The following is a 57,671-nucleotide window of genomic DNA, read 5'->3' on the forward strand; positions in this document are numbered from 1 at the left end:
GGCACGGTGACAGCGCCGGCAAGATGAAGCACTACCGGCGGCCCGCCCTGTCCGTGGATCATCTGACGCCGGAGCAGCAGCTCACCGTGCTGACCGATGAGACGCGACACCTGGCGGATGACGCGCTGAAGGATCCGAACGCCGTCACCACGGGCAAGGAGCCGCCTGTCCCGGACGGGCAGCACAAACTCGCATCCGGTTGTGCGGGCAGCCTGCTGAAGGACAACATCATCACCAGCCACACGAGCACCACCAAGTTCGGTGGGCAGAAGATGCCCAAGACCCACAAGGTGCTCCAGTCGATCCTCGACAAGATCAAGGCCGACGCCGACGCGGGCGTCGGGAAGATGGGGCGCGGCCACGGTAAGTGCTCGGAAATAGCCCTCATCAACGACCGGCTGTCGATATTGGACCCCACGGGGAAGAAGATCACGACTGTCGAGGAGCTCAAGGAGGCCATGGAGGGCTCGGTCGTCTACACCGAAACCATTGGGGACCAGTTCAACCCGCACACCGGTGTGACGGAGCCGCACGGTTCCTACTTCCCGCCGTGCGAGACCTGTAGGCTCGTCCTTCCGCAACTCGGCATCCACCCCCACTCGTAGGCGTTAGATATCCAAGGAGATTTTCCATGACCTTGAATTCCCATACGCCTGAGATCGAGCGGTGGCTGACGGAGAACGGTTGGTTCGCGGGCCGCGACATCGGTGGGCGCACGGACGAGCTCATCGCCCTGCGTGTGCGACAGGCAGCTGAGCAGGGGCATGACCTTGCCCCGGTGGAAGCTGCCGCCCGCATCATCCGGTCCTATGGGGAACTCGAATTCCCCTACCCGGACTCGTCCCCTCCGATGATTCTCCAGATGTATCCCACGGTCACCTTCCAAGGAGATGCCGCTCAGTTCGCCGAGCTGGCCGAGAATATCGGTCGGCCGGTGTTCCCGGTCGCTTACGAGACCTATGAGCGCGGCATCTGGCTGGTGGACGACTCGGGTCGTTTCTTCTATCTGCACCACACCGGGAATTACTTCCTGGGGAACAACGAATACGAAGCGTTCCAGCGGGCGCGACGCGGCAATCTCGAGGACGCCGAGGACTACTATGTCTAACTCTTACCCGGCAGTTGCCTCGTCTCTGCTCATCCAGAACACGATCGTCAGCCAGACCAGCCTCTTCGGCGAAGGCACGCCCCGGCTGCACCCCACGGTTCAGGCGTTCTTCGACGCGCTTCCGGATGACCTGCGGGAGCCCTTCCTCGGCACGTGTGCCGAGTCGGCCCTGATCTCGGACCAGTTCTGGGGTCTGGACGACCGGCGCACCGACGGACAGGTCACCGGCCTGGCCGAGGCCCGCCCGTACTTCGAGGGTTCGGTCATGCTCTCCCGGAAGATCCGTCCTCACAACCACCCGGAGCACGGGCAGCCCACCCTGCCGTGCCGCTCCTGTACGGCGCTGCTGGATGCCCTCGGCGTCCGGGTCCACCAGCCTTCCTAGTGACCCGCATACGCACCCTCCTCGGTACGGATTTCGACGGGCGGCCCGTCGAGGGCTTCGACGACGTGATCGACGAGGCCTTCGACGACCCCCGCCACAGAGAGCGCGTCCCCGGCCTCGTCGCGCTGATGGACGACCCGGCCGCGCCCGAGATCGAGCGGTTCCTGGCCTGCCTGGCGCTGACGACGTGGGCAGAGCCGGCCGGTTACGAGGCCGTGATCCGTGCCGCGGCCGATCCCGGGGCTACGCCCTGGTACGACTTCTCGATCGACCGGAAGTTCTCGGTGGACAGCACGTTCGCGCAGCTGGCGGACGCGGTGGCCGACAGCCGTCACCTGACCGAGGACAAGGGCAGCGAGGCGTTGCGACAGGAAACCTGTCGCGCGCTCGTGCGGCTCGCCGACAGCCAGTACTTCGAGGACAAGCTGGGCGAGCTGTTCGACAGCGCCACCCTCCAGATGCTGCTGGGTGACATCAAGGATGTCGTCGGCCGGAGCGTACGGTTCCTGGCGGCCGGGGAGAAGCGCCGCTTCGATCTGGTCACTCAGCTGGTCGACCTGGCGAGCGGGGTGTCCGCCGTCGACGGCCCCTTGGGTGTGGAGCTGGCGATGAGCGTGCTCGCCGCCGATTCCTTCCCTCGCGCGCTCGTCCACGCCGTCCCCATCGTCCATCGCGCCCAGGGGCCGGAGGCCCGGCGGTTCGGGGAGTTTCTGCTGAGGGTCGGCGACGAGGACGTGGGACGCCAGGTCCGTGAGGCGCTGGGCGGGTCGCGCGCGATATCCGCGTAATGTCCGGTGCTGCTTTGCGTTTTCTCGGAAGAAGTTGATAGGCATGGCGGCTGGTGCGTGTCATGGCCGCACCACTTGAGAGTGCAGTGAACGATTCGGGGGATTTCGTGGCGACTCCGCCGCAGCAACAGCCTTTTCCGGCGCAACAGCCCGGCTGGGGACAGCAGCCCGCTCAGCCGCAGCCCGGCTGGGGTCAGCCCGGCTTTCAGCCGCAGCAGCCGCAGCAGGCGCAGCAGGGATTCCAGGGGCACCCGGCCCAGGCCTACTGCCGGCTCTGCGGTGGTTTCCCCGCCGCCGATGTGACCGTCCGCGGGCATCAGGGCATTTTGATCATGATGCGGTTCCTGAGCCTGAACGGCCCGTTCTGCCGCAATTGCGGCACGGCCGTACTGCGCGAGATGACCGGGAAAACGCTGCTCCAGGGATGGTGGAGTCCGCTCTCGCTGGTCATCATCACCCCGTTCACTCTCCTTTGGAACGTATTCGTCAGGGCCAAGCTGAACAAACTCGAGCCCCCGGTCCCCGGTCAGCCCGGCCCTCAGCTGGATCCCGGCCTGCCGCTGCGCAAGCGGCCCGTCATCTGGGGGCTGCTCTTCCCGGTGCTCTGGCTGCTGTTCATGGCCTTTCAGATCGCCCGGGGCTCGTAGTAGACCCGAGGGCACAGCGGATCGCAGGGCGCGGCAGAGCGGGGAATGATGGCGAAGGATTACGACAGTCAACTGCTGGAGTCGGTGTCGGTACGACGCCGGCGTATGCGTGATGCCCTGCTCTTCGGCGCTCAGCGGGCCCGCCGGACGGCAGACGAGAAGCTGGGCAAGGTATTCGCCGGGATCGCCGTAGCGGCGGTGCTGTGCGCGGGGTGCGTCGGGTGGTCGTTCATCCAGCACACCCTGGCCAAGCAGAAAGAACAGCAGAAACAGCAGGAGCAGCGGTACGCGCCGCAGGTGACTCCGTCTCCGGCGTTGTCGCCCACGCCCTCCGACCTCAACTCCAACCCCGACTCCGACTCGCCGCCTTCCCCTTCGCATACGAAGTCGGCGAAAACCCCGAAAGGAACGCACAAAGTGACGGAGTCGGCCCAGTGATAGGTTCTGCCGCGTGGTGAATACGGGGGCGAAACAGCGTACGGAATTGAGCAGGGTCACCCTGGTCGGTGACCGTCGGCGGGTGGATCTGGTGCTCCCCGCGGACGAGCCCATCGGGCGGCTGCTGCCCGACGTTCTGCGACTGCTGGGCGACACGGTCGGTGAGCGTCCGGCCGCCCGGCATCTGATCACTGCTGAAGGAACGGTTCTGCCGCAGGACGGCACCCTCGCCGACGCCGGTGTTCCCGACGGTGCGCAACTGCGGCTGGTGCGCGTCCACGACGCGCCTTCCGCGCCCGTCGTGCACGACGTCACCGACGAGCTCGCCGAGAACCTGGACGTACGCGCCTGGCGCTGGCGTCCCGAGGCGCGGCGGTGGACCGCGAGCCTGGCGACGATCGCCCTGGCCGTGACCGCCGGTGTGCTCGCCCGTGCCAGCCTCGGACCGGCCTCCGTGGCCGGCGGCCTCGCCGTGGCCGCCGCGCTCGTCGCGGCCCTCGGCGCCGTCGCTTCCCGGATCGGCGCCCGAGGCGCCCGAGGCGTCCGGGACACCCGGGATGCCCAGGGCGCTCACAGCTCCGGTGACGACGCCGGCCGCGGTCTCGGCACGACGCTCATGCTGACCGGCGGCGCCCTCGCCACGCTCGCCGCGTGGACCGCCGCCGACGCCCACTCCTGGTCCGGCCCCGCCCGGCTCGCCGCCGTGGCCGCCGCGCTCGCGGCGACGTTCGCGCTGCTCGGCCTGTGCTCCCGCCTCGGCAGGGGCGGTCTGATCGGCGCCGGTGCCGTCGTCGTCACCGCCGGTGTGTGGGAGGCCGTCGCGGCCGCCCAGCACGACCCGGCGCGCCTGGGCGCCGTCATGGCAGTCGTCTCCGTCGTCGCCCTCGGCCTGCTGCCCCGGCTCGCGCTGATGGCCGCCGGTCTCACCGGGCTCGACGACCGCCGCTCCGGCGGCGCCTCCGTCAGCCGGCACGAGGTCGAGACGGCCCTCGCGGCGACCCACCGGGGACTGGTCCTGGCCACGGTCACCGTCGCCGCCTCCGCCGCGGCCGGCGGTCTGCTGGCCGTCACCGCGCCCTCGTGGTGGACGGTCCTGCTCGCCTCCGTGCTGATGGTCGTGCTGCTCTCCCGCTCGCGCGCCTTCCCCCTCGTCGCCGAGGTCGTCGCGCTGCTGACCGCCGCCCTCGTCCTGCTGGTCCGGCTCGTGACGCTGTGGATCGACCGCGTGCCCGGCACCCCCTACGGCCCGCTGGCGGCCCTGTGCGTGGTGGCCGTCGTGCCGCTCGCCGTCCTGGCGGTCCGGCTGCCGGAGCACGTCGGCGTGCGGCTGCGCCGCGCCGTGGACCTCGTGGAGGCCGTCGGCGTCATCGCGTTGTTCCCGCTCGCGGTCGGGGTGTTCGGCGTGTACGCGCGCCTGCTCCACCAGTTCTGACCCACCAGTTCTGAGTTCCAGGAGAGAGGTTCCGGAGAGAGGCATGTCCCAGGACGACTGGCAGGGCGACGTCCTGCGCAACCTGCGGAACCTGACGAACGAGCTGAACGAGCTCGCCGACGGGCCGCGGGCGACGGCGGACGGCCCGGCGGCTGAGCCGGCGGACGCACCCGCCGACGCGCCCGTGGAGGACGCCCGCCCCGGAGCCGCCGCGGCCCCGCTCAGGGAGCTCGCGGAGCCCGCCGCGCCCCGCCCCCTGCCCACACCCATCACCATGGAGATCCCGCTCCCCGAGGAACTGGTCAAGGGCAAGCCGCTGAGCGGCGACTCCGCCGCCAAGCGGACCTCGCGGTCGCTGCGGCGCCTGGTGGGCTCCTCGGCCACCCGCGAGGTGGAGGAGGCGACCCGCGTCGCCCAGGCGCTCCAGCAGCCGCTGACCACGGGCCGGCAGATCGTCGTCACCAGCATCCGCGGCGGCGCGGGCAAGACCACCGTCGCCGCCCTGCTCGGCCGCACCTACGCGCACTACCGCCAGGACCCCGTCCTGATGCTGGAGGCCGACTCCGCGCTGGGCACGCTCCCGGCCCGGCTGGGGGTCACCAAGGTGCGCTGGACGACCAGCGACCTCGCCCAGATCATCGACCCCTCGATGCAGCTCACCGACGTCGTCGGCTATCTCGTCCAGCTCCCCGACCGAGGCTGGCTGCTGCCCGGCAGCCAGGGCCGCGTCGGCAGCCGGCTGGAACTGCCGGACTACCGCACGGTGATGGTCGCACTGCGCCGCTACTTCGGCATCACCGTCGTCGACTGCGACACCCTGCCGAGCGAACTGTCGCGCACCGCTCTGTCGGCCGCCCAGGCACGCGTGCTGGTCACCCCCGCCACCGTGGAGGGCGTCACCAGCACCCGCGCGGTGCTGGACTGGATGGCGTCGCTGGGGCGGCCGAGGATGCTGACGGGAACCGTCGTGGTCGTCGCCGCGTCGTCCCCCCACATGACGCTCGACGTGACCGCGGCGAGCGAGCACCTCCAGCTCGACGGCGTGAAAGTCCTGATGCTCCCCTACGACCGGCACCTCGCCGCCGGCGGCCCGATCCGCACCGATCTGCTCGGCCAGGTCACCCGCGAGGCCGTCACCGAGCTCGCCGCCGACGTCCTCACCCGAGCCATGAGCCGACGAGCCTCCCGATGAGCCAGCGAACCCCCCGTTGAGCCGGCGTACCTCACGATGAGCAGGCGAACCTCCCGATGACCACGCGAATAGTCCACCGCCCCGCCCGCACCACCCGGCCACTGCCGACGCCGGAGGAACGCACCATCGAGCCGCCGCCCAATCTGCCCGAGGGCAAGACCGGCGGCGCCCTCCACACCCTCATGCCCATCGCGGGCGTGATGAGCTCCGTCATCATGATGACGGTCGTGCGCAACAGCCAGTTCGCCGGACTCGGGGCGATCGTGCTGGTCGTCACCGTGATCGGCTCGGTGGGCATGCTGCTGTCGCAGCGCGGCAAGGCCCAGCGCACCCGCCGCCAGCAGCGCGAGCGCTACCTCGAATACCTGGAGGAGCTCCGCGAGGAGCTGGGCGCCGAGGAGCGCGAGCGCCGCGAGACCGCCCGCGTCCTGGACCCGCCGCCCGAGGCGCTCTACGACATCGTGCGCGACCCGGCCCGGCTGTGGGAGCGCCGCCGCCTCGACAGCGACTTCCTCAAGGTGCGCGTGGGCACCGGACGGATGCCCGTACGGCCCCTGAAGGTCGGGCAGCAGGGCGGCAGCGTCCTCACCCCACCGGACCGCTTTATGCTCAACGAGGCGGGGGCGCTGAAGAACCGCTTCTCCACGGCGGCCGACCTGCCCCTGACCGTCCCCCTCGACCGCCTCGGCGACATCAGCGTCGTCGGCGACCGCGAGGGCGTCCTGCGCGTCGTCCGTGCCCTGCTCACCCAGGCCGCCGTCACCCACGCTCCCGACGACGTCGCCTTCGCGCTCGCCTGCCCCGGCGACCGGATGGCCGACTGGGGCTGGTTCAAGTGGCTGCCCCACTCCCTCGACACCGAGGAGCACGACGGGCCCGTCGCCGCCCGCCGCATTGCCCCCGGACTCGGGCAGCTCGCCCGGCTGATGGGCGCCGACCTGCGCGCCCGCGCCTCCTACGCCGCCGAGGTGCGGCGCGGACTGTCCGGCCGGGACGCCCTGGAGATGGCGTCCCGCCTCCTCGTCGTCAGCGACGAGTACGGCGAGGACGCCCGCGAACTGCCGCGCCCCGACGACGCCGTCCCCCTGCGGGACATGGGCGTCACCGTGCTCCACCTGGTCGCCGAGCGCGTCCAGGAGCCCGGCCAGGTGTCCCTGCGCATCACCGTCGACGGCGACCGGGTCCACATCGAGGACCTGCGCCCCGCCGAACCGGTCGTCTCCGAGGGCACCGCCGACCAGGCGACCGCCGCCGGAGTGGAGGGCGTCGCCCGGCTGCTCGCCCCCCTGCGGCTGTCCGCCGAATCCCTCGTCGACGCGCCCCTGTCCGGCCCCGTCGACTTCGGCGAGCTGCTCGGCATCGACGACCCGGCCGCTCTGGACGTCAGGTCCCTGTGGCGGCCGCGCGGCGAACGCGCCTTCCTGCGCGTGCCCATCGGCGTCAGCGACTCCCGCGAGCCCGTCCTGCTCGACCTCAAGGAGTCCTCCGAGCTCGGCATGGGCCCGCACGGCCTGTGCGTCGGCGCCACCGGCTCCGGCAAGAGCGAACTCCTGCGCACCCTCGTCCTCGCGCTGGTGGCCGGCCACCCGCCGGAGGACCTCGCCATGGTCCTCGTCGACTACAAGGGCGGCGCCACCTTCGCGCCGTTCGCGGACCTGCCGCACGTCGCCGGCGTCATCACCAACCTGGAGAACCAGGCCGGTCTCGTCGAGCGCGTCCACTCCTCCCTCGCCGGCGAGGTCCAGCGCCGCCAGCAGGTCCTCAAGGACGCGGGCAACATCGCCGACATCGGCCACTACGCCGCCCTGCGCGAGACCCGCCCCGACCTCGACCCGCTGCCGCACCTGTTCGTCGTCATCGACGAGTTCGGCGAACTCCTCACGGCCAAACCCGACTTCATCGACCTGTTCCTGTCCATCGGCCGCATCGGCCGCTCCATCGGCGTGCACCTGCTGCTCTCCAGCCAGCGCATCGAGGGCGGCAAGCTCAAGGGCCTGGACACCTACCTCTCCTACCGGCTCGGCCTGCGCACCTTCTCCGCCGACGAGTCCCGCACCGTCCTCGACACCACCGACGCCTTCCACCTGCCGCCCATCCCCGGCTTCGGCTATCTGAAGGTCGACACCAGCGCCTACGAGCGGTTCAAGGCCAGCTTCGTCTCCGGCCCCTATCGCGGCCCCGTGACGCGCGCCACCGAGGACGACGGCCCCGCCGTCTTCCCCTACCCGGACTTCAACACCCTCGGCGAGCCCGAGGACGCCCCGGGCGGCGGCGAACAGCCCGCCATGCGCCACCGCAACCCCGGCCCCACCACCATGTCCGTCGTCGTCGACCAGCTCCGCGACGCCGCGACCCCCACCCGCGCCATCTGGCTGCCGCCGCTGCCCCGGGCGATCGCCCTGGACACCTCGGCCGGCCCCCTCCAGGCCGGCGCGCGCGGCATGCAACTGGCCGTACGACCCGGCCCGCTGCGCGTCCCGCTCGGTCTCCTCGACGACCCCGCCAAGCAGTGGCAGGGCCAGTGGATCCTCGACCTCACCGTCGCCGGCGGCCACGCCGCCGTCATCGGCGGCCCCCAGTCCGGCAAGACGACCCTGCTGCGCACCCTCGCCCTGTCCCTGGCGATGACCCACACCCCGCGCGAGGTCGGTGTCTACGGGCTCGACCTGGTCGGCGGCGGCCTCGCCGCGCTCTCCGGGCTGCCCCACGTCGGCGGCATCGCCGGCCGCGCCGACCGCGAGCGCGTCAGCCGTACGGTCGAAGAGGTGCGCGGCATGCTCGCCGCCCGCGAGGAAGTCTTCCGCGAGCACGGCATCGACTCCGTCGAGCGGCTGCGCGAACTGCGCGCCGAGGGCCGGCTGCCCGAGCTGTCCTCCACCGAGATCGTGCTCCTCGTCGACGGGTTCGGCGCCCTGCGCGACGACTTCGAGGAGATCGAGGACGCCGTCACCGACCTCCTCAAGCGCGGCGGCGGCTACGGCATCCACATCGTCGCCGGCATGATGCGCTGGAACGACGTCCGCATCGCCACCCAGTCGATGTTCGGCACCCGCGTCGAGCTCCGCCTGAACGACCCCGGCGACTCCAGCATCGACCGCAAGCTCGCGGAGACCCTGGGCCCGGACGAGAAGGGCCGGGTCCTGACCGACGGCAAGCTCTTCGCCCAGACGGCGCTGCCCCGCATCGACTCCCTCGCGAGCACCTCCGAGCTGGGCCCGGCCGTCGAACAGGCCACCATGGTCATCCGCTCGTCCTGGTCGGGCGACGTCGCCCAGCGGGTGCGCGTCCTGCCCGCCCGCATCCCCGCGGCCTCCCTGCCGTCCGTCACCGCCGAGCCCAACCGGGTGCCCATCGCCCTCGACCAGACGGCGCTCGCGCCCGTCCTGCTCGACCTGTTCACCCGCGACCAGCACCTGATGATCCTCGGCGACAGCGAGTGCGGGAAGACCAACATGCTGCGCCTGGTCGCCCAGGGGCTCATGGAGCGCTACTCCGACGAGGAGATCGTCTTCGCGGTCTTCGACCCCCGCCGGGGCCTGCGCAAGCTGATCCCCGAGGAGTACCGCGGCGGCTACGCCCACAACTCCAGACTCTGCGGCGCCCTGGCCACCGGCATCGCCACCGAGCTGGAGAAGCGGATGCCCGACGACCTCGCCGCCCAGGACGCCATGGCGTCCGGCACCTGGTACTCGGGACCGCGCATCGTCATCCTCATCGACGACTACGACATCCTCACCACCGCCGGCCAGCAACCGCTCGCCCCCTTCCTGCCGTTCATCCCCTCCGCCCAGGACATCGGCCTCCACTTCGTCGTCACCCGCCGGGTGGCGGGCGCCTCGCGGGCGCTCTACGAGCCGTTCCTGATGACCCTGCGCGAGAGCGGCACCACGGCCGTCGTCATGACCGGCGACCGGCAGGAGGGCCAGCTCTTCCCCGGCGTCTACGCCGGGACGCAGCCGCCCGGCCGCGGCACGCTCGTCCGCCGCGGCGAGGCGACGCGGCTGATCCAGACGGCGCTGGCGGCGGAGGACGCCGAACCCACCGGCAGCACAGTCACCACGGGAGACACGGGGAACACCGCATGACCAAGGACGTGATCGCGCTCACCGAGCGCATGCCCGACGCGCCGAGCATCCTGGCGGGCCTCCTCGCCGGCGGCCCCGACCTGCGGGTCGAGACCACCGGCGAGGGCGCCGTGATCCAGCTGTGCGACGCCGAGGGACGGCCACTGGTCTCGATCGAGGCGCCCCTGATGCTCCAGGTGCCCGGGGAGGCCGACCGGCTGCTGGGCCCCGGCACCGCGCCCTCGGGCGACGGCCCCGCCTGGTGGATCGAGGCCCGGGCCACCACGGGCCTCCCCGGGGCAGAGCGGCTCGCGGGCGCCTTCGCGGCCCGCCTGACCATGCTGCTGGGCGGCCGCGTCTGGCCGCCGGACGCCCCCGGCACCACCGGGGCCGCCCGCCCCGTCGACGTCTCGGGCATCACGGCCGTACCCGTGCCCGCCGCCGCGCAGCCGGCCGTCGACATGCTCACCGACCAGGCCGCGATCGTCCTCCAGGACCGGCCCGTCGTCCCCATGACGAGCTGGCTCTCCGAGGTGCTCCGGGCCACCGTGGAGAGCGACCGGGCCCTTCAGATCGTGACCCCGCCGCACTGCCGCCTCTCCCTCGCCACCCGGACGCTGCTCCAGTCCACCCCCTCGCGCTGGGTGGTCCAGGACGAGCGGTGCGGCTACTACGACGGCCTGACCGGCGCCGTGCTGCGCTGGCAGGACGGCGCCTTCGTACCGGACCGGGGCGAGGACGGCGAGACCCCGGTGGCGGACGCCTTCACGGAGACCGCGCGCACCGCCCGCACCGAGGAGCGCCAGCTCGTCGTCTCCTTCCGCACCGAGCACCGGCCCGAGGCGGACCTCGTCCTCGGCGGCGCCCTGGAGGCCGCCTGGCAGGCGCTGACCGGCGCCCCGCCGGCCGGCTGGGGCACGGCGGAACCCGCCGGCCTCACCTGGTCGCGCCGGCAGCTGACCGACCTGGCCTACCGGCGGGCCCCCGAGCCCACCTGGACGATGGCCGTCGGCACCCCCGACCGCCCGGCGGTCGCCACGCTGCGCGTGGAGCGCACCCCGGACGGCGTGGAGGAGGACATCACCCTCACCCTCGGCTACGGCCCCGGGGAGAAACCGCCGCTGGACGCGCTCCCCGCGCTGGCCGGCGAGCTGGTGACCCGGTACGGGCTGAAGACCATGGTGTGCCAGCTGCGCGAGGCGCGCCGGGACCTGACCGCCCCGCCCCGCTTCGAGCGGCTCCCGGTGCCGTACGCGTTCGTCCTGGGCGCGGAGGGCGTACGGGAGGCGGGCCGTGACCGCGCGGGCCGTCCGCCGCTGCCGGAGGCCCCGGTGCGGCTGGGGCCCGACGCCCGTCCGGGCTTCTTCTACGCGCTGGGGGACGGCGAGTCGGACGAGGGCTGGGCGGCGCTGGAGACGCTCATCCGGCATCTGAGGTCGGCGGAGGGCTGAGGAGGAGGGCTGAGGAGGAGGACTGAGAACGGGTGTTTGAGGGCCTCGGGGCCGTCGCGCTGTCCGGCGTTGATCCGACTAATGGGCCGAATGAATGGTTCCGGTTTTGCGCCGCCCCCGAGAACCCCTGGTAATACCCCGATGAATCGTCACGGCATCGCAACCGGAGGCGAGTTGGTGGCACGATGGTCGAGTGGGGGGTGTGCGGGACGGCATTGGCTCCCGGGCCCGGCGAGGTGCTTCCGACCGAAGGTGTGATCAGTTGTGGCCATTTCACTGTCCGTGGTGCTGCTTTTGGCGATCATCCTGGTGGTGATGATCCGCAGCAAGAACATCAAGGCGGGGCCGGCGATCGTGGCGATCCTCTTCGGCTTCTTTCTCGCCTCCACGGGCATGGCGCCTTCGATCAACCGCTTCCTTCAATCGCTCGCCCAGACCATAAACGGCATCAAGTTCTGAGCTCGGGCGAAACAAAAACGCCTCCGGCGGGGCCGGAGGCGTCATGTGGAGCGGGCGACGGGAATCGAACCCGCGTAGCCAGTTTGGAAGACTGGGGCTCTACCATTGAGCTACGCCCGCGTGCGCCGTACGCACCCTGATGGCGGTGCGGCACGGTGTGCATCGTAGCGGGTCGGGGCGGTCCACCGCACGCCACCCCCGGATGCGCCCCTCACGCGCCCCCTCGTGCACCCCCGTCCCCCTCCTGTCCTGCGGGAAAGCGGCGGCCGGCACCCCTGCGGGCATGTACCCTACGTGTCGCACCGACGGGGTGTGGCGCAGCTTGGTAGCGCGTCCGCTTTGGGAGCGGAAGGTCGTCGGTTCGAATCCGGCCACCCCGACCAGCAAGATCACATTGTGGGGCCCCTCGTGCGTGCGGTTACTATGCAAGCTGCGCGTCTGTGTGTCTCTGAACCGGGCGCGGTCCGCTGATCGGCAACATCGCCGATCGGCAGAATCCCAGAAGTCAGCCCCAAGGAGACCGAACCGTGAAGAGCGCCGTGGAGACCCTGAACCCGACTCGGGTTCGGCTCACTGTCGAGGTGCCCTTCGAGGAGCTCAAGGCCAGCCTCGACGCGGCGTACAAGAAGATCAACCAGCAGGTCACGGTGAAGGGCTTCCGTCAGGGCAAGATCCCGGCCCGTGTCATCGACCAGCGCTTCGGCCGTGGCGCCGTGCTGGAGGAGGCCGTCAACGACGCGCTGCCGAAGTTCTACACGGAGGCCGTCAACGAGGCCGAGCTGAACCCGCTGGGTCAGCCCGAGGTCGACATCAAGGAGCTGAAGGACGGCGAGCTGCTCTCCTTCACCGCCGAGGTCGACATCCGCCCCGCGCTGGAGATCCCGGACTACTCCGGTATCGAGGTCACCGTCGACGCCGTCGAGGTCACCGACGAGGACGTCGAGAAGTCCGTCGAGCAGCTGCGTGAGCGCTTCGCCACCACCTCCCCGGTCGAGCGCGCCGCCGCCGAGGGCGACATCGTCACCGTCGACCTGGAGGCCAAGGTCGACGGCGAGGTGCTGGAGGACGGCGTCGCGTCCGACGTCGACTACACCATCGGCTCCGGCCAGCTCCTCGAGGGCATCGACGACGCCGTGACGGGCCTGGAGGCCGGTGGCTCCGCCACCTTCACCTCCGAGCTCAAGGGCGGCTCCGCCGAGGGCAAGGAGGCCGAGATCTCGGTCACCGTCAAGGCCGTCAAGGCCCGTGAACTGCCCGAGCTGGACGACGAGTTCGCCCAGATGGCGAGCGAGTTCGACACCCTGGACGAGCTCAAGGCCGACAGCGTCAAGCGCCTCGAGCGCATGAAGAAGTTCGACCAGGCCACCCAGGCCCAGGAGAAGGTCCTTGAGGAGCTGCTGAAGCTCGTCGAGGTCCCGATGCCCGAGAAGCTGCTCGCGGACGAGGTCAACACCCGCAAGCACAACCTCGAGCACCACCAGCTCGGCCAGATCGGCATGAACCTCGAGAAGTACCTCGAGATGCAGGGCAAGACGGTCGAGGAGTTCGAGGCCGAGCTCAAGGAGCAGTCCGAGAAGGGCATCAAGACCCAGTTCGTGCTCGACGAGATCGTCAACAAGGAGAAGGTCTCCGTCGGTCAGGACGAGCTCACCGAGCACCTGATGCGCCGCGCCCAGTCCTCCGGCATGGCCCCCGACCAGTTCGCGCAGGCCGTCGTCGAGCAGGGCCAGGTCCCGATGCTCGTCGGTGAGGTCGCCCGCGGCAAGGCCCTCGCGACGGTCGTCGAGGCCGCCACGGTCAAGGACTCCAACGGCGAGGTCGTGAACCTCGAGGACGAGGACGAGATCGAGGCCGCCACCGAGACGGTCGAGGCCGCCGAGGGCACCGAGGCCTGAGCCTCGCCCCTTCCCGGCCGGGTTTCCCGGCCTTCCCCCTGACGGACCCGTACGGCCCCCGTACGGAGTCCATGGGGGAGCTCGCAGGAGCGCTTGACGACGGGCCCGGACGCGCCGGTCCCCGCCATTCGGCGGGGCCGCGCGACCGGGCCCGTCGCGCACCCCCGGGCAGCCTTTCCGCGGCTTGTGCGCGGCCTGTGCGCGCGGGGGGAACCTGCGCTCAGAGCGAACAGTTCCTGATGCGGGATGGCGCCTGCCGACCAGCGCGTTAGGGTCCGTAGATACGAGGGCAGGGGAGACATGGCAGCGCGCCGGCGCGTACCGGCCACGCCACCCCGGTCCCCAGAGAAGACGCGGAGACGGCCCGTTGCCGTCAGAGACGAGCAGGTGGATACGTGACGAATCTGATGCCTTCCGCCGCCGGTGAGATCGCCATCGGTGGTGGCCTCGGCGACCAGGTCTACAACCGGCTGCTCGGGGAGCGGATCATCTTCCTCGGCCAGCAGGTCGACGACGACATCGCCAACAAGATCACCGCGCAGATGCTCCTCCTGGCCGCTGACCCGTCCAAGGACATCTACCTCTACATCAACAGCCCCGGTGGCTCGGTGACGGCGGGCATGGCGGTCTACGACACCATGCAGTACATCCCGAACGACGTGGTCACCATCGGCATGGGCCTCGCGGCCTCCATGGGCCAGTTCCTGCTGACCGGCGGCACCCCGGGCAAGCGCTTCGCGCTGCCCAACACCGACATCCTCATGCACCAGGGCTCCGCGGGCCTCGGCGGCACCGCCTCGGACATCAAGATCCAGGCCGAGCAGCTGCTGCGCACCAAGAAGCGCATGGCCGAGATCACCGCCGCGCACACCGGTCAGACGGTCGAGGCGATCATCCGTGACGGCGACCGCGACCGCTGGTTCACGGCGGACGAGGCCAAGGAGTACGGGATCATCGACGAGATCATCACGCACGCCTCCGGCGTTCCGGGCGGCGGCGGCACCGGGGCCTGACCGCCCCGGCAGGACCGTCCGCCAGCCGTAACCCCACAGACCGCCATCAGGAGTGACACTCGCATGAACATCTCGTCCGCCAGCGGCCTCTACACCGGCCCCCAGGCCGAGGCCCGTTACGTCGTTCCGCGCTTCGTCGAGCGCACCTCGCAGGGCGTGCGCGAGTACGACCCGTACGCGAAGCTCTTCGAGGAGCGCGTGATCTTCCTCGGCGTCCAGATCGACGACGCCTCGGCCAACGACGTCATGGCGCAGCTGCTGTGCCTGGAGTCGATGGACCCGGACCGCGACATCTCGATCTACATCAACAGCCCGGGTGGCTCGTTCACGGCCCTCACGGCCATCTACGACACGATGCAGTTCGTGAAGCCGGACATCCAGACGGTCTGCATGGGCCAGGCCGCGTCCGCCGCCGCGATCCTCCTCGCCGCCGGTACCCCCGGCAAGCGCATGGCGCTTCCCAACGCCCGCGTGCTGATCCACCAGCCGTCCAGCCAGACGGGCCGCGAGCAGCTCTCCGACCTGGAGATCGCCGCGAAGGAGATCATGCGCATGCGCACCCAGCTGGAGGAGATGCTGGCCAAGCACTCCACCCAGCCCATCGAGAAGATCCGCGACGACATCGAGCGCGACAAGATCCTCACCGCTGAGGACGCGCTCGCGTACGGTCTGATCGACCAGATCGTCTCGACGCGCAAGTCGTCCGTGACCGTCTGACCGCATCACTAGGTCCGACCGGTCCCAGCCACCACCGCGCCGCCGACGACGGGCGCTCCCTTGGCCGAGTAGGGCCAAGGGGGGCCCGCGCGGGGGGCCCGGCAAGGTACCGTCGATAGGCAAGCACTCGGGTTCGCAGAGCAAGGCGGATCCCAGGCGAAGGGGAAGCACCTCGTGGCACGCATCGGTGACGGCGGCGATCTGCTCAAGTGCTCGTTCTGCGGGAAGAGCCAGAAGCAGGTGAAGAAGCTCATCGCGGGTCCTGGTGTGTACATCTGCGACGAGTGCATCGACCTCTGCAACGAGATCATCGAGGAAGAGCTCGCGGAGACCAGCGAGGTGCGCTGGGAGGAGCTTCCCAAGCCCCGTGAGATCTACGAGTTCCTCGAGGGCTATGTCGTCGGCCAGGAGGCCGCCAAGAAGGCCCTCTCCGTCGCCGTCTACAACCACTACAAGCGAGTGCAGGCCGGCGAGAACGGCGGGCACAGCCGCGACGACGGCATCGAACTGGCCAAGTCCAACATCCTGCTGCTCGGCCCGACCGGCTCCGGCAAGACGTTGCTCGCCCAGACCCTGGCCCGCATGCTCAACGTCCCCTTCGCCATCGCCGACGCCACGGCCCTGACGGAGGCCGGCTATGTCGGCGAGGACGTCGAGAACATCCTGCTGAAGCTGATCCAGGCCGCCGACTACGACGTCAAGAAGGCCGAGACCGGCATCATCTACATCGACGAGATCGACAAGGTCGCCCGGAAGAGCGAAAATCCGTCGATCACACGAGATGTGTCGGGCGAGGGCGTCCAGCAGGCGCTGCTGAAGATCCTTGAGGGCACGACCGCCTCGGTCCCGCCCCAGGGCGGCCGCAAGCACCCGCACCAGGAATTCATCCAGATCGACACGACGAACGTCCTGTTCATCGTGGGCGGCGCCTTCTCCGGCCTGGAGAAGATCATCGAATCCCGCGCGGGCGCGAAGGGCATCGGCTTCGGCGCCACGATCCGCTCCAAGCGCGAGATCGAGGCCAGTGACCAGTTCCAGGAGGTCATGCCCGAGGACCTGGTGAAGTTCGGGATGATCCCGGAGTTCATCGGCCGTCTCCCGGTCATCACGTCCGTCCACAACCTCGACCGCGAGGCCCTCCTCAAGATCCTCGTCGAGCCGCGCAACGCCCTGGTGAAGCAGTACCAGCGCCTCTTCGAACTCGACGGCGTCGAGCTCGACTTCGACCGCCCGGCCCTGGAGGCCATCGCGGACCAGGCCATCCTCCGAGGCACGGGCGCGCGCGGTCTGCGCGCCATCATGGAGGAGGTCCTGATGTCGGTGATGTACGAGGTCCCGTCGCGCAAGGACGTCGCCCGGGTCGTCATCACGGCGGACGTCGTCCAGTCGAATGTGAACCCGACGCTGGTGCCGCGCACGCGCGGCAACGAGCCGGGGGAGCGGCACGAGAAGAGCGCGTAGGTTCTTTACGTACTTACGCATTGAGGGGGCGCCCGGCCGGCCGGCGGGGCGCCCCCTCGGGCGTGTGCGGCTGGGTCAGGCCGCGTGCGCAGTGAAGGTGACGGAGGACGTGTCTCCGTCCAGAGCGATGTTCAGCGATGCGTCCAATGCCTTCGCGAGCCGTGCGAGCAGCGGGAGCGTCGGGACGGTTCCGCCGAGTTCGAGCTTGGACACCTGAGGCTGTGTCATGTTCGCCCGCCTGGCGAGTTCGGCCTGGGAGATGCCCAGTTCGGTACGACGGTCGTAGACGGCCTGGCCGAGGTCGAAGGCCATGCGGATCTCGGTACGCGCGGACTCGGCCTCCGGCGATTCGGTGAACCCCTGGGCGATCTTCCGCTCGCGAGCGAGCTTCCAGCGCGCGTGGTCCATCAGATGTCTCCCTTCATGACGTCGCGGCTGAACTCCTCGTGGGCCGCTTCGTGTTCGGCCTGGAGGTAGTCGCGGACCAGGCCATCCTCCGAGGCGTGGGCGCGCGGTCTGCGCGCCATCATGGAGGAGGTCCTGATGTCGGTGATGTACGAGGTCCCGTCACGCAAGGACGTCGCACGCGTGGCAACGAGCCGGGGAGCGGCACGAGAAGGACGCGTAGGCTCTTTGTACGCGGAGGGGGCGCCCGGCCGGTCGGCTGGGCGCCCCCTCCGGCGTTCCTCGTGAGGCCTCAGCCTCCGTGGACGAAGATTTCCTCGGCGGTGGGGACGGTGACCGCCGCCTCCAGCCAATACCCCAAGGTGTCCATGTAGGCGCAGGTCATGATGCGCTCACGAACCGCGGGTGACACGGGAATGCCCCGGCTCTCCAGAACACGCAACACCGACAGCGCGCTTTGCTCCAGCCGCCCCTTTGCTTCACCCTCCTGCCACGTCTGCTCGATGAGGGTGCCACGGCCGGGGAAGTAGGTACGCGGCATGAGGTTCCTCCAGATGTCTCGCGCCGGGGAGTTCCCCAGGCCGATTTCCAGCAGTTCCGAGTAGTAGGCGACGGACTCCGGGTCGGCCGTGTTCAGAGCACGGGCCAGTGCCTCCAGTATGGCCGGAGCTTCTTGGCCGCGCCCATGAGTCATGGCGGAGAAAGTCGCCGGCGCCAGATGTCGGGAGGCACGGGCCGGATCAGTGATCACAGGAACGTTCCCGGGCCCGAGGACCAGGGGGTGTACGGACAGGGCGGTCCACCCCTCGGGCCCCAGGCGGAAGGGCCCGGCAGCCCAGTCGGCGGTCGCTTTGTCCTGGCAGACCACAAGAAGCAGCGCCGGACACCCGTACTTCGCCTTCAGATACGACAGGTAGTAGGCCCAGCTCACTGTCTTGTCCGGGTCGCGGCGTCCTTGTGCCTCGATGGCGAGGACGAAGCCACCGTTGTCGTCCGGTGAGACGATGCGCAGCACGCTGTCCACGCGCCGCTCCAGCGGCCGGATCTCCGTGACGTCCGCCGTGAGCACCTCGACGGACGACTTTGCCGGCAACGGCACGCCCAGGATCCGGAACACGGGGTCGAGCAGCTCAGGACGGTCCTGGAATATCCGGTGCGCTGCCTCGTGGTGTGAAGTGACTATGGCCCGACGGTAGGAGCGGGAACGTCTGTGCTTTCGACTATTGGCGCACGATCACTCGTTCGGGCGGTCTTATGTGGTGATTTCCGCTGGGACAACGCGACGGCCGCCGCGCTGCCGGGTGGGCATGCGCGGCGGCCGTCGGGTGAGTGGGCCTGCTGGAGGGTTACTTCTCCTTGCGGACCTGGTTGCGGATCTTGACGGTCGCGTCGGAGAGTTCCTGCGCGGACATGACCTTGCCGGTGGCCGCGTTGGCAGCGCCGCCGTACGGGCTGTTGCTCTTCGAGACCTGGTTCTGGACGATGCCCACGGCGCTTTTGTCACCCCAGACGCAGGCGGAGGCCTCGGACTCGGATGAGAAGTTCCCGTAGGAGCTGGTGGTCTTCTGCATCCGGCACTTGAGCACCGCACCGTCGAAGCCGCTCGGCGAGAAGTCCGTCCAGGGCATGGTCGTCTCGATCTTGGCTCCGACCTTCGACGCGAGCTGGGACTGCTGTTCGTCCGACTGGGCGATCAGTGCTTCAACGGTCTTCTTGGGATCGGCGATCGTGCCGTAGGTGCCGCCGACCGACAGAGTCTGCTTCTCCGGGTTGATGTACGACTTGCTCACCGCCGTGCCGTTCTCGATGCCCGCGGCTTTGGTCTTCTCGTTGTCGGCGAGGCTCTTCGGCTGGTTCTGCTGCGCGCCCGCCGGCAGCGGTGCCTCGACGAACTTCCCGTCCAGCAGCGACACCGGCAGCTCCATCGTGTACGGCTTCACGTCGCCGTCACCATTGCCGCCGCCGTTCATGAGGAGCACGCCGCCCACGATCGCGCCCACCACGACCAGCACGCCCACCGTGATGCCGATCGCCTTGCCCGCGCCGCCGCCGCTCGGCTGGGCCGGGGGCGGGTAGCCGCCCGGCATGCCCGGCTGCTGGCCCCAGCCCTGGGGCTGGGGGGCCGGGGGCTGGCCCCAGCCCTGCGGCTGGGGCGGGGCACCGTAGGGCGTGCCCGGCGGCGGGGGCGGGGGCGGCGGGGCGCCGTAGGGGGCGGGGGGCTGCTGGGGGTAGCCGTAGCCGGGCTGGCCGGGTGCGCCGCCCTGGCCGTACGGGTTGGGCGGCGGCTGCTGGCCGTACGGGCCCGGCTGGGGGTAGCTCATCGTTTCCTCTTCGACGCAGGTCTCTCACGCGGTCGCGACAGTCCTGCGCCATCTTTCCCGATGGCTTATTCCGGCTTTACCTCGGGCCCGCAACGGTTTCGGAACAACTCCCCTGTGTGCTACCGGGACTACTGGGAGAGGAGTGCGCGCGTGTCCCTGCGCACCTTTGACGTCAGCTCCGCCGCGTCCTCCAGCGGGACCTTCGTGCCCGCCAGCACCGCCGCCGTGTCCAGGCTGAACACCGCCTCCGTCGTGCTGTGGTCGGCCCATACGCACATCTGCATCGTGATCGGCTTGCCGCCCGGGGCGGTGGTGCCCACCAGGTGGGTGTGCTGGCACTTCATCACCGCGCCGTCGTCCAGCCCGGAGGGGGAGACGCGCTGGGCGGTGCCCTCGAGCTCCATGCGGCCCTCGCCGTCGCCGTCGTCCTTCTTGAGCGCGGCGCCCAGCGACGCGAACATGCCGTCCACGACGCGCTCCGGGCTCTTGACGCGGCCCCAGGCGCCGGTGAAGCGGATCTTCTTCTGCGTCGGCCCCGGGCTTCCCGTCTCGTACGCGCCCGAGATGGTCTCCGGGTCGGTGACGCCCATGTGGCGGAGGTCGGCCTTCTCGTTCGCGCCCAGTACCGGCAGGTCCGCGCCGGTCTCCTTCCGGTACTCGCCGGAGATGATGGTGTCGGGGGTGACCAGCTTGTGGCGCGGGCCCGCCTGCGCGGCCGGGCCGCCGCCCTTGGCGCCCCCGCCGGCCCCGGTGTCGTCACCGCCCCCGCGGTGGCCGCCTGAGATGAGGACGAAGCCGCCCACGACGATCGCGCCCACCAGGATGACAGCGCCCAGCGCGATGCCGATGGCCTTGCCCTTGTTGTTGCCGTTGTGCGGCGGGAGCGGCGGCGGGTACGGCATCGGCATGCCGGGCTGCTGTCCGTACGGCCCCGGGTGTCCGTACTGCCCGTACGGCTGCCCATACGGCTGCCCGTACGGGCCCGCCGCCGGTCCCTGCGCGGGCTGCTGCGGATAGCCGTAGCCGGGCTGGCCGTATGGGTTGGGCTGCGGCTGCTGGCCGTACGGGCCCGGCTGGGGGTGGCTCATCGGTGGCTCTCGGCTCTCTCACGGGCGGGGGGCCTGGGTCAGGTGCACGTCATCTTTGTCGATCGCTTATTCGAGCCTTGCGGCGGGGCGGCCGACGGGAGTCCCCTCGGAGCGGAAACGGGTTCGTGAGCTGTCGGCCCCTCCCCGTAGAATTCGGTCCGTGACCGAGAACACTCAGCAGAGCCCCGACCGCGGGCCGAACGACAGCGCCCCCGAACTGCCGACCCAATACGCGCCGGCCGAGGTAGAGGGGCCGCTGTACGAGCGCTGGGTAGAGCGCGGTTACTTCACGGCCGACGCCGACAGCGAGAAGCCGCCGTACACCATCGTCATCCCCCCGCCGAACGTCACCGGCTCGCTCCACCTGGGCCACGCCTTCCAGCACACCCTCATGGACGCCCTCACCCGCCGCAAGCGCATGCAGGGCTTCGAGGCGCTGTGGCTGCCCGGCATGGACCACGCCGGCATCGCCACCCAGAACAAGGTCGAGCAGCAGCTCGCCGAGGAGGGCCTGTCCCGCCACGACCTGGGTCGCGAGGCGTTCGTCGAGCGCGTGTGGCAGTGGAAGGAGGAGTACGGCGGCAAGATCCTCGGCCAGATGCGCCGCCTCGGCGACGGCGTCGACTGGAGCCGTGAGCGCTTCACCATGGACGAGGGCCTGTCCCGCTCCGTCCAGACGATCTTCAAGAAGCTCTACGACGACGAGCTGATCTACCGCGCCGAGCGCATCATCAACTGGTGCCCGCGCTGCCTCACGGCCATCTCCGACATCGAGGTGGAGTACCAGGACGACGACGGCGAGCTCGTCTCCATCACGTACGGCGAGGGCGAGGACACGCTCGTCGTGGCCACCACCCGCGCCGAGACGATGCTGGGCGACACGGCCGTCGCCGTCCACCCGGACGACGAGCGCTACGCCCACCTCATCGGCAAGCAGATCAAGCTGCCGCTGACGGACCGCACGATCCCGGTCGTCGCCGACACCCACGTCGACCCCGAGTTCGGCACCGGCGCCGTCAAGGTGACCCCGGCCCACGACCCCAACGACTTCGCGATCGGCCAGCGCCACGACCTGCCGTCGCTGACCGTCATGGACGAGCGCGGCGTCATCACCGTCCACGGCCCCTTCCTCGGCCTGGACCGCTTCGAGGCCCGTTCCGCCATCGTCGGCGCCCTGCGCGAGCAGGGCCGGATCGTCGCGGAGAAGCGCCCGTACGTCCACGCCGTCGGCCACTGCTCGCGCTGCAGGACGACGGTCGAGCCGCGTCTGTCGATGCAGTGGTGGGTCAAGGTCGGCCCGCTGGCGCAGGCCGCCGGTGACGCCGTCCGCGACGGCCGGGTGAAGATCCACCCGGAGGACATGTCGAAGCGCTACTTCGACTGGGTCGACAACATGCACGACTGGTGCATCTCGCGCCAGCTGTGGTGGGGTCACCGCATCCCCGTCTGGTACGGCCCGGACGGCGAGATCGTCTGCGTCGGCCCGGACGAGCAGCCGCCGACGGGCGAGGGCTGGCGCCAGGACACCGACGTCCTCGACACCTGGTTCTCCTCCGGCCTGTGGCCGTTCTCCACGCTCGGCTGGCCGGAGAAGACCCCGGACCTGGAGAAGTTCTACGCCACCGACGTCCTGCTCACCGGCCACGACATCATCTTCTTCTGGGTCGCCCGGATGATGATGTTCGGCCTGTACGCGATGGACGGCGTCGCGCCCTTCCACACCATCGCCCTCACCGGCCTGGTGCGCGACGAGCGCGGCAAGAAGATGTCGAAGTCCTTCGGCAATGTCGTCGACCCGCTGGACTGGATGGACGCCTACGGCTCCGACGCCGTCCGCTTCACCCTGGCCAAGGGCGCGAACCCGGGCACCGACGTCCCGATCGGCGAGGACTGGGTCCAGGCGTCCCGCAACTTCGCCAACAAGATCTGGAACGCCACCCGTTTCGCCCTGATGAACGGCGCCACGGTCGAGGGCGAGCTGCCGCCGGCCGAGGAGCTGTCGGCCACCGACCGCTGGATCCTCTCCCGGCTCAACGCCACGATCGCCGAAGTCGACGCGTTCTACGACGACTTCCAGTTCGCCAAGCTCGCGGACACCCTCTACCACTTCGCGTGGGACGAGGTCTTCGACTGGTACGTCGAGCTGTCCAAGACCACCTTCATGGGCGGCGGCGAGGCGGCCAAGGCCTCCGCGCGCGTCCTCGGCGAGGTCCTGGACAAGACGCTGAAGCTGCTGCACCCGGTCATGCCGTTCGTGACCGAGACGCTGTGGACCACGCTGACGGGCAAGGAGTCCGTCGTCGTCGCCGACTGGCCGAAGGCTGTGTTCGTTCCTGGGGCTGACGCCCCGGGCGGCTTCCGTGACGCCGCCGCCGAGTCCGAGATCGAGAACCTCCAGCAGGTGATCACCGAGGTCCGCCGCTTCCGCGCCGACCAGGGTCTCCAGCCCGGCCAGCGCGTCCCGGCGAAGCTCGACCTGTCGGGCACGACGCTCGCCGCCCACGAGGGCGCGATCCGTCAGCTGCTGCGCCTTCAGCCGGCCGAGGAAGGCTTCCACGCCACCGCGACCCTCCCGGTCGCCGGTGCCACGGTCGCCCTCGACCTGTCCGGCACGATCGACGTCGAGGCCGAGCGCAAGCGTCTGGCCAAGGCGCTGGCCGCTGCCGAGAAGGACAAGGCCCAGTGCACGGCCAAGCTCGGCAACGAGGCGTTCCTCGCCAAGGCCGCCGAGGTGGCCGTGGAGAAGATCCGCACGCGCCTGACCAAGGCCGAGGCCGACATCGAGCGGATCGGCGCCCAGCTCGCGGCGCTGCCGGCCGCCTGAGCCGACAGCCCACCGGGAACCAATACGACGCGGCCGGGTCGCCCCCACACGGGGGCGACCCGGCCGCGGTCGTTTTCGAGGGGTCAGCGCTCGGTGATCGGCCGCGCCTCCCACGGCCTCGTCCGGCCCGGATCCCACATGGGACCCCACGGCCCCTCCACAGGCTCCTTCTCCACCCGGTCGAGGAGCCTGTGCTGATTGCGGTCCCGGCGGTCCCGTACGGGGGCGAAGAGCACATACGCCGTGGACACCACCACGAAGCCCAGCCGGATCAGGCCCTTGGCCGACTCGTCGGGCACCACGAACACGCTGCCGTAGAGCACGAACAGCGCGATCCAGCTCCACCACGGCACCAGCCGCCGCTGGCCGCACACGTCCCACAGCAGGGTGCCGAGCAGCACGGAGGCCGTGTAGTAGGTGTAGACGCTGGGGTCGAGGACGATCCGGGCGTTGGCGCCCAGCAGGATGACGGCCGCCCACCGGCCGCGCCAGACGGCGATCGCCCCCAGGGCGAGGCCGAGCGCCGCCTGGGCGGGGCGGGCCCAGTTCGGGGTCTCGGGGGTGTTGCCGCCCAGCCAGCGCAGCGCGGAGGCCGGGCTGTTGGGGATGGTGAACTTCGCGGCGGCGAAGGAGTGGGGGTCGACGAGGAAGAACGGCAGCCAGGCGACGGCCACCAGGCCCACGCACCACAGCCCCGCGCGCGTCCACCGCTCCTTGGGCAGCGCCAGCAGCAGCGGCAGGAAGGCCAGCGCGGTCGGCTTGGAGTCCAGGGCCAGGGCCATGCAGATGCCGGTCGCGGCCGCGTTGCAGCGCGTCAGGTAGTACACCGCGAGCGCGGTGAAGAAGAGCGCGAGGACGTCGTCCAGATGCGCGAAACGGACCGAGACCTCTATCCACATGGGGATGAAGGCCAGGCCCGCGATGAGGACCCGCTGCCGCAGCCGCTGGTGGTTGGTGCCGGTGCCCAGGAGGTGCCGGGCGGCGCTGCGGCCGGCCAGGACCAGGATCACCAGGCCCAGCAGGGACATCAGGGCCTCGGCCAGCACCTGGCCGATCACGGCCGGGAAGGGGTTGAAGAGGCCGGCCACCAGGAAGCTGACGGGGCCCATCTGAAGCTCGGGGTGGCGGGCGTAGAGGTTGAGGCCGCCGTCGCCGGAGGTGCCCCCGTCGTAGATCAGCTCACCGCCGGTGCGCAGGTAGTGCCAGGAGAAGCCGCCGCTGGGCTCCACGACGATGAACCAGAGCACTGCCCACCCTGTGAGCAGCAGCAGGTGTGATCTGTTGCTGAGTTGTGGTGTGCGCACAACGCTCCGTTCCGCCACCCGGAACCGTTCCGGGCATAAATATCACCGGCGGTCAGATGGCGGAACGGAGCGGAAGGTTGCCTCGTCGGTCATTTCTGTGACCGAACTCATGGCCCTGATGGGTTTTGGCTCAGGCCTCGATGGCCACCGGGCCGGAGGTGGTGCTCTCGGCGTTGCGGCGGGTCTTGGCCCAGCCGTTGCGGCCGCGCAGCATCCGGATGAAACCGCGGGCGGACGCCGGGAAGAGATGGTAGGCGTACAGCCACAGTGCCAGGCCCCACAGGAGGGCGGTCAGCAGCGAGCGGTCGGTGGCGCGGTCCCGGCGGTAGACCGGGCCCCACAGGACGAACGGCGTCACGGAGACCACGGCCAGGGCGATGATCAGCGGCCACAGGGCCAGCATGCCGCCGAACGCCTCGCCCACGCCGTCCTCGGCGGCGGTGAGACCCAGGAGGGTGAACATGACCGCGCACAGCGCGAGGGTGACCAGGTGGGCGACGGGCTGGAGGAAGGTGTAGAGCGTCTCCAGGACGCCCTTGCCGCCGTAGTGGCGGGAGGAGACGATGCGGGGCGCGTAGCGGACGCACTGGAGGTTGCCCTGGGCCCAGCGGGTGCGCTGGGTGAGGAACCGGCGGCCGTGCGGGAGGCCCTCCTGGGAGACCCAGGTGTCGGCTATGTGGGATATCCGGTCACCGTTGAGGATCATGTGCAGGCCCAGCTCGTAGTCCTCCAGCAGCGCGCCGCGCTGCCAGGGGCGACGCTCGGCGGCGGCGATGCGGTCCAGGGAGGCGAGGCGGGTGAACTGGCCGTTGCCGCCCAGGCCGACGGAGCCGGTGCGGCCGCGCAGCAGCTGCATGCCGGCGTTGGAGACGGAGAACTCCATGTCCTGCATGCGCACCAGCAGCCGGGCGAAGGCGTTGGCGAACCGTCCGCGGTCGGGCAGCGGGCGCGGGTCGTCGGTGTTGCGCATCCGGACGCTGACCTGGACGCCGCCGGTCTCGGGGTCGCCGAAGCCCTGGGGGCCGCTGACGCGGGCGAGGGCGTGCGGGTCGAGCTGGCCGTCGGCGTCGATGACGCACACGACGACGCGCTCGCGGTCGGTGTCCTTGGACAGGAACTGGTTCAGCTCGTCGTACGCGGCGTTGAGCGCCGAGCCCTTGCCCTGACGGGCGTCGGGACGCCGCCGGCTGACGAGGTGGACCCGGCGGTCCTCGTCGGCGAGGGCGGCGACGATGGCGCCGGTGCGGTCCTCGCTGTCGTCGTCGATGACCCAGACGTGGGCGCCCGGGTGGTCGGCGCGCAGCCGCGCGACGGTGGTGCCGACGACGGCCTCCTCGTCACGGCAGGGGACGAAGAAGTGCCAGTCGAAGGCGTCGGGGCTGCCGTTCTCCACGGCGGGGCGGCGGGTGTACGCGTGGCGGGCGCCGGCCCAGTAGAGCAGGAAGCAGAGGAGGAGGAAGAAGGGGAAGGCGAGGAGGAAGGGGCTGGAGAACATGCGGGGGTATTGCTCCGGGCGTGAGGCGGGCTTTTTCAGCCCGTCCGGCGTTCGAGGACACCGCGCGAAGCGCGGTACGGGGGTGCGAGGGGGCGGAGCCCCGCTCGGGGCCTACGCGGCGGCGGCCAGTTCCGCGGGGGCCGACACGGCGGCCAGCAGCGCCACGATGCGGTCCGACGCCAGCCCGTCCCCGAACGGGCTCGGCAGCGCGGCGAGGCGGTCCAGTTCCTCCGCTCCGGAGGCGAGGCGGCGGCGCGCCGCCTCGCCGATGGCGCGGCCCGGCTCGACCAGGTCCGCGAAGTCCGCCATGGCCTCCGGGCGCTCGGTGGAGCGGCGGACGACGACCAGCGGGCGGCCGAGGACCGTGCACTCCTCCTGGATGCCGCCGGAGTCGGAGACCAGCAGGGCGGCGTGCCGGGCGAGGGCCAGGAACTCGGAGTAGCCGAGCGGTGCCGTCACCGTCAGCGGGGCCAGCAGGTCCACGAGGCCGGCGGCCTCGATACGGGCGCGGGTGCGCGGGTGCAGCGGCAGGACGACCGGGCGGCCCGGCATCGCGAGGGCGGCCAGCTCGGTGAGGATCGCCCGCAGCGCCTCGGCCGAGTCGGTGTTCTCCGGCCGGTGGACGGTCGCAAGGACGTACCCGTCGGCGGTCAGCCCGTGCCGGTCCAGCAGCGCCGCGCGCTCGGTCGCGCCGGGGAGCTGGTTGCGGACGGCCTCGACGACGGTGTTGCCGGTGAGGGCGATCCGGGAGCCGTCGACGCCCTCGGCGAGGAGGTTGGCGCGGTTGTCCTCGGTGGCGGCGCAGAGTACGTCGGCGATGCTGTCGATGAGGACGCGGTTGTGCTCCTCGGGCATGTTGCGGTCGTGGCTGCGCAGACCGGCCTCGACGTGCAGCAGCGGGATGTCGCGGGCGTTGGCGGCCAGCGCGCCGGCGAGGGCGGCGTTGGTGTCGCCCTGGACGACGACGGCCAGCGGCGGCTCGGCGGTGAACAGCGCGTCGAGCTGGGCGAGGGCGGCGGAGATCTGCACGGCGCGCGGCTGTCCGCCGACACCGGTGAGGAAGGTCGGCTCGGGCAGGCCCAGCTCGGTCAGGAAGCGGCCGGACAGCTCCTCGTCGTAGTGCTGACCGGTGTGCACCAGGTGAGCGGCGGGTCCCAGGAGGCGCACGAGGTCGGTGAGCTTGACCAGCTCGGGGCGCGTACCGAGAACGATCGCGATGCTGCGGGGCGGCAGGGACATGCGGGGCTCCTGGGGCTGTCGGGGGCGGTGACAGTTCCAGAGAGTGGGTTGTCTTGGTTGCCGGGTTGGATGGGGTTTGGTTGCGGGACGGTAGCGAACGGATTTCGGGACCTTGGTCCCGTCCCCGGACCGGTCGTGTCAGGCCCGGTAGCGGTAGCCCAGCCCCCGGACGGCCTCCAGGGGGTCCGCCGCCTCGTCGCCCGCGGCCTGGCGGAGCTTGCGCCGCAGCCGCAGCACCGCGAACTTCACGCGCTCCCGGCCGGTGCCCTCCGGGTCGTCCCACACGCGGTCGAGGAGCTGATCGGTGGTGATCACCCGGCCCCGGTTGCGGACGAGGACCTGGAGCAGGCGGTACTCGATGTCGCTGAGCCGGGTCTCGTGGCCCTGCCACACCGCCGAGCGGCGCTCGGGCACCAGGCGCAGCCCGTCGTCGCCGAAGGAGTCGCCGGCCCAGCGGGTGGGCGCGCTGCGGCGCAGCAGCGCCTCGACGCGGGCGAGGAGCTCGTCGTTGCCGAAGGGCTTGGGGAGGTAGTCGTCCGCGCCGGCGCGCAGGCCGCGCACGCGGTCGCTCTCGGCGCCCCGCGCGGTGAGCAGGAGCACGGGCAGGTCGCTCATGTCCCGGGTGCGCTCCAGCACCTCCCAGCCGTCGAGGACGGGCAGGCCGATGTCGAGGATCATCAGCGCGGGGCGTTCGGCGAACAGCAGCCGCAGCGCCTCGCGGCCGTCGTCGGCGGCGACGACCTCGTAGCCGTTGCGGGTGAGCAGGACGCGCAGGGCGAGGGCGAGGTCGGGGTCGTCCTCGACGACCAGGACGTGGGTCATGACACCCCCCGGGCAGCGTCCGGAGCGTCCGCCGGCGGTCCCGCGATCGGCAGCCGGATGCGGAAGACCGCGCCCTCGCCCTCGTGCCCGCCCACCGCGATCGTGCCGCCGTGCCGTTCGACGACCGTGCGGCAGATGGCGAGGCCGAGACCGGTGCCCGGGTAGCCGCCGGAGCGGGCGTTGGGGGCCCGGACGAAGCCGGTGAAGATCTCGTGGCGGTACTTCTCGGGGATGCCGATGCCGGTGTCGGCGACCTCGATGTCCCAGTGGACGCCCCTGGGGGCGGCCGTGATGCCGACCCGGCCCCCGGCGGGGGTGAATTTCGCGGCGTTCTCCAGCAGATTGCCGATCACGTGCCGGAGCCGGTGGCGGTCGCCGCGCAGGGCGGGGCCGCTCTCGCAGTCCAGTACGGCGAAGACGCCCGCCGCCTCCAGCTCTCCCATGTGGTCCAGCAGGGCCTCCGTGAGCATGCCGGGCACGTCCACGGGGGCGAACTCCAGCTCCGGCCCGACCGCCCGCATCCGGGTCGTCAACAGCAGGTCGGAGATCACCCGCTGCATCCGCTCGGCGTTGCGCCGGATGGCGTCGAGGAACGAGGCCTGCTCGCTGCCGAGGGTGCCGAAGGCGGGGTCGGCCAGGAGCTCGCCGAAGCTGCTGATGGAGGTGAGCGGGGTGCGCAGCTCGTGGGAGGCGGCGGCGGTGAAGGCGTTGCGCTGGCGGGCCAGCTCGGTCAGCGCGGCGTTGTCGCGCTTCAGGTCGTGCTCGCGCCGTTTGATGTCGCTGATGTCTGTGAACGTCCACAGGGCGCCCAGGTACGTGCTGTTCCTGCGCAGCGGCTCGACCTGGCGGCGGATGGTCCGTCCGTCGGTCAGCGGGATCTCGGCGGCGCGGTGGACGTGGCGGCGGGCCAGGATCTCGTCCAGGGCGTGGGGCATGGAGACGTCGGTGGTGTAGAACGCCCGGACGAGCGGGACGACCGACCGCATGGGGGCGCCGGGGGAGAGGTCGGCCCTTCCGTCGAGGTCGAACATGGCGACGAACCTGCGGTTGACGGCGAGCACCTCGTCGGCCTGGCTCTGGAGGAGCGCGCCGGACGGCAGGGCCTCCAGGACCGCCTGGAGGCGGTCCCGGTCCACCGAGGACGCCATGGCTCTCACCGCCGGAACCTCGCTTAACGGATCTTCCGGAAGAACCGTATGACAAAGCGGATGCGCCCGCTTCCGCTGCGGACCGGGCGCCGGTGGCGACGCCCCGGCCCTCCGCGCGCCCCCGGTCCGTAGACTGGGCCGCGTGAGCGAGCGCCCCCTGAATGACGAGAACGGCGATCTCGAACCCGGCGAAACCGGTGCGTCCGGTGCCGCCGACCGGTTCGAGGAGATCGTCGATGCCGAGACCGACAGAGACCCCGACCTCGCCGTGATCGAGGCGGGCAGCCGCACCCTGCGCACCCAGGCGGGGCCCCCGCAGGGCGACGACGTGCCGGCTCGCCCGGAGGACCCGGAGGTGGACCGGGCCCTGCGCGAGGTGGAGACGGAGCTCGCGGGCCGCTGGGGCGAGACCAAGCTGGACCCGTCGCTGGTCCGCGTGGAGGCCCTGATGGACATCCTGGGGCAGCCGCAGCGCGCCTACCCCGCGATCCACATCACCGGCACCAACGGCAAGACCAGCACCGCCCGCATGATCGAGGCCCTGCTGGGCGCCTTCGACCTGCGCACCGGCCGCTACACCAGCCCGCACGTCCAGTCCGTCACCGAGCGGATCAGCCTGGACGGTGCCCCCATCGCCGCCGAGCGCTTCATCGAGACGTACCAGGACATCAAGCCGTACGTCGAGATGGTCGACGAGCGCGAGGAACACCGGATGTCCTTCTTCGAGGTCATCACGAGCATGGCCTTCGCCGCCTTCGCCGATGCCCCCGTCGACGTGGCCGTCGTCGAGGTCGGCATGGGCGGCACGTGGGACGCCACGAACGTCGTCGACGGCACCGTCGCCGTGGTCACCCCGATCGCGCTCGACCACACCGACCGGCTCGGCTCCACGCCCGGTGACATCGCCACGGAGAAGTCCGGCATCGTCAAGCCCGGCGCCACCGTCGTGCTGGCCCAGCAGCCGGTGGACGCGGCGCAGGTGCTGCTCAAGCACTCCGTCGAGGTCGACGCCACGGTCGCCCGCGAGGGCATGGAGTTCGGCGTGGTCGCCCGGGAGGTCGCCGTCGGCGGCCAGCTGCTGACCCTGCGCGGTCTGGGCGGCGAGTACGAGGAGGTCTTCCTCCCGCTGTACGGCGCCCACCAGGCGCACAACGCCGCCGTCGCCCTGGCCGCCGTCGAGGCGTTCTTCGGGATCGGCTCGCAGCACGCCCGTCCGCTCGACATCGACGTGGTCCGCCGCGCCTTCGCCTCGGTCACCTCGCCGGGCCGGCTTGAGGTCGTGCGCAGCAGCCCCACGGTGGTGCTGGACGCCGCGCACAACCCCGCGGGCGCCCGTGTCACCGCCGACGGCATCACCGAGGCGTTCGGCTTCAGCCGGCTGATCGGCGTCGTCGGCACCAGCGCCGACAAGGACGCCCGCGGTCTGCTGGAGGCCTTCGAGCCGATCTTCGCGGAGATCGTCGTCACCCGTAACTCCACCCCGCGCGCGATGGACGTCGACGAGCTCGCCGGCCTGGCCGTCGAGGTCTTCGGTGCCGAGCGGGTGCAGGTCGAGCCGCGCCTGGACGACGCCCTGGAGGCCGCGATCACCCTCGCCGAGGAGGAGAGCGAGTACTCCGGCGCGGGTGTCCTGGTGACCGGTTCGGTGATCACCGTGGGCGAGGCCCGGCTGCTGCTGGGGAGGCGCTGACATGCGGACGCTGTGCGCCAGCACCCTGATCGGCGAGTTCTTCGTCATCGGCTTCGCCGGCCTGGTCGCCATGCAGACCTCCGACCTGTCCACGGGCACGGTCTGGGCCGTCAGCGGCACCGCCATGGTGCTGAGCGTGCTGCTGTGCGGCATGATCACCCGGCCCGGCGGCGTCCAGCTGGGCTGGGCGCTCCAGCTGGGCCTGATCGCGAGCGGCCTGGTCGTCCCGATGATGTTCATCCTCGGCGCGGTCTTCGCCGGTCTGTGGTGGGCCTCGGTCCACTACGGTCGCAAGGTCGACGAGGCGAAGGCCCGCTTCGCCCGGCTGACGGCGGAGGCGGAGGGCGCCGCCTGAGCGCCGGGCCGTGCCCGGGCCCGCCCCGGCGCCCGCCCCGGCCCTTCCGGGCCGAGTACCGGCGGGCCCGGGAGGGCCTGTAGCCTTCGCCCCACGCATCCGATCGCCTGCCCGCTAGGAGCCCGCAGTATGAGCCAGCGCACCCTCGTCCTCCTCAAGCCCGACGCGGTCCGCCGCGGCCTGATCGGCGAGATCATCGGCCGTATCGAGCGCAAGGCCGGCTGGACGATCGGCGCGCTGGAGCTGCGCACCCTGGACCGCGCCACCCTGGAGCAGCACTACGCCGAGCACCTCGGCCGCGACTTCTACGAGCCGCTGATGGGCTTCATGTCCTCCGGCCCGGTCGTGGCGCTGGTCGTCGAGGGCGAGCGCGTCATCGAGGGCGTCCGCACGCTGGCCGGCCCGACCGACCCGATCTCGGCCGCTCCCGGCTCCATCCGTGGTGACTTCGGCACCATCACGCGCGAGAACCTCATCCACGCCTCGGACTCCACCGAGTCCGCGGAGCGGGAAATCAAGATTTTCTTTCCCGGTCTCGCCTGATAACGGATCAAGGGGATCTGCCGAACAGGCATTCTGATCAGGGCGGTCGATTAATCCCTTCGGCCGCCCTTGGCATATGCGCGCCGATCGGGGGAACCTCTCACTCCGACACGACGTCACCATTACTGGGGCCAGCTCGTGTTCCGCCGACAATGGCGGAGGAACCCTCGCGCCACGTTCGAGTGGGCGAGACTACGATGAAGCTTCCGCGCCCCGCAGCGCACCACCTGCCGACCTCGAGTAAGCATTCGCCCAAACTGGGAAGGCCAGACGTATCCTCATGGGGAACAACATGTCGTTCATCGGCCGTGACATGGCTGTCGACCTCGGGACCGCCAACACGCTGGTGTACGTCAGAGGCCGCGGGATCGTCCTCAACGAGCCGTCAGTCGTCGCGATCAATACAAACACCGGTGGCATCCTCGCGGTCGGCGCCGAAGCCAAGAAGATGATCGGCCGAACTCCGGGGAACATCGTCGCGGTGCGTCCTCTCAAGGACGGTGTCATCGCCGACTTCGAGATCACGGAGCGGATGCTCCGCTACTTCATCCTCAAAATCCACAAGCGCCGCTGGATGGCCCGTCCGCGTGTCGTGGTCTGCGTGCCCTCCGGAATCACCGGCGTCGAGCGCCGCGCCGTCATCGAGGCCTCCACCCAGGCCGGCGCCCGTCAGGTGCACATCATCGAGGAGCCCATGGCCGCCGCCATCGGCTCCGGCCTGCCCGTCCACGAGGCCACCGGCAACATGGTCGTCGACATCGGCGGCGGCACCACCGAGGTCGCCGTGATCTCGCTGGGCGGCATCGTCACCGCGCAGTCCATCCGCGTCGCCGGCGACGAGCTGGACAACGCGATCATCCAGCACATCAAGAAGGAGTACAGCCTCCTCCTCGGTGAGCGCACCGCCGAACAAATCAAGATCACCATCGGTTCGGCCTACGACCTGGAGCAGGACGAGCACACCGAGATCCGCGGCCGTGACCTGGTCAGCGGTCTGCCCAAGACCGTGGTCATCTCGGCCGCCGAGGTCCGCAAGGCCATCGAGGAGCCCGTCAACTCCATCGTCGACGCCGTCAAGACCACCCTCGACAAGTGCCCGCCCGAACTGTCGGGTGACGTCATGGACCGCGGCATCGTTCTCACCGGTGGAGGGGCGCTGCTGCGCGGCCTGGACGAGCGGCTGCGCCGCGAGACCGGGATGCCCATCCACATCGCCGAGGATCCGCTGGACTCCGTCGCCCTGGGCTCCGGCAAGTGCGTCGAGGAGTTCGAGGCGCTCCAGCAGGTCCTGGACGCCCAGCCCCGCCGGTGAACCAGTCGGTGAGCGAGCCGGTGAACACGGGGACACAGCCCTTGGCGATATCCCGTCCCCGGTGCACCGGCAGCGCCCAAACAACCTGATATACAGGCAGAACGCTCCCGATGACCGTCCGGACCCGCAGCCGGGCGGTCCGACGAGAAGGGCACGCCGCCGCACGTGAGGGACACACGAGAGAGCCGGCTGCTGCTGGTCCTGCTGATCGCGATCGCCTTCGCGTTGATCACGGTCGACATCCGCGGCGGTGAGCAGTCCCCGCTCGACGGAGTGCGCCACGCGGCCGCCTCGGCCTTCGGACCGGTGGAGAAGGGCGTCGCCGCCGCGGTCGACCCGGTCGGCGAGGCCGTCGCCGCCGTCCGCGACTCCGGGGACCGCAGCAGCCGCATCGCCGAGCTGGAGCGCGAGAACACCGCCCTCAAGCAGCGCCTGGGCAGCGACGACCGCAACCGCGGCCGGCTCCGCGAGCTGGACGCCATGCTCAAGACCGCCGGCCGCGGCCAGTACGGCATCAAGGGCGCCCAGGTCATCGCCATAGGAGCCGCGCAGGGCTTCTCCTGGACGGTCACCATCGACATCGGCGCCAACGACGGCGTCCGCCGCGACATGACCGTGCTCAACGGCGACGGGCTCGTCGGCCGCGTCACCACCGTCGGCCCGGGCACGGCCACCGTCCTGCTCGCCAGCGACCCCAAGTTCACCGTCGGCACCCGCATGGAGAAGACCGGCGAGATCGGCTTCGCCAACGGCCAGGGCGACAGCTCCCTGCGCGTCGAACTCCTCAACGGCAAGGCCACCGTCCGCAAGGGCGACCGCCTCGTCACCTTCGGCTCCAGCCGGGACAAGCCCTTCGTCGCCGGCGTCCCCGTCGGCGAGGTCACCCATGTCGAGCCCGCGGGCGGCGGCCTCACCCGCACCCTCCTGGTCCGCCCCTTCGTCGGCTTCAGCAAGCTCGACCTGGTCGGCGTCGTCGTCCAGGCGCCCCACGAGGACCCGCGCGACACCGTGCTGCCGCCCAAGCCAGAGGCCCCCAAGCCCGCCCCCACCGTGACCGTCACCGTCACCCCCAGCCCGAGTGCCAAGCCCCAGGACTGAACCGATGCGCCTGAACCGGATCCTGCTCTCGACCGCGCTCGTGGTGGTGGCCCTCGTCGTCCAGGTGAGCGTCCTGGCCCGGCTCCACCTCCCCGGAGCGGTGCCCGACCTGATGCTCCTCGTCGTCGTCGGCCTCGGCCTGGTCTACGGCCACACCGCGGGCTGTCTCGTCGGCTTCGGCGCGGGCCTCCTCGCCGACCTCGCGCCCCCCGCCGACCACGCCACCGGGCGCTACGCCCTCGTCCTCTGCCTCATCGGCTATCTGGTCGGCCTCGCCCGGCCGGACAGCGGCAGGGTTCGCTCGGCCACCGTGCCCATGCTCGCCGTCGTCGGCGCGGCCGTCCTCTCCACGCTGCTCTACGCGGGCGTGGGCTCCCTCGTCGGAGACACCGCCGCCCGCCACGTGGGCCTGAGCGGCCTGGTGGCCACCGCCGCCTGCTACGACCTGCTGCTCGCGCCCTTCGTCGTCCCGCTCGTGATGGCCATGGCCCGCCGTACCGTCTCCGACCCGCTCACCGGCGACGGCACGGCCGTCGCGGGCGGCGGCGACGGCGCGTACGGGCGTACGACCAAGGGCAGCTTCCGCATCGGCCGGATGAGCCGCAGGAACCGGCTGGGCGGCCGTGGCCGCGGCCGGGGCGGGCGCCTCGGGGTCCAGCACGGCGGCCTGCTGCCGAGGGCCGGGCGCCGGCAGCCGAAGCTCAAGGGGGTCAAGCGACTGTGAGTCTCTCCGAAGGACGGACCTCGCGGGTCACGATCCGGCTGATCGTCATTCAGATCCTGGTGTTCTCGCTGCTGCTCACCCTCGCCGGCCGCCTGTGGTACCTCCAGATCCGCAACGGCGACCAGTACACCGCCGAGGCCGCCAGCAACCACATCCAGCAGGTCGTCGCCCCCGCCACCCGGGGCTCCATCCTCGACGCCCGGGGCGTACCGCTCGCCGACAACGAGACCCGGCTCGTCGTCTCCGCGAACCGCACCGACCTGATGAAGATGAAGGACAAGGGCAGGACCGTCCTCACCCGCCTCGCGGGCGTCCTCAACCTCAAGCCCGAGGACGTCTCCGCCAAAGTCCGGCTGTGCGACTCCAAGACCCCCAAGCCCTGCTGGGCCGGCTCGCCCTACCAGCCCATCCCCATCACCGACGAGGCCACCACCCAGCAGGCGCTCCAGATCCGCGAGCGCCAGGAGGACTTCCCCGGCGTCACCGCCGAACCCACGGCCGTACGCCGCTACGCGGGCCCCGGCGGCTCCAACACCGCCCAGGTCCTCGGCTATCTCTCGCCCGTCACCGACGCCGAGATCACCAAGGCCAAGGACTCCCGCACCCCGCTGCTCCGCTCCGACCAGGTCGGCCGCTCCGGGCTGGAGCGGCAGTACGACTCCGAGCTGCGCGGCAGGGCGGGCGTCACCCGCTACGAGGTCGACAACCTCGGCCGCGTCATCGGCAAAGCCAAGAGCGACAAGGCCGTCCCCGGCGCCAACATCGTCACCAGCATCGACGCCCGTGTGCAGGCCATAGCGGAACGGGAGCTGGACCAGGCGATGAAGGACGCCCGCAAGGAACTCGACCGCAACACCGGCGTCAACTACAAGGCCGACGCGGGCGCCGTCGTCGTACTGGAGTCCAAGACCGGCCGGGTGGTGGCCATGGCCTCCAACCCCACCTACGACCCCAACGCCTGGGTCGGCGGCATCTCCGGCAAGGACTACAAGGCCCTCACCGGCGAGGACTCCAACTACCCGCTGCTCAACCGGGCCATCCAGGGCCAGGCGGCCCCCGGCTCCATCTTCAAGGTCATCAGCACCACCGCCGCCGTCAAGGCCGGCTACGGCTTCACCGACCACTACAACTGCTCCAGCGCCTACAGCATCGGCAACCAGGTCTTCAAGAACTACGAGTCCAAGGGCTACGGCGCCATCGACCTCGGCCAGGCGCTGGAGGTCTCCTGCGACACCGTCTTCTACGACCTGGCCTACCGGCAGTGGCAGAAGGACGGCGGCAACAAGCCCCAGCACCCGGCGGACTGGTTCTACAAGACCGCCCACCAGTTCGGGCTCGGCAAGGAGACGGGCGTCGACCTGCCCAACGAGGTCCGCGGCCGGGTCCCCGACCGCGAGTGGAAGAAGCGTTACTGGGACGCCAACAAGGACGTCTGGTGCAAGCAGGGCGACAAGGACGACAGCTACGCCGGAAAGATCGCCAAGGAGAACTGCGAGTCCGGGATGCGGATGCGCGCCGGTGACTCCGTCAACTACTCCATCGGCCAGGGCGACACCCTCGTCACCCCCATCCAGATGGCCACCATCTACGCGGCCATAAGCAATGGCGGCACCCTCTGGAACCCCACCGTCGGCAAGGCGGTCATCAGCCCCGACGGCAAGCGGATCCAGGAGATCAAGCCGGCCTCCCACGGCCGGCTGCCCATCGACCGCACCCTGCGCGACCAGATCGACGGCGCCCTCGCCGGCGTCGCCACCAAGGGCACCGCCGCCTGGCGCTTCCAGGGCTGGCCGCAGGACCGGATCCGCATGCACGCCAAGACCGGCACCGCCGAGGTCTACGGCAAGCAGACCACGTCCTGGTTCGCCACCTACACCTCCGACTACACGGTCATCATGACGATCGCCCAGGGCGGCACCGGCTCCGGCGCCTCCGGCCCGGCCGTGCGCAACATCTACAACGCGCTCTACGGCGTCGACGAGAAGGGCAAGGTCGACGACTCGAAGGCGCTGCTGCCGCACCCGGAGAGCGGACTTCCCAAGATCGAGAAGGACGGCACCATCGAGGCACAGCCCATCCCCACGCCGCAGCCGTCGCCCTCGTCGTCCGCCTCCGACGGCGCTTCGCCCCCGCCCTCGGCGTCCCCCGTGGACACCGGGCTGCCGTCCCCGCCGCCGGAGACCCCGGCCGAGCCCGCGACCCGGCGGGAGGACCAGAACCGATGAGCACCGCCCAGGGCTACCGGGTCCGCCGCTTCACCCCCGAACGCGGCGCCTGGTCCCGTCTCACCGCCCGTGACTCCGTGCTGCGCCGCCTCGACTGGGTGATACTGCTCGCGGCCCTCGCCCTGTCCGGCATCGGCACCCTGCTCGTCTACTCGGCCACCCGCAACCGCACCGAGCTCAACCAGGGCGACCCGTACTACTTCCTGCTGCGCAACCTGCTCAACACCGGCATCGGCCTCGCCATCGCCATCGCCACGGTCTGGGTCGGCAGCCGGGCGCTGCGCGGCGCCGTCCCGATCCTCTACGGCATCTCCTGCCTGTTCACCCTGGCCGTCCTCACCCCGCTGGGCGCGACCATCAACGGCGCGCGCTCCTGGATCCAGCTCGGCGGCGGCTTCTCCATCCAGCCCTCCGAGTTCACGAAGATCACCATCGCGCTGGGGATGGCGATGCTGCTGGCCGGCAAGGTCGACGCGGGGGACCGCCGCCATCCCGACCACCGGACCGTGATGCAGGCCCTCGGCCTGGCCGCGCTGCCGATCGTGATCATCCTGCTGATGCCCGACCTCGGTTCGGTCATGGTGCTCGTGGTGATCGTGCTCGCCGTGCTCCTCGCCTCCGGGGCCTCCAACCGCTGGATCGCGGGCCTGCTGGGCACCGGCGTCCTCGGCTGCGTCCTCATCTGGCAGCTCGGGGTGCTCGACGAGTACCAGATCAACCGCTTCGCGGCCTTCGCCAACCCCGCCCTCGACCCCTCCGGCGTCGGCTACAACACCAACCAGGCGCGGATCGCCATCGGTTCCGGCGGGCTGTCGGGTTCCGGCCTCTTCCACGGCTCGCAGACCACCGGCCAGTTCGTTCCCGAGCAGCAGACCGACTTCATCTTCACCGTCGCCGGTGAGGAGCTCGGCTTCCTGGGCGCGGGGACGATCGTCTTCCTGCTCGGTGTGGTGCTCTGGCGGGCCTGCCGGATCGCCCGCGAGTCCACCGAGCTCTACGGCACCATCGTGGCCGCCGGGATCATCGCCTGGTTCGCCTTCCAGAGCTTCGAGAACATCGGCATGACCCTGGGCATCATGCCCGTCACCGGACTGCCGCTGCCGTTCGTCTCCTACGGAGGGTCGTCGATGTTCGCGGCCTGGATAGCGGTGGGGCTGCTCCAGTCGATCAAGGCGCAGCGGCCGGTTTCCGCATAAGCGGCGGCCCGTTCCCGCATGGGCGGCCGGTTTCCGGACGGCCGGGCGGCGGGGGACTGCCGCCCGCGCCGTTCACGCACTAGATTCGGCGTCATGGCGGACACCGTGAGAGAGATCGAGCGGAAGTACGAAGCCGGGAAGGATACGGGCGCGGCCCGGCTCCCGGACCTGAGCGGGTCCGCGCCGGTCGCGACCGTCACCGACGAGGGCGTGCGCGAGCTCGACGCCGTCTACTACGACACCGCCGACCGCCGGCTCGCCGCGGCCGGCATCACCCTGCGGCGGCGCACGGGCGGCCCGGACGAGGGCTGGCACCTCAAGCTCCCGGTCGTCGAAGCGGCCGCCCCAGGGGCGCGCGACGAGATCCGCGCGCCTCTGACTGTCTCCGCGATACCGCGCGCCCTCACAGCGCTGGTCCGCTCCCGCACCCGGGACGTCCCGCTGGCCCCCCTGATGCGGATCGTCTCGCGCCGGGAGGTCCGCCATCTGCTCGCCGCGGACGGCACGCTCCTGGCCGAGGCGAGCACCGACACGGTCACAGCCACCCGCCTCACGGAGGGGGCGACGGACGCCAAGGCCTCCGCCCACTGGACCGAGATCGAGGTCGAGCTCGCCGAGGGCGTCGACCCCGCCCTGCTGGACACCCTCGACCCGCTGCTCCGCAAGGCCGGCCTGAGACCGTCCAAGGCGCCCAGCAAACTCGCCCGCGCGCTGCGCGAGACCGGCCTGGGCGAGCCCCCGCGCCGCCCCACCGCCGGCCCGCCCGCCGAGGCCCCCGCCGGCGACCACGTCCTGGCCTTCCTCCGCGCGCAGGCCGAGGCCGTCGCCGCCCTCGACCCCGGCGCCCGCCTCGGCACCGAGGACGCCGTCCACCAGATGAGGGTCGCCACCCGCCGCCTGCGCTCCTCCTTCCGCAGCTACGGCAAGGTCCTCGACCGCCGGGCCACCGACCCGCTCGCCCAGGAGCTGAAGTGGCTCGCCGCCGAACTGGGCGTCGACCGCGACCGAGAGGTCCTCGCCGAACGGCTGCGCGAACGCCTCGACGAACTCCCGCGCGCCCTCGTCCGCGGCCCCGTCCGCGCCCGGCTGCGCACCTGGTCCGCAGCCGGCCGCAGAGGCTCCCGGAGACGGCTGGCCGCCGTGCTCGACAGCGCGCGCTACCTGACCCTCCTCAACGGCCTCGACGCCCTCCTGGCCGACCCGCCCCTGTGCGAGGCCGCCGCAGGGCCATCGCACACCGTGCTGGCCAAGACGGTGCTCCGCGACTACGGCCGGCTGGCCGGCCGCGTCGAGCACGCCCTCGTCACCGACCCCGGCCACGACCGCGACACCGCCCTCCACGACGCCCGCAAGGCCGCCAAACGCGCCCGCTACGCCGCCGAGGCCGCGACCCCGGCGCTAGGCAAGGAGGCCAAACGGTTCGCCCAGCAGATGAAGTCCGTCCAGACCCTGCTGGGCGACCACCAGGACAGCGTCATGGCCCGGGGCACCCTGCGCGCGATCGCCGCCGAGGCGGAGGGAGCGGGCGAACCCACCTTCACCTTCGGAGTGCTCTACGGGCGCGAGGAGCGCCGTGCCGAGCAGGACGAGCGGGAGCTGCCGGGGCTGTGGGAGCGGGTGGCGGAGCGGATCTCGGCCGCCTCCCTGCGCTGACCTGCGAAGATCGTGGCGGACGGGGCTCCTCGCGCGGCACGTTACGCTAGAGAGTCGCACTGTGCCCGCTCACGAAGGTTCGCCCAGATGACTGCCGAATCGGTCTTCCCGCAGCTCGAGGCCCTGCTCCCGCATGTGCAGAAGCCCATCCAGTACGTCGGTGGCGAGCTGAACTCCACCGTCAAGCCGTGGGAGGAGTGCGACGTCCGCTGGTGCCTCATGTACCCGGACGCCTACGAGGTCGGGCTCCCCAACCAGGGCGTCATGATCCTCTACGAGGTCCTCAACGAACGTGAGGGCGTCCTCGCCGAGCGCACCTACAGCGTGTGGCCGGACCTCGAGGCCCTGATGCGCGAGCACGACGTGCCGCAGTTCACCGTGGACAGCCACCGGCCGGTCAAGGCGTTCGACGTCTTCGGCCTCAGCTTCTCCACCGAGCTCGGCTACACCAACATGCTCACCGCCCTGGACCTCGCCGGGATCCCGCTGGAGTCCAAGGACCGCACGATCGACGACCCGATCGTCCTCGCCGGCGGTCACGCGGCCTTCAACCCCGAGCCCGTCGCGGACTTCATCGACTGCGCCGTGATCGGCGACGGCGAGCAGGCCGTGCTGGAGATGACCGAGATCATCCGCGCCTGGAAGGCCGAGGGCCGTCCCGGCGGCCGCGACGAGGTGCTGCTGCGCCTCGCGAAGACCGGCGGCGTGTACGTCCCGCGCTTCTACGACGTCGAGTACCTGCCCGACGGCCGTATCGCCCGTGTCGTGCCCAACCAGTCGGGCGTGCCGTGGCGGGTGTCCAAGCACACCGTCATGGACCTCGACGAGTGGCCGTACCCCAAGCAGCCGCTGGTGCCGCTGGCCGAGACCGTGCACGAGCGGATGTCCGTGGAGATCTTCCGCGGCTGCACGCGCGGCTGCCGCTTCTGCCAGGCCGGCATGATCACGCGCCCCGTGCGCGAGCGCAGCATCACCGGCATCGGCGAGATGGTCGAGAAGGGCCTCAAGGCGACCGGCTTCGAGGAGGTCGGCCTGCTGTCGCTGTCCTCCGCCGACCACACCGAGATCGGCGAGGTCGCCAAGGGCCTGGCCGACCGCTACGAAGCGGACAAGATCGGTCTCTCCCTGCCCTCGACCCGCGTCGACGCGTTCAACGTCGACCTGGCGAACGAGCTGACCCGCAACGGCCGCCGTTCCGGTCTGACGTTCGCCCCCGAGGGCGGCTCCGAGCGCATGCGCAAGGTCATCAACAAGATGGTCTCGGAGGAGGACCTCATCCGGACCGTCGCCACCGCCTACGGCAACGGCTGGCGCCAGGTGAAGCTGTACTTCATGTGCGGCCTCCCCACCGAGACCGACGAGGACGTGCTCCAGATCGCCGACATGGCGACGAGCGTGATCGCCAAGGGCCGCGAGGTGTCGAAGTCCAACGACATCCGCTGCACCGTCTCCATCGGCGGTTTCGTCCCCAAGCCGCACACCCCCTTCCAGTGGGCGCCGCAGCTCTCCGCCGAGGAGACCGACGCCCGCCTGGAGAAGCTGCGCGACAAGATCCGCGGCGACAAGAAGTACGGCCGCTCCATCGGCTTCCGCTACCACGACGGCAAGCCCGGCATCGTCGAGGGCCTGCTCTCCCGCGGTGACCGCCGCCTCGGCGCCCTCATCCGCGCCGTCTACGAGGACGGCGGCCGCTTCGACGGCTGGCGCGAGCACTTCAGCTACGACCGCTGGATGAAGTGCGCCGAGGCGACGCTGCCCGAGCAGGGCGTCGACGTCGACTGGTACACCACGCGCGAGCGCACCTACGAGGAGGTCCTGCCCTGGGACCACCTGGACTCCGGTCTCGACAAGGACTGGCTCTGGGAGGACTGGCAGGACGCGCTCGACGAGACCGAGGTCGAGGACTGCCGCTGGACCCCGTGCTTCGACTGCGGAGTGTGTCCTCAGATGGACACCTCGATTCAGATCGGCCCGACGGGCAAGAAGCTGCTGCCGCTGTCCGTGGTCAAGTGACCCGGAGCCGGTGAGGGGGCGCGGGGCGAAGGCCCCGCACGCCCCCGTACGGCCGGGCCCGCGCGCGTACGCTGGGCAGCAGCACGACCGCACTCAATGAAGGACTGAAGAACACTGGGCAAGCGACAGCCCGAAGGACCGCCGCCCGCACCCGCAGTGCAGCGCATCCGACTGCGCTACACCAAGCGCGGCCGCCTTCGGTTCACCAGCCACCGCGATTTCCAGCGCGCCTTCGAGCGGGCGCTGCGGCGCGCCGAGGTGCCCATGGCGTACTCGGCGGGCTTCACCCCGCACCCCAAGGTCTCCTACGCCAACGCCGCACCCACCGGCACGGGCAGCGAGGCCGAGTACCTGGAGATCCAGCTCGCCGAGGTCCGCGACCCCGCGCACCTGCGGGCGCTCCTCGACGAGTCGCTGCCGGCCGGGCTCGACATCGTCGACGCGGTGGAGGCCCACACCTCCTCCTTCGCCGACCGGCTCCAGGCCTCCGTGTGGGAGCTGCGCCTCGACGGCGTCGAGGTCGCGGACGTCCGGTCTGCGGTGGAGGCCTTCCTGGCCGCGGAGACCGTGGACGTCCAGCGCCGCACCAAAAACGGGTTGCGGACCTTCGACGCACGTGGCGCGGTGTCCCGACTCGAGGCCCTCGACGCTCCGGCCGATAGGCCGGGCGACGGTGCCTGTGCGATACTGCGGCTGGTTGTTCGGCACGTGACACCTGCCGTACGACCCGACGACGTCCTGTCCGGTCTCCGCGCTGTGGCCGACCTGGCGCCGCCGGTCCCCGCAGCGGTGACCAGGCTGGCGCAGGGGCTGCTCGATGAGGAGTCCGGCAGGGTGACCGACCCGCTCGCGCCCGACCGCGACGCCGCCCCGGCCGCCTCATCCACGGCCGCCGGGCCCAGCGCCGCGCAGCAGGTGCCGGAAGGTCCCCGTTAGGGACGGCCGTCGCCGCGCCGCCGCGCCACCAGGGAGCCACCCGGTCCGGCAGGTGCACTGACCAGGAGACTTTCGCCGGTGCCGTGACACTCGGAACCGGCGAGCGAGACTACAGCTCCCGTGCGGCGATCGCGCCCCGGGCCGCGGTACCGCGCTCATCACGCGGTGCGGTGGCCGGAATCCGGCGCGGCGCCCGGGAGCGTGACGGGAGAACCGCCCGCATGCTCGAATCCATTGAGCCCACGGAGCCGGGGGGCGCGCAGAGCGTTCCCGGCAACAACACTGACAATTCGCCCAGCGACACGCTGCCGCCGCGCCGCCGTCGCCGAGTGGCGTCCCGCCCCGCGGGTTCGCCGGTGAACGCCGGCGCGTCCGAGGCTCCGGCCGAGGCCGCCGAGGCCGCGGCCCCGGAGACCCCGGCGCGCCCGCGCCGCCGCGCCACCCGCAAGACCGCGGCCGCCCCGGCCGCCGCCGAGCCCATCACGGCCGAGCCGTCCGAGGCCGCCCCGGCCGAGGAGACGCCCGCCCGCACCCGCCGCCGCGCGACGCGCAAGGCGACGGCCCCGGCCGGCGCGCCCGAGGGCACTGCCGAGCCGGTCGTCGAGGAGGCGCCCGCCGCCGCCGCGCCCGAGGTCGAGGAGGCTCCGGCCGCCCCCGCCCGTACCCGCCGTCGCGCGACCCGTAAGGCGACGGCTCCGGCCGGTGCGCCGCAGGCCGCCGAGGACGCCGCCGTCGAGCCGGCCGTCGAGGCCGCGACCGCCGAGGCCGTCGCGGCTCCGGCCGAGGAGGCCCCTGCCGCCGCGCCCGCCCGTACCCGCCGTCGTGCCACGCGTAAGGCGACGGCTCCGGCCGGTGCGCCGCAGGCCGCCGAGGCCGCCGCCGAGCCGGTCGTCGAGGAGGCGCCCGCCGCCGCCGCGCCCGAGGTCGAGGAGGCTCCGGCCGCCCCCGCCCGTACCCGCCGTCGTGCCACCCGTAAGGCGACCGCCCCGGCGGGTGCCCCGCTGGCCGCCGAGCCCGTCGTCCCCGCCGCGGTGGAGGCCGTGACCGAGGCCGAGGTCGAGGCCGAGGTCGAGGAGGCTCCGGCCGCCCCCGCCCGTGCTCGTCGTCGTGCCACGCGTCGCGCGTCGGCTCCGGCGGGTGCGCCGCAGGCTGCCGAGGTCGTCGAGGCCGAGCCCGTCGTGCCCGCCGCCGTGGAGGCCGTGACCGAGGCCGAGGAGCCCGAGGCCGCCGCCGAGGCGCGCCCCGCCCGTTCGCGCCGTCGTGCCACCCGTAAGGCGACCGCCCCGGCGGGTGCCCCGAAGGCCGCCGAGGTCGTCGTCGAGGCCGAGGAAGAGGCGGAGGAGGCCCTGGAGGCCGCCGCCGAGCCCGTCGCCGAGGAGGCCCCCGCCCGTCCCGCCCGTACGCGTCGCCGTGCCACGCGCGCCGCCGGCACCGCCGGTGCCGCGGAGCGGCCCGCCGAGGAGGCCCCGGCCGCCGAGGAGGCCCCCGCCGGTGGCGGCCGTACGCGCCGTCGTGTCGAGGCCGCGCCGGTCGAGCAGGCCCCCGAGGGCGGCCGTCGCCGCCGCGCCGTCCGTCCGCCGACGGCCGTCTTCCAGGCGCCGGTCTTCGCCGAGCCGATGTTCCAGACGCCGGAGACCGCCGCCGCTGCCGCTGCCGCCGAGGCCGTCGTCGAGCAGCCGGAGGAGGAAGCGGCAGCCGTCGAGCCCGTCGCCGAGGAGCGCGGCCGTCGTCGCCGTCGCCGTCGTGGCGAGCCCGCCGAGCCGGTCGCCCAGGCCGCCCCGGTCGCCCCGGCGGTCGAGGAGGAGCCCGAGGCCCTGGAGGAGCAGGCCGAGGAGGCCGTCGCCGAGGACGAGGAGCTGGGCGAGCGCCCGTCGCGCCGTCGTCGTCGCGGTGGCCGCCGTCGCCGCCGTGGCGAGGCCGCCGAGATCGAGGGCGCCGAGGAAGAGCCCGAGGCCATGGAGGAGCAGGCCGAGGAAGAGGCCGAGGAGGAGCCCGAGGACGAGGAGCAGTACTCGTCCGCCGGCAGCCGTCGCCGTCGTCGTCGCCGTCGTCGCAGCGGTGAGGCCTTGGAGGAGCCGGGCACCGACGAGCCGGAGCGCACGGTCGTCAAGGTCCGCGAGCCGCGCGAGCGCGCGTCCCGCACCGAGGGCGGCACGGGCTTCGACGAGGTCCAGTCCATCAAGGGCTCGACCCGTATGGAGGCGAAGAAGCAGCGCCGCCGTGAGGGGCGCGAGCAGGGCCGCCGCCGGGTGCCGATCATCACCGAGGCCGAGTTCCTGGCCCGCCGCGAGGCCGTCGAGCGGGTGATGGTCGTCCGTCAGCACGGCGACCGCACGCAGATCGGTGTGCTCGAGGACAACATCCTCGTCGAGCACTTCGTCAACAAGGAGCAGGCCACCAGCTACGTCGGCAACGTCTACCTGGGCAAGGTCCAGAACGTGCTGCCGTCGATGGAGGCCGCGTTCGTCGACATCGGCAAGGGCCGCAACGCCGTCCTGTACGCGGGCGAGGTCAACTTCGAGGCGCTCGGCATGGGCAGCGGCCCGCGCCGCATCGAGACCGCGCTGAAGTCCGGCCAGTCCGTGCTCGTCCAGGTCACCAAGGACCCGATCGGCCACAAGGGCGCCCGGCTGACCAGCCAGGTCTCCCTGCCCGGCCGCTACCTGGTCTATGTGCCCGAGGGCTCGATGACCGGCATCAGCCGCAAGCTGCCCGACACGGAGCGCGCGCGTCTGAAGCAGATCCTCAAGAAGATCGTCCCCGAGGACGCGGGCGTCATCGTGCGCACCGCCGCCGAGGGCGCGAGCGAGGACGAGCTGCGCCGTGACGTGGAGCGCCTCCAGGCGCAGTGGGAAGACATCAAGAAGAAGTCCAAGCAGATCTCGACGAGCGCGCCGAGCCTGCTGTACGGCGAGCCGGACATGACCGTCCGTGTCGTCCGCGACATCTTCAACGAGGACTTCTCCAAGGTCATCGTGAGCGGTGACGAGGCGTGGCAGACCATCCACGGCTATGTCTCGCACGTCGCTCCCGACCTGGCGGACCGGCTCCAGAAGTGGACGTCGGAGGTCGACGTCTTCGCCACGTACCGGATCGACGAGCAGCTCTCGAAGGCGCTGGACCGCAAGGTCTGGCTGCCCAGCGGTGGCTCGCTGGTGATCGACCGGACCGAGGCGATGATCGTCATCGACGTCAACACCGGCAAGTTCACCGGTCAGGGCGGCAACCTCGAGGAGACGGTCACCAGGAACAACCTGGAGGCGGCCGAGGAGATCGTGCGCCAGCTGCGGCTGCGCGACCTCGGCGGCATCATCGTGATCGACTTCATCGACATGGTGCTGGAGTCCAACCGGGACCTGGTGCTGCGGCGCCTGCTGGAGTGCCTGGGCCGGGACCGTACGAAGCACCAGGTCGCCGAGGTGACGTCGCTGGGCCTGGTCCAGATGACCCGTAAGCGGGTGGGCCAGGGCCTGCTGGAGTCCTTCTCCGAGTCCTGCGTCCACTGCAACGGCCGCGGTGTGATCGTCCACATGGAGCAGCCCACCTCCGTGGGCGGCGGTGGCGGCGGTGCCGTCGGCGGCAAGCGCGGCAAGAAGAAGGGCAAGGCCGCGGCCGAGCCGGTCGTCGAGGCCGCTCCGGTCGTCGCCGAGGCTCCCGCCGAGGCGCCCGAGCTGGAGCCGGTGGCGGTGGCCGAGGCGGATCTGGTGCCCACGGTCGGCGGTGACGACGAGTGGTTCAGCAGCCCCGCCGAGGCCGAGGCGGCCGCCCGTAGCCGTGGTGGACGTACGCGCCGCCGGGCGACCCGCAAGGCGTCCGCGCCGCGGCCGGAGGCCGCGGCCGAGCCGGAGGTCGTGGTGGTCAAGGCCGCCCCGGCCGAGCCCGCCCCGCGGCCCGAGCCCGAGGCGGCCCTCGCGCCGGTCGTCGAGCCCGAGCCCGAGGTCGTGCCCGAGGCCGCCGCGCCGGTGGCGGCGGAGGCCGCCCCGGCCCGTCCGCGCCGTCGTGCCACCCGTAAGGCGTCCGCTCCGGCGGGTTCGCCCGCCGGGGCCGAGGACATCGCTGTGGTCGTCGTCGCCGCGCCGGAGCCCGAGGCCCTGCCGGTCGAGGAGCCCGTGGTGATGGCCGAGGCCGATGTCGAGGTGATGGCCGACGCGGAGCCCGAGGCCGCCCCCGCCAAGAAGACGGCCCGTAAGACGGCCGCCAAGAAGGCGCCGGCGAAGAAGGCGACCACGGCCAAGAAGGCGGCGGCGAAGAAGACCACCACCGCCAAGAAGGCGACGGCGAAGAAGACGGCCACCAAGACGGCCGCCAAGAAGGCGCCCGCCAAGCGGACGACGAAGAAGGCCGTGGCGGCCGAGCCCGCCGCGGAGGACTGAGTCACCGCCCCCGCCGGGGCGGGCCCCTGAACGGGCCCGCCCCGGCGAGGGGGTCGGTTTGACCCCCTGGTCGAGGCCCCGTAACCTTGACCGTCGGCGTCTGTGCAAACCTGCGCGACGCCAAACCCCTGAGCAAACACCCCCCGGCTCCGCCGAGGGAGGCCGCTCGTCCCCCGGGACAGTCACGGGCCGCGCCCGTGCGAACGGCTGGCATCAGAGGTCCCGTTCCTAGCGAGAGAGAGTTCCGCGTGTACGCGATCGTGCGCACCGGCGGTCGTCAGCAGAAGGTTGCTGTCGGCGACGTCATCGAGGTTGACCGTATTTCCACCAGCAAGGTCGGCGACACCGTCGAGCTCTCCACGCTGCTGGTCGTCGACGGTGACGCTGTCACCAGCGACCCGTGGGTCCTGGCCGGCGTGAAGGTCCAGGCCGAGGTTGTCGACCACCACAAGGGCGACAAGATCCGGATCCAGAAGTACAAGAACAAGACCGGTTACAAGAAGCGCATCGGCCACCGCCAGCTGCACACCGCGCTGAAGATCACCGGCATCGACGCCCCGGCGAAGTAAGGGACTGAGAACACATGGCACACAAGAAGGGCGCATCGTCCACTCGGAACGGTCGCGACTCCAACGCTCAGCGGCTCGGCGTGAAGCGCTTCGGCGGTCAGGTCGTCAGCGCCGGTGAGATCCTGGTCCGCCAGCGCGGCACCCACTTCCACCCGGGCGCCGGTGTCGGTCGCGGTGGCGACGACACCCTGTTCGCGCTGAACGCCGGTGCGGTGCAGTTCGGCACCCACCGCGGCCGCAAGGTCGTCAACATCGTCCCGGCCGTCTGATCATCTGATCAGTACGCCGTAGAGCGATGAGCGAGGGCGGACCTCGCTTCCCTGCGGGGAAGCGGGTCCGCCCTTGTCGCGTTACAACAGAGACATTCCCGCACTTTCTGCGTATCTGGAGGCACCCGCTATGACCACCTTCGTGGACCGCGTCGAGCTGCATGTCGCCGCGGGTAACGGAGGCCACGGCTGCGCCTCCGTGCATCGCGAGAAGTTCAAGCCCCTCGGTGGCCCCGACGGCGGCAACGGCGGCCGTGGCGGTGATGTGACGCTGGTCGTCGACCAGTCCGTCACCACGCTTCTGGACTACCACCACAGCCCGCACCGCAAGGCCACCAACGGCAAGCCCGGCGAGGGCGGCAACCGCTCCGGCAAGGACGGTACGGACCTGGTCCTGCCGGTCCCGGACGGCACGGTCGTCCTCGACAAGCGCGGCAACGTCCTCGCGGACCTCGTCGGCCAGGGCACCACCTACATCGCCGCCCAGGGCGGCCGCGGCGGCCTCGGCAACGCCGCGCTGGCCTCGGCCCGCCGCAAGGCCCCGGGCTTCGCGCTGCTGGGCGTGCCGGGCGACGACCAGGACATCGTCCTGGAGCTGAAGACCGTCGCCGACGTGGCCCTGGTCGGCTACCCGAGCGCGGGCAAGTCCTCGCTGATCTCGGTGCTCTCGGCGGCCAAGCCGAAGATCGCGGACTACCCCTTCACCACCCTCGTGCCCAACCTGGGCGTGGTCACCGCCGGCGCGACCGTCTACACCATCGCCGACGTTCCCGGCCTGATCCCCGGCGCCAGCCAGGGCAGGGGCCTGGGCCTGGAGTTCCTGCGCCACGTCGAGCGCTGCTCGGTGCTGGTGCACGTCCTCGACACCGCGACGCTGGAGTCCGAGCGCGACCCGCTGAGCGACCTCGACGTGATCGAGGCCGAGCTCAAGGAGTACGGCGGCCTCGAGAACCGGCCGCGCCTCGTCGTCCTCAACAAGGTCGACATCCCGGACGGCCAGGACCTCGCCGAGATGGTCCGCCCCGAGCTGGAGTCCCGCGGCTACCACGTCTTCGAGGTCTCGGCCGTGTCCCGCCTGGGGCTGAAGGAGCTCTCCTTCGCGCTGGCCGACATCGTGGCGAAGTCGCGTGCCGCGAAGCCGAAGGAGGAGGCGACCCGTGTCGTCATCCGCCCGAAGGCCGTCGACGACGCGGGCTTCACGGTCACCCAGGAGGAGGACGGCCTCTTCCGCGTGCGCGGCGAGAAGCCGGAGCGCTGGGTGCGCCAGACCGACTTCAGCAACGACGAGGCCGTCGGCTACCTGGCCGACCGACTCAACCGCCTCGGTGTCGAGGAGATGCTGATGAAGTCCGGCGCCCGGGCGGGCGACGGCGTGGCCATCGGCCCCGAGGAGAACGCGGTCGTCTTCGACTGGGAGCCCACGATGGCCTCCGGTGCCGAGATGCTGGGCCGCCGCGGTGAGGACCACCGCTTCGAGGCCCCGCGCCCGGCCGCGCAGCGCCGCCGCGACCGGCAGGCGGAGCACGACGAGGCGGACGAGGAGTACAAGGGCTTCGACCCGTTCGCTTAATCCTTCTCCTCAAACGCCCAAGGGGCTGGATTTATCCAGCCCCTTGGGCGCACCTCCCAGCGGTAGCTGGGGGAGTGTGAGGACCGGGGGCCGGGGCGGAGCCCCGGGAAAGAACCTCAGCCACCCCTGGTGGCGTCGGCCTCCTCCGCCGCGGCGAGACGGGGGGCCGGGATCTCCGAGGCGCGGGCCTCCATCCGGGCCCGGCGCTCGTCCGACTTCGCGGCCAGCGCCAGCGCCGCCGCGTTGAAGCGGACGATCGAGGGCGGGTCGGCAGGGCCGAGCAGCCGGACCTTCAGCTCCGCGCGTGCCGCCGCCAGGCGGTCGGGGGCGGGGTCGCGGACGGCCGCGAGGAGCGCGGGGACGCCCTCGGCGCCGGGGGTGAGGATCGTGGCCGCCCCGACGGTGGGGAAGGCCGTCCGGAACTCCTCCTCCGCCAGCCCGCTCGTATTCGCGACCGCATACGGCTTCTCGCTGATCAGATAGTCGGAGACGACGCTGGAGACATCGCTGATCAGCAGATCGGAGCGGTTGAAGCAGCCGAAGAGCGAGGGACGGGTGTCGGTGACGACCTGGTGCTCCCACTCCGGCAGCGACGCCCAGTACGCCTCCTCCCAGGCGGCCGCGGCGGCCTCGACGGTTTCGGCGCGGCCCTTGTCCGGCGTGGCCTGGAGCAGCATGCGCTCCATCTCATCCGCGCTGTCGTGGAAGGCGCAGGTGGTGAGCCGGTCCAGCTCGGCCGTACGACGGGCGAGTCCGGCGGCCGCCTCCGCGCGCACGGGGGCGCCGGAACGTTCGGCGGCGGCCTGGCGGATCAGCGCCTGGATGCGCTGGTCGGCACGGCCGGCGCGCGGGTCGACGGAGCCGGTCATGGGGTGCGGCTTGTAGAGCAGGCGCACACCGGGGTCGGCGAGCAGGGCGCGCACGATGTTCTCCCCGGCGAGAATGACCGACGTGTTGCCGGGATTGCCGTCCCAGCCCTCCCACGTGGGGGCGTAGAGCACGGTCAGGTACGGCCCGGCGGGCGTGCCGCAGCCGGCCGGTTCGATGGGCGCCAGTTGCGGGCGGCCCACCTCGACGACGTCCTTGTCCTCCACGCCGATGTCGGCGAGCTGGTAGCGCTCCCGGGCGGCGGGGCCCGCGACCCAGACCTCGTCGTAGGCCTTCGCGTAGGGGTTGCAGCTGGAGAGCTTGTCGCTCTCGCCGTGGTTGACGAAGGCGTGCTTGATGGACGGCATGCGCAGCACCTGCGAGGTCTTACCGGAGTTGGCCGGGTGCAGCATCATCTTCAGCGAGGACTTCTCCAGGGCCATCAGATGCACGACCTTGGGGATGCAGAGCACGGGCACGTCGGTGGTCTCGATCTTCTGCATCATGAACCGCTCGCGCAGCACGATCAGCGGATTGCCGTCCAGCGTGCCCAGGGTGGAGAGCCACATGTTCGCCTGGTACGCCGAGGTCGTCCCGCCGGAGAAGTACATGCCGACGCTGGGGCGGTAGTCGGCCAGCCAGCGGTCCAGCCATTCCAGCGCGCGCGCCTCGTCGACCGGCCGGTTCCCCGGGCGCAGCCAGCCCGCCAGGTACGCCGCGCCGCCGAGGGCGAGGGCGAGCGAGGTGCTGACGCCGGCCGCGGCCCAGAACTTCTCGCCGGTGGCGGCGGCCGTCAGCATCCCGGCCGTGGCCGGGACGGCGAAGCGCAGCAGCCGGCGGCTGTGCTGACGGGCCAGCAGCCGTGGCGGCGCGGAGGTCAGCCGCAGCCCGGTGGTGTCGATGTTCCGGGTGAGGAAGGGCAGGGTGCGGCTGCGGCGGACGAGGATCGCGGTGACCTGGCAGGCCAGGTGGGCGCCGTAGAAGAGGACCAGCCCGGCGACCACGGGGGCGTAGTCGCGGGGCGCGTCGTCGCCGCCCAGGCGCGTCAGGCCGAGCAGGATCAGTATGTCGCGTTGCAGCTGCCGGACCATGACATCGAAGCGGATCTTGCCGAGCACGGCGACCAGCCCCGGGTCGCGGTGCTGGAGGACGAGATCGAGTCCCAGGGCGGCCGCCGAGGAGGAGATCAGCAGCGGGACGTCCGGCAGGAGGGCGCCGACGAGCTGGGCGACGAAGAGGGCCAGCATCGAGAGCAGCGCCGCGAGCTGTGCCGCCCGGCGGGAGGCTGTTCCGGCAGAAGGCACGGGAAGGCTCCTGGCAGAAGTACGTGGGGGAGGGACCGTTGTTGCTCTCCGGTGAGCAGCGCGGGGTGAACGGTCGGTGACAGACCGTATGACGGTGGCAGGCCGGTGGGCAATCTTCCATCCGGCCGATCAGCCCAAAACACCTGCGAACGGACGCAATCGTCAGACGGTAGATTTGCGGGTCCGGAACAGGCCGCCGACCGGCGGAGCATCGAGGATCACAGGGGTGTGCGTACGTTGACTGGGGCAGAGCAGCCGGAGGAGGCCCGGCGGGAGGTCGTCGCGGCCCGCAGGATCGTGGTCAAGGTGGGGTCCTCCTCACTCACCACCGCGGGTGGGGGGCTGGACGCGGACCGGGTTGACGCGCTCGTCGATGCTCTGGCCAAGACTCTGGCCGCGCGGGGCGCGGGGGAGAAGGAGATAGTCCTCGTCTCCTCCGGTGCCATCGCCGCCGGCCTGGCCCCGCTGGGCCTTCCCAAGCGCCCCCGCGACCTGGCCCGGCAGCAGGCCGCGGCCAGTGTCGGCCAGGGGCTGCTGGTCGCCCGCTACACGGCCTCCTTCGCCCGCTACGGGCGCCGGGTCGGCCAGGTACTGCTGACCACGGACGACACCAGCCGCCGGGCGCACTACCGCAACGCCCGCCGGACGCTGGACCAGCTGCTGGCCATGGGCGCGGTGCCCGTCGTCAACGAGAACGACACCGTCGCCACGGACGAGATCCGCTTCGGCGACAACGACCGGCTGGCGGCGCTCGTCGCCCATCTGGTCCGGGCCGATCTGCTCGTCCTGCTCTCGGACGTCGACGGTCTGTACGACGGCGACCCCAGCATCCCGGGCACCTCCCGGATCGCCGAGGTCACGGGGGAGAAGGACCTGGAGGGGATCTCCATCGGCAGCGCGGGCAAGGCCGGCGTGGGCACCGGTGGCATGGTCACCAAGGTCGAGGCCGCCCGGATCGCCGCCGCGGCCGGCATCCCCGTCGTCCTCACCTCCGCCAGCCAGGCCGCCGACGCGCTGCGCGGGCGCCCCACGGGCACGTACTTCCACCGCACCGGCCGCCGCTCCGCCGACCGGCTGCTGTGGCTCGCGCACGCCTCCACGCCGCAGGGCGCCCTGACCCTGGACGAGGGGGCCGTGCGGGCCGTCGTCGAGGGCACGGGCTCGCTGCTGCCGGCGGGCATCGCGGCGGTCGAGGGCGAGTTCAGCGCGGGCGACCCGGTCGAGCTGCGGGACCCGGCCGGCCGGGCCGTGGCGCGCGGGCTGGTGACCTACGACGCCGGGGAGATCCCCCAGCTGCTGGGCCGCTCCACCCGCGACCTGGCGCGCGAGCTGGGCCCGGGCTACGAGCGCGAGGTCGTGCACCGCGACGACCTGGTCGTGCTGCGCGCCTGAGCGCTTCGATTCCGGTCGCGAATGCCGTGTCACTGACGGGCGTTAACCGTGGAAGAGAGGGTCCCGGTAAGTCCAGCCTTTCCATTGACCCTTTCCGTAAAACCGTCACGCGGCCGCCCGCCGACTGGTCAACTTTGATACACGGGGCCGTCGTCGACGGGCGGCCCCACGGCACCACACGGCTCCGCCGCACGCGCGCGGAGCGGCGAGCAACAGGAGGCCGCCGGTGAGACGAGGGCGCCCGGGGGCGCTGCCCCGAGGGACGGCTGGGCGGACACTGACCAGCGTCGGGACGGCCGGGACGGACGAGTGGACGGGGGAGAGGGCCGAGGGCGCCGGCGGTGGCGCGGCCTCGCGGCTGTGGCACATCACCCTCAGCGTCTCGGGTGCCGAGGCGCCGCTGGGGGAGGTCCGGCGGGCGCTGGAGCAGCTCGCCCACGACCACCCGTTCCTGCTGACCAGCCGCTACGCCAACGACCACGCCGAGATCCGCTACTGGGAGGAGGCGCGCGACCTCCACGACGCGGCGGCCGTGGCGCTGCGGCTGTGGGGCGAGCACCGTTCCACGGCCCGGCTGCCGCCGTGGGAGATCGTCGGCCTGGAGGTCATCGACCGTGAGACGTATCACCAGCGGGTCGCCGAGGGCTACGGGCCGCTGCCGGCCACCCCGGTCGGGGTGCACCCCTTCTGACCGCCGCCGGCGCGGCTGATCGCCGCTGGTCCTCCAGGGGTCCGCGTGGTCGCGGCCGTCCCGGAGTGTGGAATTCCGGGTGGTCGCGGCCCGCCCGCGGTTAGGCTGCGGCCATGAGCAGCGTTTTCCCCTCCCCCCTCGCCGACCCCATGCCGCAGTCCCCGGTGCTGCGAGCCGCCTACCGTGCCCGTGCCGCGGCCGCCGAGCTCGCGCCACTGCCGCGCTCGGTGAAGGACGAGGCGCTGCTGGCGATCGCCGACGCGCTGGAGGTCCGTACCCGCGAGATCGTCGAGGCCAACGCCGAGGACGTCGAGAAGGCCCGGGCCGCCGGTACGAGCGAGAGCGTGGTCGACCGGCTCACCCTCACCCCCGAGCGGGTGCGGGCCATCGCCAAGGACGTCCGGGACGTGGTGGCGCTGCCCGACCCGGTGGGTGAGGTGGTGCGCGGCTCCACGCTGCCCAACGGCATCGACCTGCGCCAGGTGCGGGTGCCGCTCGGCGTCGTCGGCATCATCTACGAGGCCCGCCCGAATGTGACGGTCGACGCCGCCGCCCTGTGCCTGAAGTCCGGCAACGCCGTGCTGCTGCGCGGCTCGTCCTCCGCGTACGCCTCCAACACCGCCCTCGTGCGGGTGATCCGCGACGCCGTGGGCGGCGCCGGGCTGCCGGCCGACGCGGTGCAGCTGGTGCCGGGCGAGAGCCGGGAATCCGTACGGGAGTTGATGCGTGCCCGGGGCATGGTCGACGTGCTCATCCCGCGCGGCGGCGCCTCCCTGATCCGGACGGTCGTGGCGGAGTCGACCGTCCCGGTGATCGAGACGGGCACGGGCAACTGCCATGTGTACATCGACGCCGAGGCCGACCTGGACATGGCTGTGGACATCCTCGTCAACTCCAAGGCCAGCCGCGTCAGCGTCTGCAACGCCGCCGAGACCCTGCTGGTGCACCGGGACATCGCCGAGCGCTTCCTGCCGCGCGCCCTGGAGGCGCTGGCGGCTGCGGGCGTGACCGTCCACGGCGACGAGCGGGTGCTGGAGCTGGCGGAGGGCTCCCCGGCCACGGTCGTGCCCGCGACGGCCGAGGACTGGGAGACCGAGTACCTCTCGTACGACATCGCCGCCGCCGTGGTGGACGACCTGGACGCGGCCGTGCGCCACATCCGGCTGTGGACCTCCGGGCACACCGAGGCGATCGTCACCACCTCCCAGGCCGCGGCCCGCCGCTTCACCCAGCTGGTGGACTCCACCACGGTCGCGGTCAACGCCTCGACCCGGTTCACCGACGGAGGCCAGTTCGGTTTCGGCGCCGAGATCGGGATCTCCACGCAGAAGCTCCACGCGCGCGGCCCGATGGGGCTGCCCGAGCTGACGTCGACGAAGTACATCGTCACCGGCGACGGCCACGTGCGCTAGCCGCTCCCGGCGGCCGGTGCGGGCGGCCCGTCGCGGGCCGAATTCCCGTACCAGCCGCGCGGATTGACCGGTTCGGGTCTACGCTGGACGGGTGCCGGACGACGTGGGGGGCAAGCCGTTCCCGGACGGCGAGGAGCCCGACAGCCACCGCCGTGGGGGTGCGGACGACCCGTTCGCCTCCACGGTCTTCGACGAGGATTTCGTGCGGTCCGCGACGATCCACGAACCCTCCGCGGTCGAGCGGATGCTCGCCGCCGACCGGGCCCGCGCCGAGGCCGACGCCGCGCGCTCCCGGGCCGGGGGCGGCCCCGCCGACGACGATCCCTACGACCCCTACGACGACGCGCGCGGCGGCCCGACCGGGCACCACGGCCGGCCGGACGGGCCGCGGGGCCTCGCCCGGAACCTCGATCCGGACGACGCCTATGGCCCCTACGGGCGCTACGGCATCGCGCGCGGGCCCTACCGGGGGCACGCCCGCTGGCACCGCCCGGTGGCCTGGGTGCTCGCCGTCGTCATGGGCATAGGCGTGATCGCCCTCGCCTTCACCGCCGTCTACCGGGGTGCCTCCTCGGGCGGCCGGCAGAGCCCCGCCCCGCCACCCGCGACCACGGGTGTGGACGTCCCGGTGGGGGAGCAGCGGGCGCCGCTGCCGTCGGTCTCGGCGGACTCCGAGCCGCCCGTGGCCTCCGCCGTGCCGCCCTCCCGCTGACGCCCTGATTCCCGGGCCGAGATGGTCACCGAAAGTGATTTTCCGTCGTCTGGAAGTCGCTTTCTGTCATTCCGTGACTGATCGCAGGATCCCTGGCCAAGGCTCGGGTCCCTCGCCCGGCCCCTTGAAATTTCGTCGGAACTTGTCGTGTACCAGGGCGTTTACCGAAGCCGCCTCGGACCTACTCTTGAGATATGAACGGGCCTGGAGACCCCCCTGAGGGCACGCCCGAGGGCCCCCAGGGAGGCGGCGACGAGGAGTACCGATCCGTCGTGTTCGACGAATCGTTCGTCCGGGCTGCCCGCCTCCAGGAGTTCTCCGCCCGCGAGCGGATGGACGACCACGCCCCCGCCGTCCGCACCCGCCACGCCTGGGCCCGCGTCAGCGCCTCCCGGCAGGTCCTGCTGCTGGTGGTACTGATCGCCCTTGCCTTCGGCACCGCCGTCTACATGGGGCTGCGCCACCCGTACAAGGAGCCGAAGCCGCCCGCCGCCGAGGCGCTGCGGATCGCCCTCGTCCCCCTCGCCCCGCGCGATCCCGTGCCCGGCGCCTCCGCCGCGAAGGACCTCTTCGACAACGGTCCGGCCGCACGGCTGCGCGACGGAGCCGAGGGCGTCACCCTTCCGGCCGCACGGCGCACCCAGAATTTCTCCGAGAGCCTGGTGATGGCCGCGCTCGCCACGGCCAAGGAGTACACGGTCAAGTCCGCGCTCGACCCGGGCGTGCTCGTCGGCGGCAACCAGCGGACCGTACGGCTGCTGCTCGCCCCCTCCCAGCTGGAGCAGTTCGACCACAGCTTCAGCCGCCCCGCCGACGACGGGCGGCACGCGGCCACCGGCTGGCTGGTCCGCTTCGACCCGGGCCAGGTGACCCTCGCCGACCGGACCGTCCGCAGCCAGGGCACGTTCACGGTCGTGGAGGCGTCCCCGGCCGCGCTGGAGGTCTCCTCCGACCACACCTTCGTCTACGCCCTCCGCCCGGCCGCCAAGGCGGGCGCGGTGGACGTCTCGCTGTTCGTCGTCCGGCGCACGATGCGCTTCCGCTTCGACCGCGACGACCTCCAGGAACACC

At 71.5% G+C, this 57,671-nt stretch carries 46 protein-coding genes, 2 tRNA genes and 1 pseudogene (2 of these 49 running past the window's edge); 37 read left to right on the top strand and 12 right to left on the bottom strand.

Translation table 11 applies throughout. The features are described 5' to 3' along the window. From AB0E98_RS24695 to AB0E98_RS24745, 11 genes and pseudogenes are all read left to right on the top strand, one after another. On the top strand, positions 1-605 hold the final stretch of the coding sequence (locus AB0E98_RS24695; protein ID WP_361706317.1) for a YwqJ-related putative deaminase. The gene continues 2,251 nt to the left of window position 1, outside the view; the window shows 605 of its 2,856 coding nt (coding positions 2,252-2,856); the start codon falls outside the window, past its left edge; it ends in the stop codon at positions 603-605. A 26-nt stretch (positions 606-631) separates the two neighbouring features. Then, entirely contained in the window at positions 632-1,108 is a 477-nt protein-coding gene (locus AB0E98_RS24700) for an SUKH-3 domain-containing protein (RefSeq protein ID WP_361706319.1), read from the top strand. Further along, on the top strand, positions 1,101-1,493 hold the full coding sequence (locus AB0E98_RS24705) for a YwqJ-related putative deaminase (protein ID WP_361706320.1): 393 nt from the start codon (positions 1,101-1,103) through the stop codon (positions 1,491-1,493). The genes AB0E98_RS24700 and AB0E98_RS24705 overlap by 8 nt, the downstream gene beginning before the upstream one ends. After that, entirely contained in the window at positions 1,493-2,281 is a 789-nt protein-coding gene (locus AB0E98_RS24710; protein ID WP_361706321.1) for a hypothetical protein, read from the top strand. The genes AB0E98_RS24705 and AB0E98_RS24710 overlap by 1 nt, the downstream gene beginning before the upstream one ends. 62 nt (positions 2,282-2,343) lie before the next feature. Then, positions 2,344-2,928 carry a hypothetical protein gene (locus AB0E98_RS24715; RefSeq protein WP_361706323.1) on the top strand — a complete coding sequence of 195 codons (585 nt, stop codon included), beginning with the start codon at positions 2,344-2,346 and terminating at the stop codon, positions 2,926-2,928. 48 nt (positions 2,929-2,976) lie between these two features. Next, positions 2,977-3,213: pseudogene (locus AB0E98_RS24720) on the top strand (hypothetical protein); the annotation flags it as partial. A 166-nt stretch (positions 3,214-3,379) separates the two neighbouring features. Beyond that, a complete protein-coding gene (locus AB0E98_RS24725) occupies positions 3,380-4,798 on the top strand; it encodes an EsaB/YukD family protein (RefSeq protein ID WP_361706325.1) in 1,419 nt (472 codons plus the stop codon). Between the two features lie 43 nt (positions 4,799-4,841). Continuing rightward, entirely contained in the window at positions 4,842-5,990 is a 1,149-nt protein-coding gene (locus tag AB0E98_RS24730; RefSeq protein WP_361706327.1) for a hypothetical protein, read from the top strand. Between the two features lie 56 nt (positions 5,991-6,046). Continuing rightward, on the top strand, positions 6,047-10,075 hold the full coding sequence (gene eccCa, locus AB0E98_RS24735) for a type VII secretion protein EccCa (RefSeq protein WP_361706329.1): 4,029 nt from the start codon (positions 6,047-6,049) through the stop codon (positions 10,073-10,075). Continuing rightward, positions 10,072-11,505: a DUF6177 family protein gene (locus tag AB0E98_RS24740; protein ID WP_361706332.1), complete on the top strand. Its 1,434-nt coding sequence runs from the start codon at positions 10,072-10,074 to the stop codon at positions 11,503-11,505. Before eccCa ends, AB0E98_RS24740 begins: the two co-directional genes overlap by 4 nt. Positions 11,506-11,769: 264 nt before the next feature. Beyond that, positions 11,770-11,964 carry a hypothetical protein gene (locus AB0E98_RS24745; protein WP_311616260.1) on the top strand — a complete coding sequence of 65 codons (195 nt, stop codon included), beginning with the start codon at positions 11,770-11,772 and terminating at the stop codon, positions 11,962-11,964. 46 nt (positions 11,965-12,010) lie between these two features. Here AB0E98_RS24745 and AB0E98_RS24750 read toward each other — a convergent pair. Next, positions 12,011-12,084: transfer RNA gene (locus AB0E98_RS24750), tRNA-Gly, on the bottom strand. 186 nt (positions 12,085-12,270) lie between these two features. On the opposite strand from AB0E98_RS24750, the gene AB0E98_RS24755 reads away from it, so the two are divergent. From AB0E98_RS24755 to clpX, 5 genes are all read left to right on the top strand, one after another. Next, positions 12,271-12,347 (top strand) — tRNA-Pro (locus AB0E98_RS24755). A 144-nt stretch (positions 12,348-12,491) separates the two neighbouring features. Further along, the gene (gene tig / locus AB0E98_RS24760; RefSeq protein WP_361706335.1) at positions 12,492-13,859 is read left to right on the top strand and encodes a trigger factor; all 1,368 of its coding nucleotides are present in this window, start codon (positions 12,492-12,494) and stop codon (positions 13,857-13,859) included. A gap of 407 nt (positions 13,860-14,266) precedes the next feature. Then, positions 14,267-14,872, top strand: a complete 606-nt coding sequence (locus AB0E98_RS24765) for an ATP-dependent Clp protease proteolytic subunit (RefSeq protein ID WP_311616284.1) — start codon at positions 14,267-14,269, stop codon at positions 14,870-14,872. Between the two features lie 63 nt (positions 14,873-14,935). Then, positions 14,936-15,589 (top strand): ATP-dependent Clp protease proteolytic subunit, encoded by a 654-nt coding sequence (locus AB0E98_RS24770; protein WP_311616263.1) that lies wholly within the window; start codon positions 14,936-14,938, stop codon positions 15,587-15,589. 174 nt (positions 15,590-15,763) lie between these two features. Continuing rightward, positions 15,764-17,050 carry an ATP-dependent Clp protease ATP-binding subunit ClpX gene (gene clpX, locus AB0E98_RS24775; RefSeq protein WP_361706337.1) on the top strand — a complete coding sequence of 429 codons (1,287 nt, stop codon included), beginning with the start codon at positions 15,764-15,766 and terminating at the stop codon, positions 17,048-17,050. A 75-nt stretch (positions 17,051-17,125) separates the two neighbouring features. On the opposite strand, the gene AB0E98_RS24780 is transcribed toward clpX, so the two are convergent. From AB0E98_RS24780 to AB0E98_RS24800, 5 genes are all read right to left on the bottom strand, one after another. Next, positions 17,126-17,458, bottom strand: coding sequence for a helix-turn-helix transcriptional regulator (locus tag AB0E98_RS24780; RefSeq protein ID WP_361706339.1), 333 nt, complete (start codon positions 17,456-17,458; stop codon positions 17,126-17,128). After that, entirely contained in the window at positions 17,458-17,580 is a 123-nt protein-coding gene (locus AB0E98_RS24785; RefSeq protein WP_361706477.1) for a hypothetical protein, read from the bottom strand. Before AB0E98_RS24785 ends, AB0E98_RS24780 begins: the two co-directional genes overlap by 1 nt. Positions 17,581-17,747: 167 nt before the next feature. After that, on the bottom strand, positions 17,748-18,572 hold the full coding sequence (locus tag AB0E98_RS24790) for a hypothetical protein (protein ID WP_361706341.1): 825 nt from the start codon (positions 18,570-18,572) through the stop codon (positions 17,748-17,750). 229 nt (positions 18,573-18,801) lie between these two features. Then, complete coding sequence (locus AB0E98_RS24795) at positions 18,802-19,776, bottom strand: hypothetical protein (protein WP_361706342.1); 975 nt, start codon at positions 19,774-19,776, stop codon at positions 18,802-18,804. 128 nt (positions 19,777-19,904) lie between these two features. After that, positions 19,905-20,864: a hypothetical protein gene (locus AB0E98_RS24800; protein ID WP_361706345.1), complete on the bottom strand. Its 960-nt coding sequence runs from the start codon at positions 20,862-20,864 to the stop codon at positions 19,905-19,907. A 160-nt stretch (positions 20,865-21,024) separates the two neighbouring features. Here AB0E98_RS24800 and AB0E98_RS24805 point away from each other — a divergent pair, with 160 nt between their 5' ends. Then, positions 21,025-23,688, top strand: coding sequence for a valine--tRNA ligase (locus AB0E98_RS24805; protein ID WP_361706347.1), 2,664 nt, complete (start codon positions 21,025-21,027; stop codon positions 23,686-23,688). 83 nt (positions 23,689-23,771) lie between these two features. Here AB0E98_RS24805 and AB0E98_RS24810 read toward each other — a convergent pair whose 3' ends face one another. The 5 genes from AB0E98_RS24810 to AB0E98_RS24830 form a co-directional block, all read right to left on the bottom strand. Beyond that, positions 23,772-24,935 carry a hypothetical protein gene (locus tag AB0E98_RS24810; RefSeq protein WP_361706349.1) on the bottom strand — a complete coding sequence of 388 codons (1,164 nt, stop codon included), beginning with the start codon at positions 24,933-24,935 and terminating at the stop codon, positions 23,772-23,774. A 187-nt stretch (positions 24,936-25,122) separates the two neighbouring features. After that, entirely contained in the window at positions 25,123-26,487 is a 1,365-nt protein-coding gene (locus AB0E98_RS24815; RefSeq protein WP_361706352.1) for a glycosyltransferase, read from the bottom strand. Between the two features lie 111 nt (positions 26,488-26,598). Further along, positions 26,599-27,726: a UDP-N-acetylglucosamine 2-epimerase (non-hydrolyzing) gene (gene wecB, locus AB0E98_RS24820; protein ID WP_361706354.1), complete on the bottom strand. Its 1,128-nt coding sequence runs from the start codon at positions 27,724-27,726 to the stop codon at positions 26,599-26,601. 138 nt (positions 27,727-27,864) lie between these two features. After that, entirely contained in the window at positions 27,865-28,548 is a 684-nt protein-coding gene (locus AB0E98_RS24825; RefSeq protein WP_361706356.1) for a response regulator transcription factor, read from the bottom strand. After that, positions 28,545-29,696 (bottom strand): HAMP domain-containing sensor histidine kinase, encoded by a 1,152-nt coding sequence (locus tag AB0E98_RS24830; RefSeq protein ID WP_361706468.1) that lies wholly within the window; start codon positions 29,694-29,696, stop codon positions 28,545-28,547. The genes AB0E98_RS24825 and AB0E98_RS24830 overlap by 4 nt, the downstream gene beginning before the upstream one ends. 229 nt (positions 29,697-29,925) lie before the next feature. Between AB0E98_RS24830 and AB0E98_RS24835 the strand changes: the two genes are divergently transcribed. From AB0E98_RS24835 to obgE, 15 genes are all read left to right on the top strand, one after another. Further along, entirely contained in the window at positions 29,926-31,386 is a 1,461-nt protein-coding gene (locus AB0E98_RS24835; protein WP_361706471.1) for a folylpolyglutamate synthase/dihydrofolate synthase family protein, read from the top strand. 1 nt (position 31,387) lies between these two features. After that, complete coding sequence (locus tag AB0E98_RS24840) at positions 31,388-31,741, top strand: DUF4233 domain-containing protein (protein ID WP_361706359.1); 354 nt, start codon at positions 31,388-31,390, stop codon at positions 31,739-31,741. A gap of 129 nt (positions 31,742-31,870) precedes the next feature. Continuing rightward, positions 31,871-32,284 carry a nucleoside-diphosphate kinase gene (ndk, locus tag AB0E98_RS24845; protein WP_361706362.1) on the top strand — a complete coding sequence of 138 codons (414 nt, stop codon included), beginning with the start codon at positions 31,871-31,873 and terminating at the stop codon, positions 32,282-32,284. A 292-nt stretch (positions 32,285-32,576) separates the two neighbouring features. Next, positions 32,577-33,596 (top strand): rod shape-determining protein, encoded by a 1,020-nt coding sequence (locus AB0E98_RS24850; RefSeq protein WP_004950903.1) that lies wholly within the window; start codon positions 32,577-32,579, stop codon positions 33,594-33,596. A gap of 165 nt (positions 33,597-33,761) precedes the next feature. Next, positions 33,762-34,694, top strand: coding sequence for a rod shape-determining protein MreC (mreC, locus tag AB0E98_RS24855; protein ID WP_126914123.1), 933 nt, complete (start codon positions 33,762-33,764; stop codon positions 34,692-34,694). Positions 34,695-34,698: 4 nt separating this feature from the next. Further along, complete coding sequence (gene mreD / locus AB0E98_RS24860; RefSeq protein ID WP_361706365.1) at positions 34,699-35,418, top strand: rod shape-determining protein MreD; 720 nt, start codon at positions 34,699-34,701, stop codon at positions 35,416-35,418. Further along, complete coding sequence (mrdA, locus tag AB0E98_RS24865) at positions 35,415-37,643, top strand: penicillin-binding protein 2 (protein WP_361706368.1); 2,229 nt, start codon at positions 35,415-35,417, stop codon at positions 37,641-37,643. Before mreD ends, mrdA begins: the two co-directional genes overlap by 4 nt. After that, positions 37,640-38,839 (top strand): rod shape-determining protein RodA, encoded by a 1,200-nt coding sequence (rodA, locus tag AB0E98_RS24870; RefSeq protein ID WP_361706370.1) that lies wholly within the window; start codon positions 37,640-37,642, stop codon positions 38,837-38,839. Before mrdA ends, rodA begins: the two co-directional genes overlap by 4 nt. 93 nt (positions 38,840-38,932) lie before the next feature. After that, entirely contained in the window at positions 38,933-40,492 is a 1,560-nt protein-coding gene (locus AB0E98_RS24875) for a CYTH and CHAD domain-containing protein (protein WP_361706373.1), read from the top strand. A gap of 87 nt (positions 40,493-40,579) precedes the next feature. Continuing rightward, on the top strand, positions 40,580-42,505 hold the full coding sequence (locus tag AB0E98_RS24880; RefSeq protein ID WP_361706376.1) for a TIGR03960 family B12-binding radical SAM protein: 1,926 nt from the start codon (positions 40,580-40,582) through the stop codon (positions 42,503-42,505). A 156-nt stretch (positions 42,506-42,661) separates the two neighbouring features. Beyond that, positions 42,662-43,441 (top strand): TIGR03936 family radical SAM-associated protein, encoded by a 780-nt coding sequence (locus AB0E98_RS24885; protein ID WP_361706379.1) that lies wholly within the window; start codon positions 42,662-42,664, stop codon positions 43,439-43,441. A 221-nt stretch (positions 43,442-43,662) separates the two neighbouring features. Next, positions 43,663-47,814 carry an Rne/Rng family ribonuclease gene (locus tag AB0E98_RS24890; protein WP_361706382.1) on the top strand — a complete coding sequence of 1,384 codons (4,152 nt, stop codon included), beginning with the start codon at positions 43,663-43,665 and terminating at the stop codon, positions 47,812-47,814. A gap of 248 nt (positions 47,815-48,062) precedes the next feature. Next, on the top strand, positions 48,063-48,383 hold the full coding sequence (gene rplU, locus AB0E98_RS24895; RefSeq protein ID WP_018538042.1) for a 50S ribosomal protein L21: 321 nt from the start codon (positions 48,063-48,065) through the stop codon (positions 48,381-48,383). 14 nt (positions 48,384-48,397) lie between these two features. Continuing rightward, the gene (gene rpmA, locus AB0E98_RS24900) at positions 48,398-48,652 is read left to right on the top strand and encodes a 50S ribosomal protein L27 (protein WP_311613025.1); all 255 of its coding nucleotides are present in this window, start codon (positions 48,398-48,400) and stop codon (positions 48,650-48,652) included. Positions 48,653-48,782: 130 nt separating this feature from the next. Beyond that, entirely contained in the window at positions 48,783-50,222 is a 1,440-nt protein-coding gene (gene obgE, locus AB0E98_RS24905; protein WP_361706385.1) for a GTPase ObgE, read from the top strand. A 116-nt stretch (positions 50,223-50,338) separates the two neighbouring features. Here the strand turns inward: obgE and AB0E98_RS24910 are convergent, their stop codons facing one another. Further along, a complete protein-coding gene (locus AB0E98_RS24910) occupies positions 50,339-52,393 on the bottom strand; it encodes a hypothetical protein (RefSeq protein ID WP_361706388.1) in 2,055 nt (684 codons plus the stop codon). A 228-nt stretch (positions 52,394-52,621) separates the two neighbouring features. On the opposite strand from AB0E98_RS24910, the gene proB reads away from it, so the two are divergent. The 5 genes from proB to AB0E98_RS24935 all read left to right on the top strand — a co-directional run. Continuing rightward, the gene (gene proB / locus AB0E98_RS24915; RefSeq protein WP_361706391.1) at positions 52,622-53,785 is read left to right on the top strand and encodes a glutamate 5-kinase; all 1,164 of its coding nucleotides are present in this window, start codon (positions 52,622-52,624) and stop codon (positions 53,783-53,785) included. 226 nt (positions 53,786-54,011) lie between these two features. After that, entirely contained in the window at positions 54,012-54,476 is a 465-nt protein-coding gene (locus tag AB0E98_RS24920) for a hypothetical protein (protein ID WP_361706393.1), read from the top strand. Between the two features lie 113 nt (positions 54,477-54,589). After that, positions 54,590-55,888 (top strand): glutamate-5-semialdehyde dehydrogenase, encoded by a 1,299-nt coding sequence (locus tag AB0E98_RS24925; RefSeq protein ID WP_361706396.1) that lies wholly within the window; start codon positions 54,590-54,592, stop codon positions 55,886-55,888. A gap of 91 nt (positions 55,889-55,979) precedes the next feature. Then, positions 55,980-56,600 carry a hypothetical protein gene (locus AB0E98_RS24930; protein WP_361706397.1) on the top strand — a complete coding sequence of 207 codons (621 nt, stop codon included), beginning with the start codon at positions 55,980-55,982 and terminating at the stop codon, positions 56,598-56,600. A gap of 194 nt (positions 56,601-56,794) precedes the next feature. Continuing rightward, positions 56,795-57,671: the 5' portion of a hypothetical protein gene (locus tag AB0E98_RS24935; protein WP_361706400.1), read on the top strand. 206 nt of this gene lie beyond the right edge of the window; only the first 877 of its 1,083 coding nucleotides appear in the window; the start codon lies at positions 56,795-56,797; its stop codon lies off the right edge, out of view.

It is taken from the genome of Streptomyces sp. NPDC037389 (assembly GCF_040636475.1).
GTDB lineage: Bacteria > Actinomycetota > Actinomycetes > Streptomycetales > Streptomycetaceae > Streptomyces > Streptomyces hesseae.

What these genes read in the sequence shown, in the direction of transcription:
- AB0E98_RS24700 (WP_361706319.1), top strand. Translation starts at nt 632, where the DNA reads ATGACCTTGAATTCCCATACGCCTGAGATCGAGCGGTGGCTGACGGAG.
- AB0E98_RS24705 (WP_361706320.1), top strand. Translation starts at nt 1,101, where the DNA reads ATGTCTAACTCTTACCCGGCAGTTGCCTCGTCTCTGCTCATCCAGAAC.
- AB0E98_RS24715 (WP_361706323.1), top strand. Translation starts at nt 2,344, where the DNA reads ATGGCCGCACCACTTGAGAGTGCAGTGAACGATTCGGGGGATTTCGTG.
- AB0E98_RS24730 (WP_361706327.1), top strand. Translation starts at nt 4,842, where the DNA reads ATGTCCCAGGACGACTGGCAGGGCGACGTCCTGCGCAACCTGCGGAAC.
- eccCa (WP_361706329.1), top strand. Translation starts at nt 6,047, where the DNA reads ATGACCACGCGAATAGTCCACCGCCCCGCCCGCACCACCCGGCCACTG.
- AB0E98_RS24740 (WP_361706332.1), top strand. Translation starts at nt 10,072, where the DNA reads ATGACCAAGGACGTGATCGCGCTCACCGAGCGCATGCCCGACGCGCCG.
- AB0E98_RS24765 (WP_311616284.1), top strand. Translation starts at nt 14,267, where the DNA reads ATGCCTTCCGCCGCCGGTGAGATCGCCATCGGTGGTGGCCTCGGCGAC.
- AB0E98_RS24770 (WP_311616263.1), top strand. Translation starts at nt 14,936, where the DNA reads ATGAACATCTCGTCCGCCAGCGGCCTCTACACCGGCCCCCAGGCCGAG.
- AB0E98_RS24780 (WP_361706339.1), bottom strand. Translation starts at nt 17,458, where the DNA reads ATGGACCACGCGCGCTGGAAGCTCGCTCGCGAGCGGAAGATCGCCCAG.
- AB0E98_RS24785 (WP_361706477.1), bottom strand. Translation starts at nt 17,580, where the DNA reads ATGATGGCGCGCAGACCGCGCGCCCACGCCTCGGAGGATGGCCTGGTC.
- AB0E98_RS24795 (WP_361706342.1), bottom strand. Translation starts at nt 19,776, where the DNA reads ATGAGCTACCCCCAGCCGGGCCCGTACGGCCAGCAGCCGCCGCCCAAC.
- AB0E98_RS24800 (WP_361706345.1), bottom strand. Translation starts at nt 20,864, where the DNA reads ATGAGCCACCCCCAGCCGGGCCCGTACGGCCAGCAGCCGCAGCCCAAC.
- AB0E98_RS24815 (WP_361706352.1), bottom strand. Translation starts at nt 26,487, where the DNA reads ATGTTCTCCAGCCCCTTCCTCCTCGCCTTCCCCTTCTTCCTCCTCCTC.
- wecB (WP_361706354.1), bottom strand. Translation starts at nt 27,726, where the DNA reads ATGTCCCTGCCGCCCCGCAGCATCGCGATCGTTCTCGGTACGCGCCCC.
- AB0E98_RS24825 (WP_361706356.1), bottom strand. Translation starts at nt 28,548, where the DNA reads ATGACCCACGTCCTGGTCGTCGAGGACGACCCCGACCTCGCCCTCGCC.
- AB0E98_RS24830 (WP_361706468.1), bottom strand. Translation starts at nt 29,696, where the DNA reads ATGGCGTCCTCGGTGGACCGGGACCGCCTCCAGGCGGTCCTGGAGGCC.
- AB0E98_RS24840 (WP_361706359.1), top strand. Translation starts at nt 31,388, where the DNA reads ATGCGGACGCTGTGCGCCAGCACCCTGATCGGCGAGTTCTTCGTCATC.
- ndk (WP_361706362.1), top strand. Translation starts at nt 31,871, where the DNA reads ATGAGCCAGCGCACCCTCGTCCTCCTCAAGCCCGACGCGGTCCGCCGC.
- AB0E98_RS24850 (WP_004950903.1), top strand. Translation starts at nt 32,577, where the DNA reads ATGTCGTTCATCGGCCGTGACATGGCTGTCGACCTCGGGACCGCCAAC.
- mreD (WP_361706365.1), top strand. Translation starts at nt 34,699, where the DNA reads ATGCGCCTGAACCGGATCCTGCTCTCGACCGCGCTCGTGGTGGTGGCC.
- rodA (WP_361706370.1), top strand. Translation starts at nt 37,640, where the DNA reads ATGAGCACCGCCCAGGGCTACCGGGTCCGCCGCTTCACCCCCGAACGC.
- AB0E98_RS24875 (WP_361706373.1), top strand. Translation starts at nt 38,933, where the DNA reads ATGGCGGACACCGTGAGAGAGATCGAGCGGAAGTACGAAGCCGGGAAG.
- AB0E98_RS24880 (WP_361706376.1), top strand. Translation starts at nt 40,580, where the DNA reads ATGACTGCCGAATCGGTCTTCCCGCAGCTCGAGGCCCTGCTCCCGCAT.
- AB0E98_RS24890 (WP_361706382.1), top strand. Translation starts at nt 43,663, where the DNA reads ATGCTCGAATCCATTGAGCCCACGGAGCCGGGGGGCGCGCAGAGCGTT.
- rpmA (WP_311613025.1), top strand. Translation starts at nt 48,398, where the DNA reads ATGGCACACAAGAAGGGCGCATCGTCCACTCGGAACGGTCGCGACTCC.
- obgE (WP_361706385.1), top strand. Translation starts at nt 48,783, where the DNA reads ATGACCACCTTCGTGGACCGCGTCGAGCTGCATGTCGCCGCGGGTAAC.
- AB0E98_RS24925 (WP_361706396.1), top strand. Translation starts at nt 54,590, where the DNA reads ATGAGCAGCGTTTTCCCCTCCCCCCTCGCCGACCCCATGCCGCAGTCC.